General features: G+C 53.6%; 54 protein-coding genes (2 of these 54 cut by a window edge). 27 read left to right on the plus strand and 27 right to left on the minus strand.

Going from position 1 to position 57,671, the window contains the following annotated elements:
* Positions 1-1,002: the 5' portion of a YncE family protein gene (locus tag KP80_RS09315; RefSeq protein WP_052283361.1), read on the minus strand. The gene continues 63 nt to the left of window position 1, outside the view; the window shows 1,002 of its 1,065 coding nt (coding positions 1-1,002); it begins with the start codon at positions 1,000-1,002; its stop codon lies beyond the left edge, outside the window.
* Positions 1,003-1,257: 255 nt separating this feature from the next.
* Between KP80_RS09315 and pqqU the strand changes: the two genes are divergently transcribed.
* Positions 1,258-3,369, plus strand: a complete 2,112-nt coding sequence (gene pqqU / locus KP80_RS09320; protein ID WP_052283362.1) for a TonB-dependent receptor PqqU — start codon at positions 1,258-1,260, stop codon at positions 3,367-3,369.
* Between the two features lie 50 nt (positions 3,370-3,419).
* On the opposite strand, the gene KP80_RS09325 is transcribed toward pqqU, so the two are convergent.
* Complete coding sequence (locus KP80_RS09325; protein WP_052283363.1) at positions 3,420-4,079, minus strand: GntR family transcriptional regulator; 660 nt, start codon at positions 4,077-4,079, stop codon at positions 3,420-3,422.
* A gap of 186 nt (positions 4,080-4,265) precedes the next feature.
* On the minus strand, positions 4,266-4,838 hold the full coding sequence (locus tag KP80_RS09330; RefSeq protein ID WP_052283364.1) for a helix-turn-helix domain-containing protein: 573 nt from the start codon (positions 4,836-4,838) through the stop codon (positions 4,266-4,268).
* Positions 4,839-4,876: 38 nt separating this feature from the next.
* Here KP80_RS09330 and KP80_RS09335 point away from each other — a divergent pair, with 38 nt between their 5' ends.
* A complete protein-coding gene (locus tag KP80_RS09335) occupies positions 4,877-5,395 on the plus strand; it encodes a GNAT family N-acetyltransferase (protein ID WP_052283365.1) in 519 nt (172 codons plus the stop codon).
* Entirely contained in the window at positions 5,392-5,841 is a 450-nt protein-coding gene (locus KP80_RS09340) for a DMT family transporter (protein ID WP_052283366.1), read from the plus strand. Before KP80_RS09335 ends, KP80_RS09340 begins: the two co-directional genes overlap by 4 nt.
* A gap of 14 nt (positions 5,842-5,855) precedes the next feature.
* On the opposite strand, the gene KP80_RS09345 is transcribed toward KP80_RS09340, so the two are convergent.
* The 4 genes from KP80_RS09345 to KP80_RS09360 form a co-directional block, all read right to left on the minus strand.
* Positions 5,856-6,323, minus strand: coding sequence for an RES family NAD+ phosphorylase (locus KP80_RS09345; protein WP_052283367.1), 468 nt, complete (start codon positions 6,321-6,323; stop codon positions 5,856-5,858).
* Positions 6,320-6,763, minus strand: a complete 444-nt coding sequence (locus tag KP80_RS09350; protein ID WP_052283368.1) for an antitoxin Xre/MbcA/ParS toxin-binding domain-containing protein — start codon at positions 6,761-6,763, stop codon at positions 6,320-6,322. Before KP80_RS09350 ends, KP80_RS09345 begins: the two co-directional genes overlap by 4 nt.
* A 106-nt stretch (positions 6,764-6,869) precedes the next feature.
* Positions 6,870-7,103, minus strand: coding sequence for a DUF2526 family protein (locus KP80_RS09355; RefSeq protein WP_052283369.1), 234 nt, complete (start codon positions 7,101-7,103; stop codon positions 6,870-6,872).
* A gap of 9 nt (positions 7,104-7,112) precedes the next feature.
* Positions 7,113-8,711 carry an ABC transporter substrate-binding protein gene (locus KP80_RS09360; RefSeq protein ID WP_052283370.1) on the minus strand — a complete coding sequence of 533 codons (1,599 nt, stop codon included), beginning with the start codon at positions 8,709-8,711 and terminating at the stop codon, positions 7,113-7,115.
* A 262-nt stretch (positions 8,712-8,973) separates the two neighbouring features.
* Here KP80_RS09360 and KP80_RS09365 point away from each other — a divergent pair, with 262 nt between their 5' ends.
* The 4 genes from KP80_RS09365 to KP80_RS09380 all read left to right on the plus strand — a co-directional run bounded on the left by KP80_RS09365 (position 8,974) and on the right by KP80_RS09380 (position 16,975).
* Positions 8,974-10,305, plus strand: a complete 1,332-nt coding sequence (locus KP80_RS09365) for an SrfA family protein (protein WP_052283371.1) — start codon at positions 8,974-8,976, stop codon at positions 10,303-10,305.
* A 3-nt stretch (positions 10,306-10,308) separates the two neighbouring features.
* Positions 10,309-13,290, plus strand: a complete 2,982-nt coding sequence (locus KP80_RS09370; RefSeq protein ID WP_052283372.1) for a virulence factor SrfB — start codon at positions 10,309-10,311, stop codon at positions 13,288-13,290.
* Complete coding sequence (locus tag KP80_RS09375; RefSeq protein WP_052283373.1) at positions 13,287-15,410, plus strand: virulence factor SrfC family protein; 2,124 nt, start codon at positions 13,287-13,289, stop codon at positions 15,408-15,410. The genes KP80_RS09370 and KP80_RS09375 overlap by 4 nt, the downstream gene beginning before the upstream one ends.
* A 131-nt stretch (positions 15,411-15,541) precedes the next feature.
* Positions 15,542-16,975: an aldehyde dehydrogenase gene (locus tag KP80_RS09380; RefSeq protein WP_052283374.1), complete on the plus strand. Its 1,434-nt coding sequence runs from the start codon at positions 15,542-15,544 to the stop codon at positions 16,973-16,975.
* 51 nt (positions 16,976-17,026) lie between these two features.
* On the opposite strand, the gene KP80_RS09385 is transcribed toward KP80_RS09380, so the two are convergent.
* From KP80_RS09385 to KP80_RS09415, 7 genes are all read right to left on the minus strand, one after another.
* Positions 17,027-18,259, minus strand: a complete 1,233-nt coding sequence (locus KP80_RS09385) for a putative acyl-CoA thioester hydrolase (RefSeq protein WP_082221728.1) — start codon at positions 18,257-18,259, stop codon at positions 17,027-17,029.
* A 78-nt stretch (positions 18,260-18,337) separates the two neighbouring features.
* Positions 18,338-18,727, minus strand: coding sequence for a 4-carboxymuconolactone decarboxylase (gene pcaC, locus KP80_RS09390; protein WP_052283375.1), 390 nt, complete (start codon positions 18,725-18,727; stop codon positions 18,338-18,340).
* Positions 18,717-19,481, minus strand: a complete 765-nt coding sequence (pcaD, locus tag KP80_RS09395) for a 3-oxoadipate enol-lactonase (protein WP_052283376.1) — start codon at positions 19,479-19,481, stop codon at positions 18,717-18,719. The genes pcaC and pcaD overlap by 11 nt, the downstream gene beginning before the upstream one ends.
* Positions 19,459-20,823 (minus strand): 3-carboxy-cis,cis-muconate cycloisomerase, encoded by a 1,365-nt coding sequence (locus KP80_RS09400; RefSeq protein ID WP_052283377.1) that lies wholly within the window; start codon positions 20,821-20,823, stop codon positions 19,459-19,461. Before KP80_RS09400 ends, pcaD begins: the two co-directional genes overlap by 23 nt.
* Before the next feature lie 9 nt (positions 20,824-20,832).
* Positions 20,833-22,035, minus strand: a complete 1,203-nt coding sequence (gene pcaF, locus KP80_RS09405) for a 3-oxoadipyl-CoA thiolase (protein ID WP_052283378.1) — start codon at positions 22,033-22,035, stop codon at positions 20,833-20,835.
* 9 nt (positions 22,036-22,044) lie between these two features.
* Entirely contained in the window at positions 22,045-22,701 is a 657-nt protein-coding gene (locus KP80_RS09410; protein ID WP_052283379.1) for a 3-oxoacid CoA-transferase subunit B, read from the minus strand.
* A gap of 10 nt (positions 22,702-22,711) precedes the next feature.
* On the minus strand, positions 22,712-23,401 hold the full coding sequence (locus KP80_RS09415) for a 3-oxoacid CoA-transferase subunit A (protein ID WP_052283380.1): 690 nt from the start codon (positions 23,399-23,401) through the stop codon (positions 22,712-22,714).
* Between the two features lie 168 nt (positions 23,402-23,569).
* Here KP80_RS09415 and KP80_RS09420 point away from each other — a divergent pair, with 168 nt between their 5' ends.
* A complete protein-coding gene (locus KP80_RS09420) occupies positions 23,570-24,376 on the plus strand; it encodes an IclR family transcriptional regulator domain-containing protein (protein ID WP_052283381.1) in 807 nt (268 codons plus the stop codon).
* On the opposite strand, the gene smrA is transcribed toward KP80_RS09420, so the two are convergent.
* Positions 24,373-24,936 carry a DNA endonuclease SmrA gene (gene smrA, locus KP80_RS09425; protein ID WP_052283382.1) on the minus strand — a complete coding sequence of 188 codons (564 nt, stop codon included), beginning with the start codon at positions 24,934-24,936 and terminating at the stop codon, positions 24,373-24,375. The two genes, KP80_RS09420 and smrA, sit on opposite strands and share 4 nt — an antisense overlap.
* A 596-nt stretch (positions 24,937-25,532) precedes the next feature.
* Here smrA and ogt point away from each other — a divergent pair.
* From ogt to uspE, 4 genes are all read left to right on the plus strand, one after another.
* Positions 25,533-26,048 carry a methylated-DNA--[protein]-cysteine S-methyltransferase gene (gene ogt, locus KP80_RS09430; RefSeq protein WP_052283383.1) on the plus strand — a complete coding sequence of 172 codons (516 nt, stop codon included), beginning with the start codon at positions 25,533-25,535 and terminating at the stop codon, positions 26,046-26,048.
* 196 nt (positions 26,049-26,244) lie between these two features.
* Positions 26,245-26,997: a fumarate/nitrate reduction transcriptional regulator Fnr gene (gene fnr / locus KP80_RS09435; protein WP_122983151.1), complete on the plus strand. Its 753-nt coding sequence runs from the start codon at positions 26,245-26,247 to the stop codon at positions 26,995-26,997.
* Positions 26,998-27,266: 269 nt separating this feature from the next.
* Complete coding sequence (locus tag KP80_RS09440; protein WP_052283384.1) at positions 27,267-28,790, plus strand: EAL domain-containing protein; 1,524 nt, start codon at positions 27,267-27,269, stop codon at positions 28,788-28,790.
* 192 nt (positions 28,791-28,982) lie between these two features.
* Positions 28,983-29,933, plus strand: coding sequence for a universal stress protein UspE (gene uspE / locus KP80_RS09445; RefSeq protein WP_052283385.1), 951 nt, complete (start codon positions 28,983-28,985; stop codon positions 29,931-29,933).
* Between the two features lie 104 nt (positions 29,934-30,037).
* On the opposite strand, the gene KP80_RS09450 is transcribed toward uspE, so the two are convergent.
* The 3 genes from KP80_RS09450 to pntA form a co-directional block, all read right to left on the minus strand.
* Complete coding sequence (locus KP80_RS09450) at positions 30,038-30,226, minus strand: YdiH family protein (protein WP_052283427.1); 189 nt, start codon at positions 30,224-30,226, stop codon at positions 30,038-30,040.
* A 136-nt stretch (positions 30,227-30,362) separates the two neighbouring features.
* Complete coding sequence (gene pntB / locus KP80_RS09455) at positions 30,363-31,751, minus strand: Re/Si-specific NAD(P)(+) transhydrogenase subunit beta (protein ID WP_052283386.1); 1,389 nt, start codon at positions 31,749-31,751, stop codon at positions 30,363-30,365.
* 10 nt (positions 31,752-31,761) lie between these two features.
* Entirely contained in the window at positions 31,762-33,291 is a 1,530-nt protein-coding gene (pntA, locus tag KP80_RS09460; protein ID WP_052283387.1) for a Re/Si-specific NAD(P)(+) transhydrogenase subunit alpha, read from the minus strand.
* A 523-nt stretch (positions 33,292-33,814) separates the two neighbouring features.
* Between pntA and ydgH the strand changes: the two genes are divergently transcribed.
* The 3 genes from ydgH (at position 33,815) to folM (ending at position 37,078) form a co-directional block, all read left to right on the plus strand.
* Positions 33,815-34,765 carry a DUF1471 family protein YdgH gene (gene ydgH / locus KP80_RS09465; RefSeq protein ID WP_052283388.1) on the plus strand — a complete coding sequence of 317 codons (951 nt, stop codon included), beginning with the start codon at positions 33,815-33,817 and terminating at the stop codon, positions 34,763-34,765.
* A gap of 168 nt (positions 34,766-34,933) precedes the next feature.
* Positions 34,934-36,316, plus strand: a complete 1,383-nt coding sequence (locus KP80_RS09470; protein ID WP_052283389.1) for an amino acid permease — start codon at positions 34,934-34,936, stop codon at positions 36,314-36,316.
* Between the two features lie 39 nt (positions 36,317-36,355).
* Positions 36,356-37,078, plus strand: coding sequence for a dihydromonapterin reductase (gene folM / locus KP80_RS09475; RefSeq protein WP_052283390.1), 723 nt, complete (start codon positions 36,356-36,358; stop codon positions 37,076-37,078).
* Here the strand turns inward: folM and KP80_RS09480 are convergent.
* A complete protein-coding gene (locus KP80_RS09480; RefSeq protein WP_052283391.1) occupies positions 37,075-37,410 on the minus strand; it encodes a GlpM family protein in 336 nt (111 codons plus the stop codon). The two genes, folM and KP80_RS09480, sit on opposite strands and share 4 nt — an antisense overlap.
* A 185-nt stretch (positions 37,411-37,595) precedes the next feature.
* Between KP80_RS09480 and nikA the strand changes: the two genes are divergently transcribed.
* The 7 genes from nikA (at position 37,596) to rstA (ending at position 43,670) form a co-directional block, all read left to right on the plus strand.
* Positions 37,596-39,173, plus strand: a complete 1,578-nt coding sequence (gene nikA, locus KP80_RS09485) for a nickel ABC transporter substrate-binding protein (protein ID WP_197276150.1) — start codon at positions 37,596-37,598, stop codon at positions 39,171-39,173.
* On the plus strand, positions 39,173-40,117 hold the full coding sequence (nikB, locus tag KP80_RS09490; RefSeq protein WP_052283393.1) for a nickel ABC transporter permease subunit NikB: 945 nt from the start codon (positions 39,173-39,175) through the stop codon (positions 40,115-40,117). Before nikA ends, nikB begins: the two co-directional genes overlap by 1 nt.
* Positions 40,114-40,947, plus strand: a complete 834-nt coding sequence (nikC, locus tag KP80_RS09495; RefSeq protein WP_052283394.1) for a nickel ABC transporter permease subunit NikC — start codon at positions 40,114-40,116, stop codon at positions 40,945-40,947. Before nikB ends, nikC begins: the two co-directional genes overlap by 4 nt.
* Positions 40,947-41,711: a nickel import ATP-binding protein NikD gene (gene nikD / locus KP80_RS09500; RefSeq protein ID WP_052283395.1), complete on the plus strand. Its 765-nt coding sequence runs from the start codon at positions 40,947-40,949 to the stop codon at positions 41,709-41,711. The genes nikC and nikD overlap by 1 nt, the downstream gene beginning before the upstream one ends.
* A complete protein-coding gene (nikE, locus tag KP80_RS09505) occupies positions 41,708-42,478 on the plus strand; it encodes a nickel import ATP-binding protein NikE (RefSeq protein ID WP_052283396.1) in 771 nt (256 codons plus the stop codon). The genes nikD and nikE overlap by 4 nt, the downstream gene beginning before the upstream one ends.
* A gap of 4 nt (positions 42,479-42,482) precedes the next feature.
* Positions 42,483-42,884 (plus strand): nickel-responsive transcriptional regulator NikR, encoded by a 402-nt coding sequence (gene nikR / locus KP80_RS09510; RefSeq protein WP_052283397.1) that lies wholly within the window; start codon positions 42,483-42,485, stop codon positions 42,882-42,884.
* Between the two features lie 66 nt (positions 42,885-42,950).
* Positions 42,951-43,670 carry a two-component system response regulator RstA gene (gene rstA / locus KP80_RS09515; protein ID WP_052283398.1) on the plus strand — a complete coding sequence of 240 codons (720 nt, stop codon included), beginning with the start codon at positions 42,951-42,953 and terminating at the stop codon, positions 43,668-43,670.
* Between the two features lie 138 nt (positions 43,671-43,808).
* Here the strand turns inward: rstA and KP80_RS09520 are convergent, their stop codons facing one another.
* Positions 43,809-44,342: an isochorismatase family protein gene (locus KP80_RS09520; RefSeq protein ID WP_052283399.1), complete on the minus strand. Its 534-nt coding sequence runs from the start codon at positions 44,340-44,342 to the stop codon at positions 43,809-43,811.
* A 261-nt stretch (positions 44,343-44,603) separates the two neighbouring features.
* Between KP80_RS09520 and KP80_RS09525 the strand changes: the two genes are divergently transcribed.
* Positions 44,604-45,953: a cation:dicarboxylate symporter family transporter gene (locus tag KP80_RS09525; protein ID WP_052283428.1), complete on the plus strand. Its 1,350-nt coding sequence runs from the start codon at positions 44,604-44,606 to the stop codon at positions 45,951-45,953.
* Between the two features lie 42 nt (positions 45,954-45,995).
* Here the strand turns inward: KP80_RS09525 and KP80_RS09530 are convergent, their stop codons facing one another.
* From KP80_RS09530 to KP80_RS09540, 3 genes are all read right to left on the minus strand, one after another.
* Positions 45,996-46,631, minus strand: a complete 636-nt coding sequence (locus KP80_RS09530) for a hypothetical protein (protein ID WP_052283400.1) — start codon at positions 46,629-46,631, stop codon at positions 45,996-45,998.
* 195 nt (positions 46,632-46,826) lie between these two features.
* Complete coding sequence (locus KP80_RS09535) at positions 46,827-48,755, minus strand: putative bifunctional diguanylate cyclase/phosphodiesterase (protein WP_052283401.1); 1,929 nt, start codon at positions 48,753-48,755, stop codon at positions 46,827-46,829.
* A gap of 17 nt (positions 48,756-48,772) precedes the next feature.
* Complete coding sequence (locus KP80_RS09540; protein WP_052283402.1) at positions 48,773-49,267, minus strand: molybdopterin-dependent oxidoreductase; 495 nt, start codon at positions 49,265-49,267, stop codon at positions 48,773-48,775.
* An 822-nt stretch (positions 49,268-50,089) separates the two neighbouring features.
* Here KP80_RS09540 and KP80_RS09545 point away from each other — a divergent pair.
* Positions 50,090-50,482, plus strand: coding sequence for an ACT domain-containing protein (locus KP80_RS09545; protein WP_052283403.1), 393 nt, complete (start codon positions 50,090-50,092; stop codon positions 50,480-50,482).
* Positions 50,483-50,569: 87 nt separating this feature from the next.
* Here KP80_RS09545 and KP80_RS09550 read toward each other — a convergent pair whose 3' ends face one another.
* Positions 50,570-51,475: an SDR family oxidoreductase gene (locus KP80_RS09550; RefSeq protein WP_052283404.1), complete on the minus strand. Its 906-nt coding sequence runs from the start codon at positions 51,473-51,475 to the stop codon at positions 50,570-50,572.
* Between the two features lie 118 nt (positions 51,476-51,593).
* On the opposite strand from KP80_RS09550, the gene KP80_RS09555 reads away from it, so the two are divergent.
* Entirely contained in the window at positions 51,594-52,490 is an 897-nt protein-coding gene (locus KP80_RS09555) for an AraC family transcriptional regulator (protein WP_052283405.1), read from the plus strand.
* Between the two features lie 117 nt (positions 52,491-52,607).
* Here KP80_RS09555 and gap read toward each other — a convergent pair whose 3' ends face one another.
* The gene (gap, locus tag KP80_RS09560) at positions 52,608-53,618 is read right to left on the minus strand and encodes a type I glyceraldehyde-3-phosphate dehydrogenase (RefSeq protein WP_052283406.1); all 1,011 of its coding nucleotides are present in this window, start codon (positions 53,616-53,618) and stop codon (positions 52,608-52,610) included.
* Positions 53,619-53,696: 78 nt separating this feature from the next.
* Complete coding sequence (locus tag KP80_RS09565) at positions 53,697-54,677, minus strand: GlxA family transcriptional regulator (protein ID WP_052283407.1); 981 nt, start codon at positions 54,675-54,677, stop codon at positions 53,697-53,699.
* A gap of 289 nt (positions 54,678-54,966) precedes the next feature.
* Here KP80_RS09565 and rstB point away from each other — a divergent pair, with 289 nt between their 5' ends.
* Complete coding sequence (gene rstB, locus KP80_RS09570; protein ID WP_052283408.1) at positions 54,967-56,268, plus strand: two-component system sensor histidine kinase RstB; 1,302 nt, start codon at positions 54,967-54,969, stop codon at positions 56,266-56,268.
* Between the two features lie 85 nt (positions 56,269-56,353).
* A complete protein-coding gene (gene tus, locus KP80_RS09575; RefSeq protein ID WP_052283409.1) occupies positions 56,354-57,286 on the plus strand; it encodes a DNA replication terminus site-binding protein in 933 nt (310 codons plus the stop codon).
* On the opposite strand, the gene fumC is transcribed toward tus, so the two are convergent.
* A protein-coding gene (gene fumC / locus KP80_RS09580) for a class II fumarate hydratase (RefSeq protein ID WP_052283410.1) crosses the window boundary here: on the minus strand, positions 57,283-57,671 show its final stretch. The gene runs 1,015 nt beyond the window's last position; only the last 389 of its 1,404 coding nucleotides appear in the window; the start codon falls outside the window, past its right edge; it ends in the stop codon at positions 57,283-57,285. The two genes, tus and fumC, sit on opposite strands and share 4 nt — an antisense overlap.

Below are 57,671 nucleotides of genomic sequence, written 5' to 3' on the forward strand. Positions count from 1 at the left end.
CTTCACGCTGACATACAGCGTTTTGCCATCCGCGGAAAGCGCCAGGCTGTTCGGGAAGGTTGGCGTCTGAATAGTTTTCGTCACTTTATAGGTTTTGGCATCGATGACCGTCACGGTGCCCGCTTTACGCTGAGTCACATAGACTTCGTCACGTGCTGGGTTAAACAGCACTGCCAGCCCTTCTTTGGTGTCTATCTTCGCCAGTACTTTACCGTCTTTCAGGTTAACGGCCAGTACTTCCGGCTGTTTGGAGTCGGTAATGAACGCGCGCTGGCCATCTTTGTCCAGACTGATGTTCATATAGAAATGTTCTTTACCGTCGTCCTGCAGCTTCTGGCGGGTAAGAATTTTGTTGGTTGCCGTGTCGATGGTGATCAGTTCGCCATCGGCGTTAGTCACGTACAGGCGTTGTTTTTCAGCGTCAACCGCAAGGCCGGTTCCGAAGCTGCCGGTGCCTTCAATGGTGGTTTTCAGCGCAATTTTGTCGCCATCAACCACCCACACCACGCTGCCTTCTTTACCGATACCGGTGATGTATACCGTGTTAGTCTTCTCATCAACCGCCAGCTGGCGCGGTTGCAGCGGCTTCACGGTCTCACTGCGCTGACGGGTTTCCAGCACCAGGCGTCCTTTGACATCGCTGGTCTTCGCATCGATGGCGGTCACTGAACCGTTGGTGGTGTTACCAAACCACAGGGTCTGGGTTTTCCCATTGATGGTTGCGCCGAACGGCTTGAGATCGTTATGAATAGCCTGGGTCACTTCCAGCGTCACTGGGTCAAGGCGATAGACCACGCCACCTTTATCGGTTTTACGACTCTGTGAGGTGGCCAGCCACAGCGCATTTTCCTGCTGGCTGTAGGCCATTTCATATGCCCCTTTACCGACCGCTTTACGCAGCATTTCGTCTGCGGCATGCGCGCTAAAGCTCCCCGCCAGCAGAAAGGCACTCAACAACAGAGAACGGCGCAGGCGCGGTGCGGACAATTGACGTAATGACATGACGACTCCCTTTGATGAACTATTTTTTTACGCTTCACATCGCTTCAGGCTTCGCGGCGTCGTTGCACCGCGTTTTATAGATGCGAATAGTAATCATTAATTAATGCAAAGTGGAGCATTTCTTTGTTCTGACAACCAAATAGTTGCCATTCCATTACCTGCATTTAACGACTTATGCTGCTAAAGTTTTCAATATATTTACAAAAGTATTACCCTATTCAAGTTGTTCCATTTGGTACATTTTGCGAGTTTTTCATGAAAATCATTACTGTTCGCGCAGCAGCGCTGCCTGCGCTGCTGTTGCCGCTTGTTTTTTCGCCATTATCATGGGCCAATGACGAACAAACATTAATTGTCACCGCCGCGCCGCAGACCGTTTCCGAACTGGATACCCCTGCCGCCGTCAGCGTGGTCAATGGCGATGAGATGCATCACGCCGCTCCGCGCGTCAATCTTTCCGAATCGCTAGGCGCGGTACCCGGGTTACAAATCCAGAACCGACAGAACTACGCCCAGGATCTGCAGTTGTCGATCCGCGGATTTGGTGCTCGATCCACCTTCGGCGTGCGCGGTATTCGGATGTATGTTGACGGGATCCCAGCCACCATGCCCGACGGCCAGGGGCAAACCTCCAACATTGATATCGGCAGCGTTGAAAGCATTGATGTACTGCGCGGTCCCTTCTCCGCGCTGTACGGTAACTCTTCCGGCGGCGTGGTAAATGTCAAAACCGAGACTGGAAAACAGCCGACGACCATTGAAGCCAGCAGCTATTACGGCAGCTTTGGTACATGGCACTACGGGATGAAAGCCAGCGGCGCGGTGGGTGATGGTACGCACGCGGGCGATGTTGACTATACGGTCTCAACCAATCGTTTCATCACACGCGGTTATCGTGACCACAGTGCGGCGCGTAAAAATCTTGCCAATGCCAAGCTGGGCGTACGCATCAACGATGCCAGCAAACTGACCCTGATGTTCAACAGCGTGGATATTAAAGCCAACGATCCGGGCGGACTTGACTATGGCGAAATGCACCAGAACCCGCATCAATCCCCACGCGGCGATCAGTACAATACCCGTAAGGACGTAAAGCAGACTCAGGCAGGGCTGCGCTACGAGCGTCAGCTCAGCGAGCAGGATTCACTGAGCGTGATGATGTATGCCGGTGAGCGTCAGACAACGCAGTATCAGTCCATCCCGCGCGCACCACAGCTAAATCCGACCCATGCAGGTGGCGTTATCGATCTGGACAGGCACTACCAGGGTATTGACACCCGCTGGACGCACAGCGGCGAACTGCTGGTACCTGTCACCTTCACCACCGGGCTGGATTATGAAACCATGAGCGAAAAACGCCATGGTTACGAAAACTTCGTCATGAATGGCACAACGCCGGAGTACGGAGAAAAAGGCAATCTGCGCCGCAACGAACGTAATTTGATGTGGAACCTTGACCCGTATCTGCAAAGCCAATGGCAGCTAACCGATAAGCTCAGCCTGGATGCCGGCGTGCGCTACAGCTCGGTGTGGTTTGACTCCAACGATTATTACGTGACGGCCAAAAACGGTGATGACAGCGGTGATGCCAGCTACCACAAGTGGCTGCCAGCCGGTTCGCTTAAGTACGCGGTGACCGATGCCTGGAACGTCTATCTCTCCGCCGGGCGCGGATTTGAGACGCCGACAATCAACGAGCTGTCTTACCGTTCCGGTGATCAGAGTGGGCTAAACTTTGCCCTGCAGCCTTCAACGAACGAAACCGTCGAGATCGGCAGTAAAACGCGCATTGGTAATGGTCTCATCACCGCCGCACTATTCCAGACCGATACTGACAATGAGATTGTCGTCGACAGCAGCAGCGGCGGACGCACCAGCTATAAAAACGCCGGCAAGACCCGTCGCCAGGGTATGGAACTCTCGCTCGATCAGCAGTTCGCGGAAAACTGGCGTGCGAAGGCCGCCTGGACCTGGCTTGATGCCACCTATCGTACCGACGTCTGCGGCGATGGTAGCTGCAATGGCAACCGTATCCCAGGCATCGCCCGCAATATGGGCTTTGCTTCACTGGGCTATGAACCAGAAAGCGGCTGGTACGCCGGTGCTGATGTCCGTTACATGAGCAACATAATGGCCAACGACGAAAACACCGCTCGCGCGCCATCATGGACAATTGTCGGCCTGAACACCGGTTATAAATTCGATATTGGCAACTGGAGCATGGACGTATTTGGCCGCGTCGATAACCTGTTTGACCGTTCGTACGCCGGGTCCGTTATCGTCAATGAATCTAACGGGCGCTACTACGAACCAGCACCGGGTCGTAACTACGGCGTGGGTCTTAACGTCGCCTGGCGTTTTGAATAAATCTGCTAACGTTTCCGGGGAAACCCGGAAACGTATTTTTGATAACCGGATTAATGACGATATTGCTGCTGCAGGAAAGTCGCCGAATCATCGATAATCTGGCATATCGCCGTATGACTGGCGGAGGGTTCTTTTTTTTCCAATGCTAATAATAACGGTTGATATATATTTATATGCTGAAACGTTTCCATCGAGTTTGAATATAAATAATGGAAGCTGGGCCCTGCACGAACCCATAATTGTTCAATCATAGTCATTAATGTTGGCATTTCCGCAGCGGCATAAATTCGGAAGCGAAATTGATAATTAGCTTGCAGCATTTTTGTGATATCACCTGCGACTTTGGCCTCATGGAATAATGACGATAAGTCATTTAATTCACCTATGTTTTGAGTGGTTATTTTACTCGTGGCCGTTGCGGTCGCCATCCCTTCCAGATTCTTACGGATCTGACTGATTTCACGATAACCTGAATGGTTTAGTACCGGTACCATAAATGCCTGAGCCGGGGCAGCCTGAAGCGCCCCTGAAGAAACCAATCGCAGTAATGCTTCTCGAACGGGAGTAATACTTATTCCCTGGTTCGCGGCTATTTCACGCGTGACCAATCGCTCACCTGGCTTTAAAGCCCCAATGATAAGCGCGTTCTTGATATTATTTTCTACCTGCTGCGTCAAACTGATGCGTTGCGCCTTTGCAAAATCCAGCATGTTATATTAACTCCACATAATATAGGCCCTAAGCCCTATATTAATTAATAGCTGGCATTCTCTTTTTTGCTCAGGAAATACGATATATATTTTAAAATTGTTCCTTTAGTGAAATTTACCGGTAAATATTGTCAGCGAAACGTTTGAGTGCGGCCGACATACTGGCCACCGCACGAACAACATGAGTTAAAGCGCAGCGTTGAGACGTACCACCAGATAAACACAGGGCTCACCGCTGTCGTTAACAAAGCGACAATCGTTCGGTGGGCCGAGTTCAAGGCAGTCACCCGCCTGCATGCGATGCGCCGTTGCCCCTTCCATAAACAGCAGCTCGCCTTCCTGCACCCAAATAAGCTGACGCGCCAGAGCATACGCGGAAGCCGGCATGGGAATGTCACTGCCGGTCGGCAGCTCGATTTGCACCAAATCGATGGGCAGTTCCCCACGCGGTGACACATGGCGGCGCAGATAATGACTTTGCGGATCGTGCCACACGGGCTGATCGGCAAAACGCAGCAGTTTACCTTCTTGAATTTCTGCACGGGCAATCAGCGTTGACATACTGATGCTAAACGCCCCGGACAGTTTCGCCAGCAGGGCCGCCGTTGGGCTACTCTCGCCGCGTTCAATTTTGTGGATCATCGCCCGCGACACATTGGCGCGCTCGGCCAGATCGCTCAGCGACCAGCTGCGTGATTCACGTTCAATGCGAATTCTTGCACCGATCCGCTGATTTAAGTTGTCTTCAATAGTATTCATGGCGTAATAATATAGTGAACAACATACAGGGTGCAACTATGTCTATTCGTTTTGCGACAAAAGAAGACTGCGCCGCGATTGCGGCCATTTATAACCATGCGGTGCTCCATACTGCGGCTATCTGGAACGATAAAACCGTTGATACCGACAACCGCATCGCCTGGTTTGAGGCGCGTCAGTTCGGTAACTTCCCGGTGCTGGTGAGTGAAGAAAACGGGATTGTCACCGGCTACGCCTCCTATGGCGACTGGCGTAATTTTGACGGTTTCCGCCATACGGTCGAGCACTCGGTGTACGTTCACCCGGATCATCAGGGCAAAGGGTTGGGCAATATTTTGCTCGGCGCGCTCATTGAAGAAGCCAAACGTCGCGGTAAGCATGTAATGGTGGCCGGTATCGAATCGCAAAACCATGCTTCATTACATCTACATGAAAAACATGGGTTTATCACTACCGGGCAAATGCCGCAGGTGGGGACGAAGTTCGGCCGCTGGCTGGACTTAACCTTTATGCAGCTGCAGCTGGATAACCGTCTGGCGCCGGACAATCAGGCATGAATCAATCCCTCACGCTAACGTTCCTGATAGCGGCCGGTATTGGCCTGGTTATCCAGAACACGCTGATGGTGCGCATCACCCAATCCGCCTCGACCATTCTGGTGGCAATGCTACTGAATTCGCTGGTAGGTATCGTTTTGTTTGTCACGATTTTGCTCATTAAGCATGGTCTGTCTGGCGTCAACGAGCTGGTGTCTACCATTAAGTGGTGGACGCTTATCCCCGGCCTGCTGGGGTCTTTTTTTGTCTTTGCCAGTATCAGCGGTTATCAGTATGTCGGCGCGGCAACCACCATTGCGGTACTGGTGGCCAGCCAGCTGATTGGTGGGCTGGTGATGGATATCGTGAAAAGTCACGGTATTCCCTGGCGGGCGCTGGTGGGGCCGGTGTGCGGCGCGGTGATGTTAATTATTGGCGCATGGCTGGTGGCAAGGCGGCAGTTTTGAAGCCAAAGCTCCCCTCACCGTGCTTTAAATAACCGGTTATCAAACTCGAAGGGCAGCACCGTCGCTTTCGCCGCAATAGCTTTAAAGGCGCTATGCTGGGGATTGACCAGAAAATTGTATTCAATCGGCAGGATGGCGCTCGGCACACCAAGCGCGACAGAGGCCCTTTCGCGGATCCAGTTATCGCCTATCGCCTGCACCGCTTTGGGTGCGGTTGGCGCATCCCAGCCGCCGGGAAGCGCGTGGGGATCAATCTGTACAATCAGGCTATCCGGCACGTCGATGGTGAGCAACTCAAAGCCGCCAAGGCCAGGAAACTCATCCAGATGAACCAGAATCTCAAGGATCGCCAATGACGCCGCGCCGGTGGTATACACCATCGGCGTGCCTTCGCTATTCCAACGCCCATCGTAGTCGCGCGCGCCGTTGCCGGTCCAGGCTTCGGCAGCAAAGCGTGACTTAGTGAGCCGGTAAAGCCTCAAGAATAGACCCCATGTTCAAGCCGGTTAATCAGGCGCATCACTTCTACTGCCCCGGTTTCCGAAGCCAGCAGTTCCGCCGGTTTTTTCCAGTTGAGCCCACGAACCGGTTTATACAGCCAGTTTTGCGCCGCCACCTTATCCCCTTCAAACAGCTCCACGGCGCGGTCCATCACGCGGATAAAGCGTACCAGACGCTCGCTTTGCTCGGCGTTAAAGCCGCTTTTCAGGCTGCGGTTAAAGGTGGTGCTGGGAATTCCGGTGATCTGGCGCAGCTCAACTTTCGAAATGTTCGACCATAAAATGATGCGGTCCGCCACTTCGCCGTCCAGGCCATCATAGATTTGTTCGATAAGCTGTACGCCGTCGTCGCTTTTCAGGCCAGCAAACTGCCACAGGCGTTCTGGGGTATGAGTGGAGGGTGCGGGGGTGTACATTTTCATCGCTAATTCTCCATTTGGTATTTTTATTTATACCATATGGTTTATGTTAGCAAAGAAGTGCAGCCCCCTCAACTATCGGGCTGAGGGAGCTGAGACGCGGGAAAAATCAGAGGATAACGCCACCCTGGCTGAGCAGTTCACGACGCGCCTCTTCCAGCTCCTGCTGGTTTTTACCGTGGTGAGCAATCGCCACTCGCAGACGCTGCTGCTGGGTAAAACGATCTTCGCGGCTCAGTGCCGTATCGTCGCTCAATACCACCAGCAGTTCGTTCATATGCGTAATCACGCTCTCATCAAGCGCGGCATCAACGCGTTCGATGACTTCATCCAGATGTGACATAGTCGCTCCTTAATTGATTTTCACTTTCGAGAAATCACTGCCCATCAGGCTCACGCTATACCCGGTAATATTGCTGCGGGTGGCGTAGAAGGTTTTGCCATTTGCCAGCACAATCCATGGTGCCTGTTGGTAGTAGATTTCCTGCGCCTGGCCGTAGAGCGCGGCGCGTTTCGCCGGGTCGCTGACCACCAGCGCTTTCTTCACCAGACCATCATACTCTTTATTACACCAGCGCGCGGCGTTAGAGCCGGATTTTATGCTGTCGCAGCCGAGCAACGTGTTGGCGAAGTTGTCCGGATCGCCGTTATCCGACATCCAGCCGTACAGTGCGCTATCGTGCTCGCCTTTGCGGATACCAGAAAGGTATTCGCCCCACTCGTAGCTGACGATTTTGGCCTTCACGCCCACTTTGGCCCAGTCATTCTGAATCATCTCGGCAATACGACGCGAGTTCGGGTTGTAGGGACGCTGCACCGGCATTGACCACAGCGTCACATCTACGCCCTTCTCTAGCCCGGCCTGCTTCAGCAGCGCTTTGGCTTTTTCCGGGTTGTAGTCGTAATCCTGAAGATCTTTTTTGTAGCCCATCATGTTCGGTGGAATCGGCGATTTCGCCACCGTACCAGAGCCCATAAACACCGCATTGACGATGGCCTGTTTATCGGTGGCGTAGTTCAACGCCTGGCGCACCAGCACGTTATCAAAGGGTTTTTTCGCCGTGTTAAACGCCAGATAGCCGACGTTCAGCGCCTCGACCGCATGCAACGTGAGATCGTGGTTGCCTTTAATCACATCAAACTGGACCGGCGATGGCGCCGGGATAATCTGGCATTCATTGGTTTGCAGTTTCGCCAGGCGCGTTTCGACGTTCGGCGTAATGGAGAAGATCAGGTGCTTGGTCGGCACTGCACCATCCCAGTAGTTCGGGTTCGCCAGATAGCGAATCTGCGAGTCGACTTTGTACTGCTGCAGCACATACGGGCCGGTACCGATTGGCCAGTTATCAACGTTTTCCGGGGTGCCTTGTTTCAGCATCGCATCGGCGTACTCTGCGGAGAGAATAGAGGCAAAATCCATTCCCCAGTCGGCAAGGAACGCCGCGTTCGGTTCATTCAGCACGAACTGTACGTGGTAATCATCGACCTTTTTCACCTCTTTAATCAGCTTATCAAGGCCAACGTCGCTGAAGTATTCATAGTTGCCCTGCGAGACGTTGTGATACGGATGGTCTTTATCCTTTTGACGCAGGACGGAGAAAATCACGTCGTCGGCGTTAAAGTCGCGGGTTGGTTTGAAAAATTTGTTGCTGTTGAACTTCACGCCCTGACGCAGCGTAAAGGTATAGGTCAAGCCGTCAGGCGAAATCTTCCAGTCGGTCGCCAGCGAAGGAACTGGGGTGTTCTTGACCGGGTCGAAGTTAATCAAACGGTTGTACAACACCTGTGAACTGGCGACAAAACTCGGGCCAGAGCTGGCAATCTGCGGGTTAAAGGATTCTGGTGACGCTTCGGAGCAGTAAATCAGCGTGTCGTTGTTTGCCGCCCAGGCGGCGCTTGCCGGTAACAGCGCGGTGAGCGCCAGCGCGAGGAGCGTTTTCCCTGTAGTCATGGTTATATGCCTTTCAATTTTATTATAAGCGAGGACGCACTAATAACAGCACAGCGCCAGATAACTGGCAAATAACCAATTTGTCTCAGGTTATGCTGAATAACCTTTTTTTGTTGGTTTCTTCATCGGCCAATCATCAGATTCAACTTAAGTAAAATCATTCAATGCCACGAGAATTACCCTATTTACCCCTCTCTTTCGCCGTTTGTTGCATTTGCCTTTGCGTAAAGTAATGGCGTGAAGAAGTCTATGGGACAGGAACGTGGCAAAAACTCTTTTACGCAGCGGAAGTCTTGATGATTTCCAGGCCGTCGGCGGCGGCGGGCAAACCGTATTTCATTCCGCACTACAGGTGCGGGAAACGCTTCGTTTACGCAAGCAATACGCCCTGGCAGATTGTCTGGCGATACCGCAGCTTAACGATGAAGGCGACCGGGTCGATTGGTATTCCCCCGTTGCCGGTGACGTCATTTGTTGGAAAGCGGCGAATGAAACGCAGCGCACCCGCGCGCTGCACTATTTAGAAGGGCTTCAGGACAGCGCACGTACGCTCAGCAAAAAATGCCTGCAATCGGATAAAACCGCCCAACAGCTGTTTGGCGCGCTACTGGAGAAATCACTGCAGTTTCCCGGTGAGAACCATCTTTTCCTCGTCGACGGCAAGCCGGTGATGAGCTTCTGGGGTTTTGTTAACCTTAATGAAGGTGCGCGCGAAGACGCTCTCGACTGCCTGCGCTACGTTGAGCCTGAACAGCCTGAAGAACCGGTTATTACCGACATTCCGGAAGTGGAAGCGCCGGACGTTCCTGCAGTCACCTTTAGCGAAGCCGATGCACCGCTGCTCAGCGCTAATGAGCCGCTGATTAATGCCTATACCCTGCCGGACGAAACGCAGGAGGAAGTACCAGCACCAGTCGAAGCCATTGTGGTTGAAACCGTTGAGCCAAAGGCCCGGCGTTCGCGCTGGGTGTGGGCCGCTCCGCTGGCGGCGGCGGTAGCCGCGGTCGCTGTCGCCGTCCCACTGATGATCCCCGCGAGCCAGGCAGAATCCGAGCCAGTCACCGAGACTGTCTCAACCCCTGAACCCGTCACACTAAAAGCCCCTGACATGCCGGTATTGCTCACCGCCCTGCCGCTGCATCAGGCCAGCGTTAAGGCTGAGCCCGTTGTCCAGCAGGAAGAAAAACCGCCGGTCATTGCCGCGATCCCGAAAGATGCATTAGTGATGGATGCCGATCAGATGCGCGTCGGCACCACCCGCTTCCTCAACGGTAGCTGGCGCGTGCAGATGGACATCAGCGATGCCCACAGCGGCAAAGCACCGAATCTGCGCTATCAGATTCAGAACAATAAAGGCACGGCCCGCGTAGTTCGCGACGGCAATATTGTCTGCAAAGCGGCGGTCTTCTCCGGGCTGCATCAAAACGGCGAGCTGATGATTAAGAGCCGCGGCAACGCCCAGTGCAGCGATGGCGCACGCTATCCGCTGCCTGAAATCAGCTGTAAGCCAGGCAATAGCAACGTTGCCGTCTGTACCGCGCGGTTTGATGCCAAAACGGTCGTGCCGTTGACCTTTAAGAAGACCGGAGCCTAAGACATGCTGGTGACACTTTGCGATTACAAACAGAGCGTAACGCTCATTGCCAACAGCGGCGTCCAGTTCCTTGACTTCGGTCTGAGCCCTCAGGAGTCGCTGCAAAATGGCCGATTCGTGCGCAAAACGGCTAATGGCCCGCTGCTGCGTCTGGACTACGACGTCGTCAACCAACGCCATACGCTGCCGGGCGAACCGGGGCGTCCGCCGGAAGTGGTGAAACCCGAATCCACTCTCGCGCTGCACCACTCCCTGAAGCTGTTAGACGGCGTGTGGCTGCCGCTGCCGTTCTTACGTTTTAACCCGCCACGCACCTTCGTCGAAGGCCCGGATAACTGGGCGCGCGTGCAAATTCGCAGGCTTGCTGAACCTGACTCTGCAGGCAATACCCACCGCGTAACGCTGGCATTTGATAGCCAGATTAGCGACGATGCGGCCAACGCGCTGTCGCCGGTCGCCAACGATTTACTCAACGGCACCCGCTTTGCGCTCGCCTGGCGCGACGATGAGCTGGCCGATTTTCTCGATCAAACGTGGATCGACGGCTGGCTGCGTGAAGTATTCCAGCAGACGGTGGCGACACACGAAAGCCGCAGCGAACGCGATGTCACTCAGGCGTTGCGCAGCTTTGAATATCAGGGGCACTGGTTGAATATTCTGGCGCTGCTGGGCGAACAGCTCACGGTACCGGAAATCAAAATCGTCACCGCCACCTTAAGCACCCCGGCGATTCCGGTCGATTTGATTCTGGATGTTGGCAACACCCACACCTGCGGCGTGATCATTGAAGATCACGGCGACGCCAACGATGGCCTGCGCCAAACCGCCGAACTGCAGGTCCGTTCGTTAAGCGAGCCGCAATACCTCAACGAACCGCTGTTTACCAGCCGCGTTGAATTTTCGGAATCACGCTTTGGCAAACAGCATTTCTCGGTCGAGAGCGGTCGTGAAGATGCCTTTATCTGGCCGTCCCTGGTGCGCGTGGGTGATGAAGCCCGCAAGCTGGCGATGCAACGCTTAGGGACTGAAGGCTACAGCGGCATCTCCAGCCCGCGCCGCTATTTATGGGACGAAACGCCGACCGTTCAGGACTGGCGCTTTAGCCAGATGAATGGTAAAACCCAGCGCGAGCCGCTGGCTACGGCTTTCCCGCTGATGAACCTGATGAATGATGAAGGCCAGCCGCTGTTCACTCTGCCGCCGGATGAACGCATGCCGGTCTTCTCGCCGCAGTACAGCCGTAGCACCCTGATGACCCATATGCTGTGCGAAATCCTGTCGCAGGCGCTGGGACAGATCAACAGCGTGGCGACGCGTCTGCGCCTGGGCTTCCCGGCCTCGCCGCGCCAACTGCGTACGCTTATCCTGACCCTGCCCTCAGCAATGCCAAAACAGGAGCGCGAGATCTTCCGCCGCCGTATGTTCGAAGCCATCGCATTGGTGTGGAAAGCCATGGGCTGGCACCCACAGGACGACGATTTTGCCCACGTCCGCGTACAGGAAAAAAGCGTGGTGCCGATCCCCAAAATCCATATGGAGTGGGACGAAGCCAGCTGCGGCCAACTGGTGTGGCTGTATAACGAAGCCATCTCTCATTTCTCCGGACAAACCGAAGCGCTGTTTGCCGCGATGGCGCGTCCGGACCGCCAGCCAGAGCCCGGAGTCGCCCCAGGACGTGCGCTGCGCATAGCCTCGCTGGATCTGGGCGGCGGCACGACAGATATGGCGATTTCCCAATATCAACTGGATGACGGGATCGGCGGCAACGTCAAAATCACCCCACAACTGTTGTTCCGCGAAGGGTTTAAAATCGCCGGTGACGACGTGCTGCTGGATATTATTCAGCGCTGTGTGCTGCCTGCGCTGCAAACCCAACTGCAAAAATCCGGCGTCGCGGATGCACAGGCCCTAATGGCAACGCTGTTTGGCGATTCAGGGCGGCTGGACACTCAGGCCGTGCTCCGCCAGCAAACGACGCTGCAGTTATTTATGCCGATCGGTCATGCGATTCTCGCCGCCTGGGAGCAAAGCGATGTCCAGGATCCATTGGCCGGTCTGCACGCTACTTTTGGCGAGCTGCTGCCGCAAACGCCCACGCGTAACGTAATGAACTATGTCGGCCAGGCCATTGAACATGCCCTACCCACCGGCAACGCGCCGTTTGATCTGCTCGCGGTACCGCTGGAGGTGAATTTTAACCGTCTCCAGCAAGCGATGTTGGCCGGCGAGTTTACCCTCGCCGGGCCTCTGCACGCGCTGTGTGAAGCGATATCACACTATGCCTGCGACGTGCTGCTGGTCACCGGGCGACCGGGCTGTTTACCGGGCGTTCAGGCACTGATCCGCTACCTGCAGCCGGTGCCGGTCAACCGCATGGTATGGCTGGATAAGTATCACGTGCATGAATGGTATCCGTTCAGTCAACAAGGGCGCATCGGCAACCCGAAATCGACCGCCGCGGTGGGCGCGATGCTGTGCAGCCTGGCGTTGGACTTGCGCCTGCCGCACTTCAACTTTAAGGCTGCGGATATTGGTGCGTACTCTACCGTGCGCTATCTGGGCGTGTTGGATAAAACCGTCAACACACTGCGCGATGAGAACATCTGGTATCACGATCTCGATCTGGATAAGCCGGGTGCGAAGCTCGACGCTCGCCTGCACTTCCCGCTGCGCGGCAACGTGACGCTCGGTTTCCGTCAGCTCGCCAATACCCGCTGGCCCGCAACGCCGCTGTATACGCTGAGTATCAATTCGCCGGAACTGGCCAAAGCCATTGCCGGTGACGGCGTGCTCCAGGTGCGTTTGAAACTGCAAGGCGGCAGCAAGCACGAAGCCCCACAAGCGTTCGTCCTGAGCGACGCCTGGCTGCAGGATGGCACGCCGGTTTCACCGGACGCCCTGACGCTAAAACTGAATACCCTGGCCGACCGCCGTCACAGCGGCAGCCACTACTGGATTGATAGCGGGAGTGTATTCCTGAAATGACCTCTGTACAGAACGTAATGGAATGGCTCAACGTCACCCGCCAAACCAATCCCGCGCTGGATGAAGACGCCGACGCGCTGTTGACGCGTCTGCTGGGGCTCAACGCCCAGCAGCAAACGCATCAACAGGCAAGCCTCCGTCGTGCAAGCATCGCGCTATTTGGTCACTCGCAGGCATCAAAAGCCCATTTACTGCGCACGCTGTGCGGCAGCGGTGATGGGCGTGTCGCGGTACAAACGGGAAGCAAAACCCTCGACTATTTCAGCCATATCAACCCTGGCCACAGCCTGACGCAAATGGCGGTACGTTTTAGTCGCGATCCGGCAACGCCTGACGATGCTTTCCCGCTGCGCCTGATGCTGATGAGTGAAGCCGAACTGGTACAACTGTTTATCACTCACGCCATGCAGCGTGGCGACGTACGCGCCCCGGACAGTAGCGTTATCGCTCAGCGCCTGCGTGGCTGGCAAAGCCTGCGTCAGCCTCAACCGGTCCCAGGTATTACGCCTGCGGAAATCGCCGCCATCGCGCGCTTCTGGCGTGACACCCTGCCCACCTCCTATCAGCAAATTGACGATGGGCTGTGGTATCAGTTCGCCCGCCTGCTGCCGTCACTCGATCTCACCGCCCGCGCCCGCGCCTGGTCGCTGCTGTGGGGCGAGCAGCAAGATCTCACGCAACAATGGCTGAAATTAGCACATACCCTGCACCAGCTCGGCAATCGCCGGGAAGTCATGGCACCGCTGAGTTTGTTGGTGGACGCATTCACCCTGCCGATGGATTCATTTTTAACGCCGGGCGGCGAAAGTGAAGACGCGGTGCTGGTCCATCCGCTCGCCGCAGAAGGCTACCAAAACGCGGTGAGCATACCGGCTACCACGCTGGCGCTACTGACCGTCGAACTGGTGCTGAGCTGCGAAAACGGCGTATTGGATAACGTCGATATCATTGACATTCCAGTGCCTGAAGCGACAGCCGAGTCGCCGCTGTGGGCGTGTAAATGCCGCTGGCTGCTCGACCACTATCGCCAGCACCGCCAGCCGGACATTCTGCTTGTGTGCAACGCCACCGCCCAGCGCGCGATGATCCCGGCAACCGCCAAAGCGCTGCTGCGCTGGGTCAATGAAACCCAACCTGCGCAGGAGAACAAACTGCCGGGCCTGGTGTGGGCAATTACCCCGGAAGATGACCGTTTTGTGCATCAGCGTCATTTTGACGAAGCCATCCAGCAGTTGGTGGGTAAACCGGGGCAACATTGGGGCACGCTGCAGGCGTTGGATCACAGCAGCCTGCAGCGCCTTGTCGAGTGGTTGTCGCAGGCCACATTACCCGAACTGCGCCAGCGCCGCTTTGCCGCCATCGCCAGCGGCTACCAGCAGCAGCTCAGTGCGCTGTGTCAGCCGCTCTTGTCTTCTACGCAAAACCATGCGGCACAGGCGCAGTCGGCTATCCGCGAACTGCAAACACACGCGTCACGTCACGGCGAACTGCTGGAGAGCCTGCTGCCGGATCTGTTCGCCTTCGACGCGCTTTGCCAGGTCCAGCAGCAGCGCGAAGAGAAAGTAAGCGGCCTGTTTAACGACACCGTTGACCTCTTCGCGGCTCCGGAAACGCCGCAACAGAGTGCGCTCGCACATCAGGATCACGGCTCGCAGGCCTACGCCCTGTGGTGTAAACACCTCCGTCAATGGAGCCGCCAGCCACATGCATTGCTGACGCCAGCAACCCAGCAGCAGCTGACGCTGGCACTTATCGCCGCCAGCCAGCAGGTGTCGCTCGCCCAGCGGCTGCGCCGGGTCAGCGCCGAGCAGCAGGCCGGTGCCGCCCAACTGCGCGCGACGATAGGCGATTTTATTAACTGGCTCGGTTATGCTGAACTGCCGGTTGACCAGCGTCCGGCAAGCCGCATCGCCAAAGACAGCGCGATATTCGCGCAAAATACGGCCACCAGCAGCACACGTTTGACCCAGCTTGGCGAACAGCCGGTGCATGCCGCCACGCGCTATGTTTATGACTGGCTGGTGGCGTTATACGCCCGCAGCACTGAAGCAGGTGAAGAGATCAATCTGCTGCAATTAGATAAAGCGGCGCAGCGTCAGCTGCAGTCGTTACTCCAGTAACCCTCGGCGGCACAAGGATGTGAACCGCTCTTCGAATTGCAAAAAAAGCGTGCGAAATCTGCATCATGGATGTTCAGCCCCGGCGCACCTCTTTACACTCGATCCGTTACCCGAATCGATAAGAGGTTTCCATGACAATCCCCTGCACCCTGTTTATTAACGGCGAAGCCTGTTCGGCATCAAACGCCGCCACTTTCAGCCGCACTAACCCCGTCAGCGGCGACGTTGCCACTCTTGCGCCCGCAGCCACCCTCACCGATGCCATTCGCACCGCCGATGCGGCCGCCGCCGCATTTCCTTTATGGCGCGATACGCCACCCGGCGAGCGTCGGCGACTGCTGTTAGCCGCAGCCGAACAGCTTGAACAGCGAAGCGATCGGTTTGTGGCCGCCATGAATGCCGAAACCGGTGCTACGCCACACTGGGCCGGGTTTAACGTCCATCTCGGCGCCGATATTCTGCGTGAAGCCGCTACGCTCACCACCCAAATTGACGGTCAGGTGATCCCGTCCAATATTCCAGGAAACCTGGCGATGGCCACGCGCCAGGGAGCCGGCGTGGTGTTGGGTATGGCGCCGTGGAACGCGCCGATCATACTGGCGGTACGCGCCATTGCTACGCCTCTGGCCTGCGGCAACACGGTGATCCTCAAAGGTTCAGAGCTGTCGCCAGCGACCCAGGGGCTGATTATCGAGGCGCTGGCAGCGGCTGGGTTCCCCGCGGGCGTGGTGAATTATCTCTCCTGTGCGCCGCAGGATGCCCCTGCACTCGTGGAAACGCTGATTGCCCACCCGGGCGTACGGCGCATCAATTTCACCGGTTCCACGCCGGTTGGACGCATCATTGCCCAAACCTGCGCCAAACATCTTAAACCGGTGGTGCTGGAACTCGGCGGTAAAGCCCCGCTGCTGGTGCTCACTGACGCAGACCTTGAGCAAGCCGCGGCGGGTGCAACCTTTGGTGCCTTCGCCAATGCCGGGCAGATTTGTATGTCCACCGAACGCATCATCGTCGACGATGCTGTTGCTGAGTCATTTATCGCAGCATTAGTCAAACGGGTAAATGCCTTGCCTGCGGGGCTGTTGGGATCGGTGGTTGATAACAAAACCGTTGAGCGCTGCAACGCGTTGATTGATGATGCGCTGGCAAAAGGCGCCACGCTGCTTACCGGTGGCAAAGCCAACTCGACGATGATGGCCGCGACATTGCTGGATGGAGTGACACCGGATATGCGCATCTGGCATGAAGAATCATTTGGCCCGGTGAAATCCGTCATCCGCGCCCGTGACGAACAAGACGCGCTGCGCATCGCCAACGACAGCGCCTACGGCTTGTCTTCCGCCGTCTACAGCCGCGACACCGCCCGCGCCTGGAACGTGGCGCAGAATCTGCAAACCGGGATCTGCCACATTAACGGCCCAACGGTACATGACGAAGCGCAAATGCCGTTTGGTGGTACCAAAGATTCAGGCTACGGTCGCTTTGGCGGACGTGCGGGGATTCATGAATTTACCGAACTGCGTTGGGTCACTCTGCAGACGACCCCACGAACGTTACCGTTTTAACCTGCGTTTCGGGCCGGATGGCAGCGCTGCCGCCCGGCCAGACGAGGTTTTTTACCGCTCCCACAGGCGGTTGAACTGCACATCGTTTAGCTGCCGTGAAGGGTCAGCATTGCCCTTAAACGGCCTTGCGGTGGTGGCAGCGGCCCCCCATGGCGACAGGCTGTCATACCCGTTGTCGATAGTGCTGTTGATAATCAACACCTGCCCGTTGGCGGTTTGCCCCGGCAGATAACCGGTTTTCCCGGCCCCCTGATCCCAGGCTCGTCCCAGTTTGGCTTTGAAAGTGCCTTTATAACCGTCGTCGGTGGTAAAACGGCTGTTCTTCACCAGAAAACCATACGGGTTATCCGGCAACGTATTGGGCGCCAGCACGTAGGCCTCCGGCGATTGGCGGCTGGAAACGGTATGGAAATGAACCCCCTCAAACACCGTATTCGCCCGGCCAAAGACGTAATCAACATCGCCTTCGATATAGCTGTCCTTGACGTAAACGCGATGAATTCGATCGGTTAACGCCTCATTTTTCCGATTACTGATATTGAGATACAACGTATCCTGACGCCCCAGCAGACGTAGATTTTGCAGCTGGATGCGATCGCCATCGGTACGCAGCGCCACCCCTTGATGAGTGCCGCCATCGACAGTGTCGAGCAGACTGTTGGCGATCGTTAAATTCACGAGCTGGAGATCGTTACTCTGCGACCAGAATACAGCGGCACAGTTGGTGCCGATAAGTGCGGTGGTTTTTCCGGCACACAGCGCGTACTGATAATAGGCCGGGGAGTTTGGTGGGTAGTGGTCGGCATTCACCGTTTGACGATACTGCGCGGGGCTAAACTGTGAGTCCAGCGCCAGCTCGATGCGTACCGCATCCGGCTGTTTTCCAGAACCAAAAACGGTGATAGGCGGAGCATCATCGGGAATATACACCGTGCCGGTATAGACCCCCGGCTCAAGACGAATGTAAATTCGCTCTGTGCCCTGATGCTGGGCAATAGCGGCATCCACGGCCTGCTGAACACGCGTGAACGGTGCTCCGCTTGCGGCCACGCGCCATGGCGTATCAATATTGCTAAGGTTGATGTCCCCTGGCTGCCACGCGCCTTGCGGATGGCTCCTAAGGCCGCCCTGAGCAAAATAGTTTGCCGCGGTATAAGGTGCGGCTTCCTGGGCCGTCAACAGCGGTCTGGTCGCCGTCCCTGTTGATAAAGGTGCCGCGCAGCCCTGTAACACCAGCGGCATACAGAGCAGCGTCGTCATTCCCAGATACGGTATTTTTATCATCGGTTCTCCATCACTTGCATGAAATAGAAACTGAGAACCGATAATAATGGAACTGCATTTTATTTTATAACCAGGCGATCACGCTTTCTCTGCGTCTAGCTCATCAAATACCTGCTGCGCCAGATGCATGGTAGCGTTCGCCGCAGGCAGACCGCAGTACAGTGCTGAATGCATAATCAGCTCTTTAAGCTCATCGCGGGTCACGCCGTTGTTAAACGACGCGCGCAGGTGCATTTTCAGCTCAGCCTCGCGGTTTAATGCGATCAGCATCGCAATGGTTATCATGCTGCGGGTGTGATGATCGAGACCCGGACGCGTCCAGGTCTCGCCCCAGGCGTAGCGCGTAATAAAATCCTGAAACTCTTCATTGAGCGGCGAGAGTTTTTGCAAGGTGCGGTCAACGTGGGCATCGCCCAGCACTTTGCGGCGTACCGCCATTCCCTGCTGGTAGCGCGAATTATCGCTCATCGTTTCTCTCCACAAATGCCGTCAGTGCGGCGGTGAACTCTTCGCTGGCTTCTACATTTGACAAGTGTGATGCCGGCAGCACCACCTGGAACGAACCGTCAATTTGTTGATGCAGATAATCCGCGTCGGCGACCGTTGTCACCGGATCGTATTCACCGGCGATAATCAGCGTCGGCAGGCGAATAGCCGCTACTTCTGCGCGTAAATCGGCGGCTGCCAGCGCATCACAGCATTCGGCGTAGCCTTCCGCATTTGAGTTCGCCAGTTGATGACACAGCTGCTCTACCTCTGCAGGCTGATGCTGACGGAAGTCATGGCTAAACCAGCGATCCGCCGCCCCCGCGGCAACCACGCCCATGCCTTCATTGCGTACGGTGCGCGCACGAGAAAGCCAGCCCGCCTGCTCGCCAATTTTGGCCGCCGTGTTGGCGACAGCCATTGCATGAAACCGCTCCGGGGCAAAGCGTGCCAGCCACAGCCCCGTCAACCCGCCCATTGAAATACCACAGAAAAATGCTTTCGGGATATTGAGATGATCGAGTAGCGTAATCACATCTTCACCCAATTGTGACAACGTCACCTTTCCGTGTTTTGCAGTTTGCCCATGACCGTGGATATCATAGCGCAACACGCGAAAATTCTTCGATAACTCAGCAACCTGGGCGTCCCACAGCGACAACGTGGTACCCAGTGAATTCGACAGCACCAGCACCGGTGCTAATTCAGGCCCATCAAGACGATAATGGATATTCATTTCCCTGCTCCTGATAGCGCGCCAGAACCTGACGCACAAAGTGTTCCGTACTGCCGATGGCGTTCGCCGGGTCCAGTAGCGGTGTAAGTTGCTCCGGAAAAAGATGCTGGCTCACCAGCGGATCGTTTTCCAGCAGCGGTTGTAACGGACAATCTAACGCTATTGCCCGGTGGCAAATTTTCTCGACTACATGGTGCGCATCGGCTTTGCCGATAAACGCCGCCAGCGCTTGAGTCACTGATTCGGCCATAATCAAACCATGGGTTATATCCAAATCGTCGCGCATTTTCTGCGCGTTAACCTGCATACCGCGCAGTAAAATTTCACTGTTTTCCATCACGCCGCCGACGAGCATGAGCAGCTCAGGCAGCGTCTCCCACTCCGCCTGCCAACCGCCGAGCGCACGCTCATGTTGCTGAATTTGTGCCGCATACAGCGTCGCCATCAGGCCCGGCGTCCGCTGGACTGCCGCCAGAATCACGGCGCAGCCAACGGGGTTGCGCTTATGCGGCATCGCCGACGACCCGCCGCGCCCCTCGGCAATCGGTTCACTGACTTCTGCCACTTCGGTTTGCATCAACAGCGAAAAATCATTGGCCAGTTTGCCCAGTGTGCCGCCAAGCCCGGCATACCAGCTTGCCACTTCGATAATGCGATCGCGCTGGCTGTGCCATGGTGTGTCTGGTAGAGAGAGATGTAGGGTCTCTGCCAGTCGCTGCGCGACTTCCGGCCCCTGTAATTTCAGTGACGCCAGGGTGCCCGCGGCGCCGCCAAACTGCAGGGCCAGTACGCGCGGGCGCATTTCAGCCAGCCGTTGCTGCCAGCGCAGTAAGGCATCGAGCGTTCCCGCAAGCTTCAGGCCAAAGGTGATGGGTAACGCATGCTGCATCCAGGTACGGCCGGGCATCAGCGTCTGCCGATGGTGTTCTACCTGTTCCGCCAGCACCTGCATCACGCGCTGCAGACGCTTGTCCGTCTCGTCCAGCGCCTGGCGCAGCTGCAACACCCTACCCGTATCAATCGCATCCTGGCTGGTAGCACCCCAGTGAACATAGCGAGAGGCCTCGGCATCCCCGGCCTTGACCCGTTGCGTGAGCTGTTTGACCAGCGGGATTGCCAGATTACCGGCATTGGCAGCATCATGAGCCAGCGCAGGAAAGTCCAGATTTTCTGCCCGGCAGGCCGCAACGATCGGATGCATCGCCGACGCCGGGATAACCCCGCACTGCGCTTGCGCCATGGCCAGCGCAGCTTCAAAATCCAGCATGCCCTGTACGGTTTGCTCATCGCTAAAAAAATCCGTCAGCGCGCGAGTACGCAATAGCGGGGTCAACAAACTCATTCCAGCTCCTTAAACGCGTTCAATGATCAGTGCAATCCCCTGGCCCACGCCGATACACATGGTGCACAGCGCGTAGCGCCCACCGGTACGACGCAGTTGATAGGCTGCCGTCATTGCCAGTCGCCCGCCGGATGCCCCTAACGGGTGACCTAACGCAATCGCCCCGCCGTTCGGGTTGACGTGCGCAGCATCATCCGGAAGCCCTAAATCACGCAGTACCGCCAGCGCCTGGGCGGCGAAGGCCTCGTTCAATTCAATAACATCCATTTGCGCCAGCGTTAGCCCGGTTTGCGCCAAGACTTTACGTACTGCGGGTGCCGGGCCAAAGCCCATGATGCGCGGCGCCACGCCGGCGGTCGCCACGCCAACCACGCGCGCTAACGGCCGCAAATCATTCTGTACCATGGCCGCTTCACTGGCTAACAGCAGCGCACAGGCACCATCGTTAACCCCAGAAGCATTACCCGCCGTGACGGTGGCATCCGGGCGCACAACACCTTTGAGTTTGGCCAGCGCCTCAATCGAGGTGCTACGCGGATGTTCATCCTGGGCAAAACAAAGCGGCTCGCCCTTACGCTGCGGGATCCATACCGGAATCAGTTCATCCGTAAATATGCCGCGACTCTGCGCATCGGCGGTACGTAGCTGGCTACGCAGCGCAAAGGCGTCCTGATCCGCGCGAGAAATAGCAAAATCGGTCGCCACGTTCTCCGCCGTTTCCGGCATGGAATCAACCCCGTAAAGGGCTTTCATCTGCGCATTAATGAAGCGCCAGCCGATGGTGGTATCTTCCATTTTCATGCTGCGGCTAAAGGCACTTTCAGCTTTGCCCATCACAAATGGCGCACGCGACATGCTTTCGACTCCGCCTGCGATCATCAGTTGTGTTTCGCCACTTTTGATAGCCCGCGCCGCAATCCCGATAGCGTCAAGGCTGGAGCCACACAGTCGGTTTACCGTACTGCCCGGCACCGTATCCGGCAACCCCGCAAGTAATAGGGCCATTCGCGCCACGTTGCGGTTGTCTTCACCCGCCTGGTTGGCACAACCGTAGATAACGTCGTCAATACGCGCTGGATCTAAACCCCGATTGCGCTCCAACAGCGCTTTTAGCGGCAAGGCCCCCAAATCATCGGCGCGAACGCTGGAAAGCGTACCACCAAAACGACCAAACGGTGTGCGCACTGCGTCGCAGATAAATGCTTGATTCATCATCATTCCTTAGGCGGTTTCTGCGACTGAGTCGTAGGTCAGGGTAACGGGGGTAATGCGTTGCAATTCATCAAAGGAGAGCCCGTTGAAAATCTCACGGACTACCGGGCCGCTATCGGTGATATCAATCACCGCCAGGTCGGTGTATATACGGCTCACGCAGCCCACCCCCGTCAACGGGTATGTGCAGTGCTCAACCAGCTTGCATTCACCGTCGCGGGTCAGGTGATCCATCATGACGAATACCTGACGCGCACCGACGGCAAGGTCCATCGCACCGCCGACGGCGGGAATTGAATCCGGCGCGCCGGTGCTCCAGTTGGCAAGGTCGCCTTTTTGCGATACCTGATACGCGCCGAGCACGCAGATATCCAGATGACCACCGCGCATCATGGCAAAGGAATCACCATGGTGGAAATAGCAGCCCCCTTGCAGCAGCGTCACGTACTCCTTACCCGCATTAATCAGCTCCGGGTCTTCTTCCCCTTCTGCGGGTTTTGGCCCCATGCCCAGCAGGCCATTTTCGCTATGCAGAAAGACTTCTTTATCCGCAGGAAGGTAGTTGGCAATGCGCGTCGGCAGGCCAATACCTAAGTTCACGTAAGCGCCTTCCGGAATATCCTGAGCGACGCGTTTAGCCATATCATCACGAGAGAGTTTTTGCATTTGGGTCTCCTTACGCACGCAGCGCCTGGTTGGCCAGATTTTCGAGCGAGAACACGCGCTGGACGAAAATCCCGGGGGTAATGATATTTTCCGGGTCCAGTTCTCCCAGCGTCACCAGATTGGCCACTTCAACAATTGTGGTTTTGGCCGCCGTGGCCATAATTGGCCCAAAGTTACGCGCCGCTTTGCGATAAACCAGGTTGCCCCAGCGGTCGCCCTGATGGGCTTTAATCAGCGCAAAATCGGCTTTTATGGGGTATTCCAGCACATAATGGCGGCCGTCAATTTCCCGAGTCTCTTTGCCTTCCGCCAGCGGCGTGCCGTAGCCGGTGGGAGTAAAAATAGCGCCAAGACCGGCACCGGCAGCTTGAATGCGCGCGGCCAGGTTACCCTGTGGCACCAGTTCCAGCTCCACTTTGCCGCGGCGGTAGAGGTCATCAAAAATCTGTGAGTCAACCTGACGCGGGAATGAGCAGATCATTTTGCGTACGCGCCCGGCTTTAAGCAGCGCCGCCAGACCAATCTCACCGTTACCGGCGTTGTTATTGATGATGGTCAGGTCACGTGCGCCCTGCTCAATCAGAGCGTCGATGAGCTGCGTCGGTTGTCCGGCTGGCCCAAAGCCGCCAATCATTATCGTCGCGCCATCGTTGATACCCGCGACGGCATCCGCCAGCGTCGACACACTTTTATCAATCATCAGGTTTGCTCCTTGATGTGCGGTTATCGCACTTATATTCGTTGTTCGCACAAAATGTGACCCGCTTAACGATGCGGGTCAAGGGCGATAATCGAAATATGGTGCGATTATCGAACATCGTGTATGTTTAACCTCAGAATGTGATCGACGGCATAAACGGAGAGAAAAATGGAGAGACATCCAGACGATAAGTTGACGGGAGATACCGACCCGTTCAAAGGTGACCCTAACTTTATGGCCTCGCTCGCTCGCGGGCTGGAGGTTATTCAGGCATTCACTCCGCAGCGTAGAGTGCTGTCTATTTCACAGATCAGCCAGAAAACCGGGATCCCGCGTGCAGCGGTGCGTCGTTGTCTGTATACCCTTGGCAAATTGGGATTTGTCTATGCGGAAGACGGGAAGAATTTTCAGCTGCGCCCGCGAATTTTATCACTTGGCCACGCGTGGCTGGCCTCAACACCGCTGGCACGTTCGGCGCAGCCGGTGCTGAAACATTTGAGTGAAATGCTCAATGAGTCATGTTCTATCGCCACCCTCGACGGCGACGATATTTTGTATATTGCCCGCGCTTCCAGCTCGCGCATTATGACCATTGATTTGGATATTGGCAGCCGTTTGCCGGCCTGGTCGACATCAATGGGACGGGTACTGCTGAGCCACCAGCCGGAAGAAAAGCTTAACGATATGCTGGCCCGTATCACCATGATCCGCTATACCCCACAGACAATTTCGTCCGTCAGCAAGCTGCGAAGTGAGCTCAAAGCGGTACGTCAGCAGGGTTATGCATTAAACGATCAGGAGCTGGAGATGGGCCTTCGTTCGTTGGCGGTACCGCTTTATAACCCGCATGGACAGGTCGAAGCAGCGCTTAATGTTGGCGTCCATGCCGGGCAGGTTTCGGCCGCTGAGATGCTCGAGCGCGTGCTGCCCGAACTGCAAAAAGCGGCTTCCGAACTGAGTTTATTGATGCGCTAACGGCTGCGCTTGGCGTGCCGCTCCCAGTTATCTTGCTTTGCGGCCTCTGATTTGCGCAGCGCAACGTAGCAAGCCCCGCTGCCGCCGTGATGCGGCAGCGCCGCGCTAAAAGCCTGCACGTCCTCAAACTCGGTGAGCCAGCGGGATAAATAGCTGCGAATGATATTGCCGTGGGAACCCTCTTCCTTTGCTTTGCCATGAATAATCAGCACATTGCGCAAACCATCCTTCTGCGCCTGATGGATAAACGCAAAAAGTTGTTGGCGGCAATTTTCCACCGTTTGGTGCATTAAGTTGAGACTCGCCTGTTGACTGTACTTACCTAGTCGTAGCTTCTCTAGTACACCTGTTTGTAGCCCTTCGCGCTTAAATTCAAGCGGCGTATCGAGCGGAACGATGTCCAAAAAGCCGGTGGTGAGAAAATTATCCAGCTGCAGCGTATCTATCTGCTGCCGGGCTCGGGAGTTACGAACCGGTTGCCAGTGGACGTCATGGCATTTTTTTAGCGGCTGAACATCATCCATGGCGTCCAGAAACAGTGATTTTTCTTCAGGATTCATGTGAACTCCCTCTTGCGACAACTGATGGATACTATAGCCGCGAGCCAGATCTGTCTCAATCCGTTTATCTTTTATGTTTAAAAATTAAACAAACCAAATATCTTCATGCGTAATTCATTCTTTTTATGAATATATTAATTGCTGCTTAAATATGATAAACCGCTAATTAAAACTTTACGCTACTTGTGAATACGTGAAATAAATCACCCAGAATTATCTGGAAAATATGCAAAGAACCGTTATAAATAGTAATACCCGCTGCGCGGAGCAAAATGTGGGAAACGGTACGGACACAACTGTGTGGTTGCTGAGGGGTCTGGCGATGTCGACAGACCCCGTTTTTTTTATTTCACGACGTAAATAAATCATTTCTTTCTTATGATCTTCAAATAGTTACATTTCTCCTTTGCGCTATTTAATATATTCTCTCCATTCTTTTAATTATTAACGTTCGATATTTTATATTGTTGCTCTTTTTATACATCCATATAATAACCATAACAAAATCATGGTTACACCTGCGAGGTATAGGGATAAGCCTATTCGCATGGTATGGTGTCAAACAAGAATATTTCGCATAACCGGATTATGTACAAATGTTGATTTTACTTGAAGATAAAATAGCCACACCGCTCGGACCGCTGTGGATCCTCTGTGATGAGAATTTTCATTTGCGCGCCGTCGAATGGGAAGAACATAGCGATCGCATGGAACAGCTGCTGAACATCCATTATCGCACCGAAGGTTATACGCGCGTCGCATCAACCAACCCAGGTGGCTTGAGCCATTTGATGACCCGCTATTTTGAAGGTGATTTGGCCATCATAGAATCGGTTCCTACCGCTACCGGTGGGACCCCCTTCCAGCGTGAGGTGTGGCAAGCGCTACGTACCATTCCCTGCGGACAGGTGATGCATTATGGTCAGCTCGCTGAGCAGCTGGGCCGTCCCGGCGCTGCACGTGCCGTGGGCGCTGCAAATGGTTCGAATCCGGTCAGTGTAGTTGTCCCCTGTCACCGCGTGATTGGTCGCAACGGTACCATGACCGGCTATGCAGGTGGTGTGCAGCGAAAAGAGTGGCTGTTACGCCATGAAGGCTACCTGCTGCTTTGATTTTCTGTGCCCTTTAGCAGCGTATCGGAAACCACTGCTCCTCGGCTTATGTGAAATTTATTGATACATATCAATTGGATATACGGCAATAAATGATATCCCTTTTTAATCTTGGGTGAATAGCGCCGCCGAGACTTACTTGCTCACCAAAAAGATGTTAAAATTGACTAATATCAATTACGGCTTGAGCAAACCTATGATCCCGGAAAAGAGAATTATACGACGCATTCAGTCTGGCGGTTGCGCTATCCATTGTCAGGATTGCAGCATCAGCCAGCTTTGCATCCCGTTCACTCTTAATGAGCATGAGCTTGATCAGCTGGATAATATTATCGAGCGTAAAAAGCCCATTCAGAAAGGGCAGACCTTGTTCAAAGCCGGTGATGAACTGAAATCTCTGTATGCGATTCGTTCTGGCACCATTAAGAGTTACACCATCACCGAACAGGGTGATGAGCAAATTACGGGTTTCCATCTGGCAGGCGATTTAGTTGGCTTCGATGCTATCGGTACCGGCCACCATCCGAGCTTTGCTCAGGCGCTGGAGACATCGATGGTTTGTGAAATCCCGTTTGAAACGCTGGACGATTTATCCGGTAAGATGCCAAATCTGCGCCAGCAGATGATGCGTCTGATGAGCGGTGAGATTAAAGGCGATCAGGACATGATCCTGCTGCTGTCGAAGAAAAACGCCGAAGAGCGCCTGGCTGCGTTCATCTATAACCTGTCACGTCGTTTCGCTCAACGTGGTTTCTCACCGCGTGAATTCCGTCTGACCATGACCCGAGGCGATATTGGCAACTACCTCGGTCTGACGGTTGAAACCATCAGCCGCCTGTTAGGCCGCTTCCAGAAAAGCGGTATGCTGGCAGTGAAAGGCAAATACATTACCATTGAAAACAGCGATGCGCTGGCGGTACTGGCGGGACATTCTCGTAACGTCGCATAACCGTCTTCCCCCTATGCCGTTTTCTATAAAACCCCGCTTCGACGGGGTTTTCTTTTTTACGTAGCCCTACACTATCGGCAGCGATATGTGTTCGATTAGGCCATCCTGAAGGGTCTATTAAGACCGGCGTTATCCTAAAATTAATGGTTTGTCTGAGGAGGCCATTAAAACAATATTTATCGCAGCCTATTGATCTTGCATATACTCTTTCTTAGAGATAAAAAGTGTCATGGCTACTAATGAAAAGAACCACTTAAAAGAGGACACTCATGCGCACGGCCATACTGCCAGTGAGTTTTTCAGTTCTCCTGCTCATTGCCGGCGTTGCTATTTTAAATGCCCAACTTTGGTATTCGGCACAGTCGAATAGCTTAACGGGTGCGATGCATACCATCGATAAAATTGACGCCATCCTCGATGAGGCGCGTCTGGCGACCAAAACAGCGCTCAACATCGCGAACGAAAATTGCTCGGCGGAAAATCAATACCGACTGGGGACTGAGGCTGCGCTAAATCCGCATCTCAGGACCATCGCGATCCTCAAAGCTAACCGGGTTTGGTGTTCGTCATTACCCGGCAATCGCGTGCTATTGGTTAATCTTTCCGTTTTACCCAATATGAAATTACTGCTTTTATCGGCAAAACAAACCACCAACAGCCTACCGGTGCTTCTTTACCAAACGCATTCGTCCGACGGTAAAATATTTGTCAGTATCAGCGATGCGCATATTCGCGACGCCTTAAGTAGTTATATCCCCGATACCCGATACTCCCTGGTTATCGATGGCAACAGACTCGCGACGCTTGGCGATATCAGCACCGGGCCGCTTAATGAAAAAACAACACGCAGTCTGAGTTCACACCGTTACCCTTTCAGCATTGAGTATCAGCTTCCCCCCTTTTTCAGCCCGTTACGTGTCATACAACAAGGTTCGGGGCTGTTATTATTTATACTATTTCTCTCCAGCACCGTAGCCTATACGTTGTATAAATATGCGAATAAATACACCACACCCGAAGAAAATCTACGGCGTGCCATTGAGAATGGTCAGATAATCCCGTTCTATCAACCAATCGTGAATGGGCGAACGGGTAAAATACACGGTGTTGAAGTGCTGGCGCGCTGGAAACATGACCGCGTTGGGTATATTTCCCCCTCAACGTTTATTCCGCTTGCCGAAAAAACGGGTTTAATTATCCCGCTAACGAAAAGGCTAATGGATCAAGTTATCCCTCAGATGAATAAGATTGCCAGTAAATTGCCAAAGGGCTTTCACATTGGTATCAATTTCAGTGCATCACAACTCAGCAATCCCACATTTATGGCAGATTGCCTGCAGTATCAGGATAGATTTCAGCACGACCATTTAAAACTGGTGCTGGAATTAACCGAACGCGAACCGCTACACATTGACGACCATTTAATCGCCAATGTGAATAATTTGCAGCGCCATGGATTTTTTATCGCGCTGGATGATTTTGGTACCGGATATTCAGGAATTTCTTACCTACACGATTTAAATATCGATTTTATCAAAATTGATCAAAGCTTCGTCAGCCGCGTAGATAGCCATGAGGACTCCACCATGTTGCTGGACTGCGTGCTTGATATGGTGAATAAGCTTTCGTTGCAAATCGTGGCCGAGGGCGTAGAAACCGCGGAGCAACTGGAATATCTCAATCGTAAAAACATCGCGTTAATGCAAGGCTATTATTTTTATAAACCGCTCACCTACGTTGAGTTGGTTATCGCCCTGCTGGCTCAGGATCATAAAGAAATCAACGTCGACTAAAGGTCCTGTCGCAGCCTATTTGCCGGACGTCCACACCGGAGAACGTCGTCCAAAACGCCTCAAGCTAGCGCCCAAATGACTGGGTATTTATCCTGATTTATTGATCTGGCAAAGGTTCTCCCCTGTTTCATTCCCGCTATATGAGTTATCTTTTACTGACAAACTGTGGTTACAGCTGTAAGGAGACCCTGTATGGCCAAGTATCAGAACATGCTCGTTGCTATCGATCCCAATCAGGACGATCAACCCGCGCTGCGACGCGCTGTTTATCTGCATCAACGGATTGGCGGTCGCATTAAAGCGTTTTTACCGATCTATGATTTTTCCTATGAGATGACGACCCTTCTGTCTCCCGATGAGCGTACCGCAATGCGCCAGGGCGTGATTAGCCAGCGTACCGCATGGATCCGCGAGCAGGCGAAATACTATCTGGATGCGGGTGTACCGCTAGAGATTAAAGTGGTTTGGCATAATCGTCCGTTCGAAGCGATTATCCAGGAAGTGATCAGCGGCGGCCATGACCTCATGCTGAAGATGGCCCACCAGCACGATAAACTCGAATCCGTTATTTTCACCCCAACCGACTGGCACCTTCTGCGTAAATGCCCATGCCCGGTATGGATGGTGAAAGACCAGCCTTGGCCAGAAGGCGGGAAAGCGCTGGTGGCCGTCAATCTCGCCAGCGAAGAGGCGTATCACAATGCGTTGAACGAGAAGCTGGTTAAGGAAACCCTGGAACTTGCCGAACAGGTTAACCATACCGAGGTTCATCTGATCGGTGCTTATCCGGTCACGCCAATCAACATTGCGATTGAGCTGCCTGATTTTGACCCAAGCGTTTACAACGATGCGATTCGCGGCCAGCATCTGCTCGCGATGAAGTCGTTGCGTCAAAAATTCAGCATTGATGAGAAGTTTACCCACGTTGAGAAAGGGCTGCCTGAGGAAGTGATTCCTGATTTGGCCGCGCACCTTGATGCCGGTATCGTGGTGCTGGGTACCGTGGGGCGTACCGGCATTTCTGCCGCCTTCCTGGGGAATACCGCAGAACAGGTTATCGATCACCTACGCTGTGACCTGCTTGCGATTAAGCCGAACGATTATCAGACTCCCGTCGAAATGGATGACGAAGAAGACGATTGATTTTTCACTCAGGCACAAAAAAACCGGCGCAAGCCGGTTTTTTTATCTCTGCTGCATGACTCACCGCTCAGCATTAGGCGGTTCTGTCTGCCCTGGAAGGAATATCAGTGGAGCCCTAGTCGCCAGGCAAAATCGATTTCTTCTTTCAGTTCGATGGAGGATAGCGCCATCAGATCGGCAAATTCCAGTTCGAGCTGTTTAACGCGTTTCAGGTACTGCGCGGGAGTTAAAGACGTGGTATCACGGCGGAGAAATTCGATTGCCAACTGTGCTGGCGTTAACAAGGTATCCATAATTTCCTCATAGATGTGGACGACTTTGCACAGTATAACACCATTGAGTGCGCGTTTTTTGACCAAAAACAATCACCAGACAAATAAAAAAGCCGCCAGGCTACGTCACCGGCGGCTTCAGACGTTTACAAAAAAATCAGAGCGCTTTCAGAATCGCATCCACGCTGGCTTTGGCATCGCCAAACAGCATCTGGGTGTTCTCTTTAAAGAACAGCGGATTCTGCACTCCAGCGTAGCCGGTGTTCATCGAGCGTTTGAAGACGATAACGTTCTGTGCTTTCCATACCTCGAGCACCGGCATGCCGGCAATTGGGCTCTTCGGATCGTCAAGCGCAGCGGGGTTTACCGTATCGTTCGCGCCGATAACCAGCACGGTGTCGGTATCAGAGAAATCATCATTGATTTCATCCATCTCCAGCACGATATCGTAAGGCACCTTGGCTTCCGCCAGCAGTACGTTCATGTGGCCCGGCAGACGCCCGGCAACCGGGTGAATACCGAAGCGGACTTTCACGCCACGTGCACGCAGTTTTTCGGTGATCTCTGCCACCGGATACTGTGCCTGAGCAACCGCCATCCCATAACCTGGGGTGATGATAACCGAGTGGGATTCCTTCAGCATTTCCGCCGTTTCTTCAGCACTAATTTCACGGTGCTCACCCACTTCTTCGTCGCTACCGGTTGAGGAACCATCGGTACCAAAACCACCGGCAATCACGCTGAAGAACGAACGGTTCATCGCCTTACACATAATGTACGACAGAATCGCACCGGACGAACCGACCAACGCACCGGTCACAATCAGCAAGTCGTTGCTGAGCATAAAGCCCGCCGCCGCCGCCGCCCAACCGGAGTAAGAGTTCAGCATGGAAACCACGACCGGCATATCAGCCCCGCCGATGGAGGCCACCAGATGCCAACCAAATGCCAACGCGATAACGGTCATGATAAGCAGGCACAGAACCTGAGTTCCGACGCTATCGGTGCGTACAAATGCAATCAGCAGCAGGAAAGACACCACCAGCGCCGCCAGGTTCAGCTTGTGACGATTAGGCAGCATCAGCGGTTTAGAGGACATTTTGCCGCACAGCTTGCCGAACGCCACGATAGAACCGGTAAAGGTTACCGCACCAATGAAGATGCCAAGGAACACTTCGGTCAGATGAATATTGACCAGAATTTGCTCCATGCCAGTTTCGTGCTGCAGGTAGCTGTTAAAACCAACCAGCACCGCGGCCAGACCCACAAAGCTGTGCAGGACGGCAACCAGCTCCGGCATTTCGGTCATTTCAACTTTCTTCGCCAGACGAATACCAATCGCGCCGCCGATGATCATCGCCAGGATAATCCAGCCAACGTTATGGCTGTCCGGCCCGAGGATGGTCGCAATCAGCGCAATCGCCATACCGGCAATACCGAAGTAGTTGCCCTGCTGTGACGTTTCGTGTTTTGACAGCCCCGCCAGGCTAAAAATAAATAGGATCGCGGCAACAATGTATGCAGCTGTAACTAATCCACCAGACATTTGTTACCCCTTATCCTTTGCGGAACATTTTCAGCATGCGCTGAGTGACGGTGAAACCACCAAAAATATTAATACTGGCGATCAGTACCGCGATAAAACTCAGGAAGCTGACCCAACCGCCGTGGCCGATCTGCAGTAACGCACCGACCACAATAATGCCGGAGATAGCATTGGTGACCGACATCAGCGGCGTATGCAGCGCATGCGACACGTTCCACACCACGTAGTAACCCACCACGCAGGAGAGCGCAAAGACGGTAAAGTGACCGAGGAACTCTTTCGGCGCAACGTTGGCCAGCCAGCCAAACAGAATAATCGCCAGCGCCATCAGCGCATATTTGCGCCACGGTGAAGCCGGTTTTTCCGCTTCTTTTGGTGTCTCAACGGCTTTCGGGGCCGCCTGCGGCTGTGCTGAAACCTGAATAGGCGGTGCCGGCCAGGTCACTTCACCTTCGCGAATTACCGTAACGCCACGAATCACGACGTCGTCAAAATCGATGGTGACGTTCCCGTCTTTTTCCTTACACAGCAGTTTGAGCAAGTTGACCAGGTTGGTGCCGTACAGCTGAGAAGACTGGGTTGGCAGGCGTCCAGCAAGGTCGGTATAGCCAATCACCTTCACGCCATTCGCGGTGGTGAACACTTCACCCGGCACGGTGTATTCACAGTTGCCGCCGTTTTGCGCCGCCAGATCAACCACGACGCTACCTGGCGTCATGGAATCCACCATTTCGCGCGTGATCAGCTTCGGTGCAGGTTTGCCCGGAATTAGCGCGGTGGTCACGATAATATCGACTTCTTTCGCCTGAGCGGCAAATAGCGCCATTTCCGCAGCGATAAAGGCTTCGGACATGACTTTCGCATAGCCATCGCCGCTGCCAGCTTCTTCTTTGAAGTCGAGTTCAAGGAATTCGGCGCCCATACTCTGCACCTGCTCTTTTACTTCAGGGCGGGTGTCAAATGCGCGCACAATGGCGCCAAGGCTGTTTGCAGCACCAATGGCGGCAAGGCCGGCAACACCAGCACCAATCACCATCACTTTTGCAGGAGGGACCTTACCGGCGGCGGTGATTTGCCCGGTAAAGAAGCGACCAAACTCGTGGGCAGCTTCCACAATGGCACGGTAACCGGCAATGTTAGCCATTGAGCTGAGCGCATCCAGCGACTGAGCGCGGGAGATACGCGGGACGGAGTCCATTGCCATCACGTTAATGTGACGTTCGGCAAGCTTAGCCATCAGTTCGGCGTTCTGTGCCGGCCAGATAAAGCTAATCAGCGTCGTGCCCGGATTGAGATTCGGGATCTCATCTTCCGTTGGCGCGTTGACCTTAAGAATAACATCCGACTGCCAGACCGCTTCAGCGGAGACGATTTCAGCGCCCGCTTGCACAAATGCTTCATCATCAAAGCTGGCCAGTTTTCCTGCGCCACTTTCAATTGCCACGCTGAAACCGAGCTTAAGCAGCTGCTCCACCGTTTTCGGCGTTGCTGCTACTCGCGTTTCCTGGGCCCACCTCTCTTTTGGTACACCAATACGCATAACTATTCCCTTCCATCGGTTCTTATATGATGGTTTGCCGTTTTGCCAGTTTGTTGCGGGTAACCCATTGCGAGCTAACAGGCGAACAACCTGAATAAATAAAACAGTAACAAACTGACTATAACCTACTGAAAATACCGATTGTGATCTAGCGCCAAAAATTACTATTTTGCATTAAATGCCAAATAATGAGTTCACAGGGCTACAAACAGCGATATTTACCCCGATTTGATAAGCAGGCCTCATAATTCGCTTAATCAGCACGGGAAAACATGATTATTCTCGGGCGAGATAGGGCAATTAACATTCCATTAACTTAAAAAAGTCATATGGTTGACCGCTTTTACTGGTCAAGCGCCCGTTTTTTCAACATATCAGGAAAAGTTATCCAAAACCGTCACCGGGTTCGCATCTGAAGTTAAAAATGACGCAGACAGTGGAGTCATTTCAATGCCATAATCAGATGTTTTCCTGTTAACAACATTTCCCGAATTTGGTTTGCGCAAGGCGAAGGATTATTTTTATGAAGCTTAAGAACACCCTCCTCGTGTCCGCCATGTTGTCTGCCGCGGCGATGTCCGCTCACGCAGCCACGGAGCTGACCCCGGAGCAAGCGTCCGCACTAAAACCTTATGACCGCGTTGTGATTACCGGTCGCTATACCGCCATTGGCGATGCGGTACAGGCAATGTCCCGTAAAGCGGACAAAGAAGGCGCAGCCTCTTTTTACGTTGTCGACACCTCTGACTACGGCAACAGCGGGAACTGGCGCGTAACAGCCGATTTCTATAAAGAAGACGCGCCTAAAGCCGACGTGCCGAAAAACCGCGTAATTAACGGCGTGATGGAACTGCCAAAAGACCAGGCCGTCGCGCTGGTTCCTTACGATACCGTCACCGTTCAGGGCTTCTACCGCAGCCAGCCTGAAGTCAACGACGCCATCACCAAAGCGGCGAAAGCCAAAGGTGCAGCCTCCTTCTTTATCGTGCGTCAGGTTGATGCTAACGATGGCGGCAACCAGCGCATTACCGCTTACATCTACAAAGCCGATGCTGAAAAACGCGTACTGCAGAGCCCGGACGCAATTCCAGCGGATTCTGATGCTGGTCGTAAAGCGCTGGCAGCAGGCGGCGAAGCGGCGAAACAGGTTGAAATCCCAGGGGTGGCCACTACCGCAGCCGTGGGTTCCGGTACGGGTGTAGGCCGATTCTTTGAAACTCAGTCCTCGAAAGGCGGGCGTTACAGTGTCACGCTGCCGGACGGAACTAAAGTAGAAGAGCTGAACAAAGTAGCCGCCGCACAGATGGTGCCTTTCGACAGCATCAAGTTCACCGGTAACTACGGCAACATGACCGAAGTGTCCTACCAGGTGGCAAAACGCGCCGCGAAGAAAGACGCGAAGTACTATCACATTACGCGTCAGTGGCAAGAGCGTGGCGGTAACGTCACCATCAGCGCCGACCTGTATAAATAATCCTCACCGAAAGGCGGCGCAAGCCGCCTTTTTTATCCCTTTCAGCCATACCCCTGTTGCATGTGCGCATCTCTCTCCGTAAAATCGCCGCCTCAGCGCAATCCTCCATGTTTATGCGATTTCGCCAAATAAATATTCTTGTTCTTCTCCTTCCACGACAGGATTCACATGGAAAAGAAATTAGGGCTTAGCGCCCTGACCGCTCTGGTTCTGAGCTCTATGCTCGGTGCGGGCGTTTTTAGTTTGCCGCAAAACATGGCAGAAGTTGCCAGCCCTGCCGCCTTGCTGATTGGCTGGGCCATTACCGGCGTCGGCATTCTGTTCCTGGCTGTCGCCATGCTGGTGCTGACCCGCATTCGTCCGGATTTGGACGGCGGCATCTTTACCTATGCGCGTGAAGGATTTGGTGAACTTGTCGGCTTTTGCTCTGCCTGGGGCTACTGGCTCTGCGCGGTGATTGCCAACGTCTCTTATCTGGTCATCGTCTTTTCCGCCCTGAGTTTCTTTACCGATACGCCGGAACTGCGCCTGTTTGGCGACGGTAACACCTGGCAGTCCATTGTCGGGGCATCCGTACTGTTGTGGGTGGTGCATTTTCTGGTGCTGCGCGGCGTACAGACAGCCGCCAGTATCAACCTCGCCGCGACGCTCGCCAAGCTGGTGCCTCTGGGGCTGTTTATCGTCCTCGCCGCCATTGCCTTTAATAGCGACGTTTTCACGCTGGACTTCCACGGTATCGATTTAGGCGTACCGGTATGGGAGCAGGTGAAGAACACGATGCTCATCACTCTGTGGGTGTTTATCGGTGTGGAAGGCGCTGTGGTCGTTTCCGCGCGTGCACGTAATAAAAAGGATGTCGGCCGCGCAACACTGCTGGCGGTGATTTCTGCGCTGTGCGTCTATCTGCTGGTTACGCTGCTGTCGATGGGCGTGGTGGCGCGTCCTGAGCTGGCGGAAATGCGTAACCCGTCAATGGCCGGTTTGATGGTGCGCATGATGGGCTCCTGGGGTGAGATCGTGATTGCCGCCGGGTTGATTATTTCCGTCTGCGGCGCCTATTTGAGCTGGACGATTATGGCGGCAGAAGTCCCGCTGCTGGCGGCGACGCATAAAGCCTTCCCGCGCGTCTTTGCACGTCAGAACGCCAATAACGCCCCTTCCGCATCTCTGTGGCTCACTAACCTCAGCGTGCAGGCAAGTCTGGTGCTGATCTGGCTGACCGGTTCCGACTACAACACCTTGCTGACCATCGCCTCTGAAATGATTCTGGTGCCGTATTTTCTCGTCGGCGCATTCTTATTAAAGGTCGCTCGTCGCCCATTACATAAGGTGATTGGTGTCGGAGCCTGTATTTATGGCTTATGGTTATTATATGCTTCCGGACCGATGCATCTGCTGCTGTCGGTGGTGCTCTATGCGCCGGGACTGTTGGTGTTTATTTATGCGCGACGCACGCATGTCGATAATGTTCTGCTTAAGCGTCGCGAACTGGCCTTGATTGGCCTGCTGCTGGTTGCCGCCGTTCCGGCAACGTGGATGTTGGTGAGGTAACGTGCGCGGCCTCATCGTCAATTTGATAAGGAAAAAACGATGGGAAATATGCTATCACGTCCAATCCTGATAACCGGTGGAGGCCGTCGCATCGGCCTCGCCCTTGCCCACCATTTTCTCACCCAGCAGCAACCGGTGATCCTCAGTTACCGCACCCATTATCCGGCGATTGACGTGATGCGAAAAGCGGGCGCGGTCTGTATTGAAGCCGATTTCTCCACCGATGAAGGCATTTATACTTTTGCCGACAAGGTCAGAGAACAGTGCACCAGCCTGCGTGCCGTACTGCATAACGCCAGCGGCTGGCTGGCCGAAAGCCCAACCGCTTCGTTAAGCCACGTGCTGAATTCCATGCTGCAAATTCACGTCCACGCCCCCTACCTGCTCAATCACGCGCTGGAAGATCTGCTGCGCGGGCATGGACATGCCGAGGGCGATATTATTCACTTTACTGATTATGTGGTTGAACGCGGCAGCGACAAACATATCGCCTATGCTGCCAGTAAAGCGGCGCTGGATAATATGACCCGCTCGTTTGCCCGTAAGCTTGCGCCAGAAGTGAAGGTGAATGCTATTGCACCAGCGCTGGTGCTGTTTAACGAAGACGATGATGAGGCGTATCGTCAGAAAGCGTTGAATAAGTCGCTCATGAAGATAGCCGCCGGGGAGAAAGAGATTATCGATCTCGTGGATTACATCCTCGGCAGCTGCTACGTCACCGGCCGTACCTTTGCGGTCGACGGCGGTCGTCCACTGGTTTAGTGCAAGCGGCCCCACAGAAAAATCAGCAGCCAGGCGCTCACGCCCCAGCAGGCCACCGCGCCTGCTAGCGCCAGCGGCAGGCGCATCATCCCGGTGAAGTACCAAAGCGACAGCAGGTAGAGAAAATACGGGATAATCGACCACATACCAAACACAATGGTGGCGCGCAGCGCCTCCGTTCCCCGCTCGCTGGCGACAATATAATGCGCGATCAGCGCAAACGTTGGAAACAGCGGAATCAGCCCGGCAATGGCGTAATTTTTGGTTTTCGCCAGTACGCCAATCAGTACCACCACCAGCGCCCCGAGCAGCGCCTTAATTAACAACCCCATTTCATTTTTCACCGCTAGACAACATGTTGTCTCAGCATAGCGGATACGCTTTTGATTATGAATAGAAAACGTCGTCGCCATTACCCACAGTAATAGGGCTTAACTTGATCTCGCTCACCCCATTCGTATGATGAATCCTTACAATCGTCATACTCTTTTAGTTGTATACCTCCATCATTAAGGCCATTGTTTTGTCCAGTCTACGCCGCTCGCTTTTGGCGCTGCTCACCTGCGTCCCTCTCTTTGCCCACGCCTCCGCTCTCAACCAAATTAACATGGCCTGGCCGGTCAACGTCGGCCCGCTCAACCCGCATCTGTATACGCCGAACCAGATGTTTGCCCAAAGTATGGTGTATGAACCGCTGGTAAAATATCAGGCAGATGGTTCAGTGGCACCGTGGCTGGCAACCCGTTGGACACATTCGGAAGACGGCAAAACCTGGATCTTCACCCTGCGCCAGGATGTCACGTTCTCCAACGGCGAAGCCTTTAATGCACGCGCCGCTGCCGAAAATTTCCGGGTGGTGCTCGATAACCGCCAGCGCCACGCCTGGCTGGAATTGGTGAATCAAATTGTCGATGTCAACGCGCTCGACGATTATCGGCTGCAAATCCGCCTGAAAAGCGCCTATTACCCATTCCTGCAAGAACTCGCCCTGCCGCGCCCTTTCCGTTTTATCGCCCCATCGCAGTTTAAAGATAACGAAACACTACACGGGATTAAAACGCCGATCGGCACAGGGCCGTGGGTCCTCACCGAGTCAAAACTTAATCAATACGACGTGCTAGTGCGTAACGATCGTTACTGGGGGGAAAAACCGGCATTGCAGAAGATTACCGTCAAGGTAATCCCGGACCCAACCACCCGCGCCGTCGCATTTGAAACGGGCGATATCGACCTGCTGTACGGCAACGAAGGCTTGCTGCCGCTCGACACCTTCGCCCGCTTTAGCCACATCCCAACCTACCGCACGCAACTCTCTCAGCCGATTGAAACGGTCATGCTGGCGCTGAATTCGGCAAAATCCCCAACCCGAGAACTGTCAGTGCGTGAAGCGTTAAACCACGCGGTGGATAAGAAAGCACTAATCGACAACGTGCTGTACGGCACCCAGCAGGTCGCCGACACCCTGTTTGCGCCATCCGTTCCCTACGCCGACATCGGCCTGAAACCACGCCAGTACGACCCGCAGCTAGCAAAATCCCTGCTGGAAAAAGCAGGCTGGGGCCTGCCAAACGGAAAAGTCATCCGTGAGAAGGACGGACAACCGCTGCGCATCGAACTGGCCTTTATCGGCACCGACGCGCTCAGCAAATCGATGGCCGAAATTATGCAAGCGGATATGCGTAAAGTGGGCGTCGACGTGGTGCTGGTTGGTGAGGAAGAAAGCAGCATTTATGCCCGCCAGCGCGATGGGCGTTTTGGCATGATCTTCAACCGCACCTGGGGCGCGCCGTACGATCCGCACGCGTTTATGAGTTCGATGCGCGTACCGTCACACGCTGATTTCCAGGCGCAGCAAGGGCTTGCCGACAAACCGATTATCGATAAAGAGATTGGCCAAGTGATGGAAACTCGCGATGTGACCCAACGCCAGGCGCTGTACCGCGATATTCTCACGCGCCTACACAATGACGCGGTCTATCTGCCCATCAGCTATATCTCGATGATGGTTGTCGCCAAACCGTCGCTGGGAAAAATCCCCTTCGCGCCGATTGCCTCGGATATCCCGTTCGAACAGATGACCCCGGAGAAACGCTGATGCTGCGCTATGTATTACGGCGCGTGGCGCTGCTGATCCCAATGGTGTTAGCTGCGTCAGTGATTATCTTCCTGCTGCTGCGTTTGGGCACCGGTGACCCGGCACTCGACTATTTACGGCTCTCCAACCTGCCGCCAACGCCGGATATGGTTGCTTCAACGCGCGTCATGCTGGGGCTGAATCAGCCATTGGTCGTGCAGTACGGCAGCTGGTTGTGGAAAGCGCTGCATCTCGATTTTGGTATTTCATTCGCCAGCCAACGTCCGGTGTTGGATGACATGCTGAACTTCCTGCCCGCCACCCTGGAGCTGGCAGGTGCCGCGCTGGTGCTGATACTGCTAACCTCCGTCCCACTGGGCATTTGGGCGGCACGTCATCGCGATCGCCTGCCGGATTTTGTGGTGCGGATTATCGCTTTTCTCGGCGTATCCATGCCCAATTTCTGGCTGGCGTTTCTGTTGGTGATGCTGTTCTCGGTTTATTTGCAATGGTTACCGGCGCTGGGCTACGGCGGCTGGCAGCACTTGATTCTTCCCGCCGTGTCGATTGCCTTTATGTCGCTGGCGATTAATGCTCGCCTGCTGCGGGCCAGCATGCTCGACGTGGCCGGGCAGCGCCACGTCACCTGGGCGAAACTGCGTGGCCTGAGCGACAGGCAAACCGAGCGCCGCCATATTTTACGCAATGCCTCGCTGCCGGTCGTGACCGCGGTCGGCATGCACATTGGCGAGCTGATTGGTGGGACGATGATTATCGAGAATATCTTTGCCTGGCCGGGCGTAGGCCGCTACGCGGTGTCGGCGATTTTTAATCGTGACTACCCGGTTATCCAGTGCTTTACGCTGATGATGGTGATTGTTTTCGTGGTCTGTAATTTAGTGGTCGATCTGCTGAATGCCGCGCTGGATCCCCGTATTCGCCGTCATGAAGGAGCGCATTCATGAAGTTTTTCCTCTCCTCCCGTGGGTCGGTTCGCCTGGCGATGATCATTATCGCCGCACTGGCACTGGTCGCGCTCACCAGCCAGTGGTGGCTGCCCTACGATCCGCAGGCCATTGATCTACCGTCGCGTTTACAGGGTGCCGGTGTTCAGCATTGGCTGGGCACCGATCATCTGGGACGCGATATTTTTTCCCGTCTGCTGGCTGCTACTCGCGTCTCGCTAGGCTCGGTGATGGCTTGTCTGCTGCTGGTGCTGGTACTTGGCATCATAATCGGCGGCAGCGCCGGGCTTATCGGAGGTCGCGTTGATCAGCTCACCATGCGCGTCGCCGACATGTTTATGACCTTCCCGACTTCGATTCTGTCGTTCTTTATGGTCGGTGTATTGGGCACGGGGTTGACCAACGTGATTATTGCCATCGCCCTGTCGCACTGGGCATGGTATGCACGTATGGTGCGCAGCCTGACCATTGCCCTGCGTCAGCGCGAATTTGTGCTTGCTTCACGGCTTTCTGGCGCTGGACATCTGCGGGTGTTTAGCGACCATCTGGCAGGCGCAGTTATACCCTCTCTGCTGGTGCTGGCCACGCTGGATATCGGCCATATGATGCTGCACGTCGCCGGAATGTCCTTCCTCGGCCTTGGCGTTACGGCGCCAACCGCCGAATGGGGGGTGATGATTAACGACGCGCGCCAGTATATCTGGACCCAGCCGTTGCAAATGTTCTGGCCGGGTCTGATGCTGTTTATCTGCGTTATGGCATTTAATCTGCTGGGTGATGCGCTACGCGATCACCTCGATCCTCATCTGGTGACGGAGGCCGCGCACTGATGCCGCAACACATTGAAATACATAATTTTGCCCTCCAGGCTGAGCGCCCGCTGGTACGTGACGTTTCGTTGACCATTCAGCGTGGCCGCGTGCTGGCGCTGGTCGGCGGTAGCGGCAGTGGAAAATCACTCACCTGCGCGGCGGCGCTCGGCATTTTACCCGCTGGCGTACGCCAAACTGCAGGAACGCTTCTCGCCGATGGCCGTCCGGTCTCACCCGCTGATTTGCGTGGCGGCACCATTGCGACCATTATGCAAAATCCGCGCAGCGCATTTAACCCACTGCATACCATGGCGAATCACGCGCGGGAGACTTGCCGCGCGTTGGGTAAACCCGCCGACGACGCTACGCTTTGCGAGGCACTCGCCGCCGTAGGGTTGGCGGATGCCGAACGTGTCATGAGGCTCTATCCATTTGAAATGAGTGGCGGCATGCTGCAGCGCATGATGATCGCCATGGCCATTCTGTGTGATGCGCCGTTTATCGTCGCCGATGAACCGACCACCGACCTCGACGTGGTCGCCCAAGCGCGCATTCTCGATCTGCTGGCCAGGATGATGAAAACCCGTCAACCGGGTCTGCTGCTGGTCACTCACGATATGGGTGTCGTGGCCCGTCTGGCTGACGATGTCGCGGTCATGGATAACGGCGTCATCGTTGAACAAGGTGATGTCGAAACCGTATTTCATGCCCCCCAGCATCACGTCACCCGTCATCTGGTGGCGGCGCATCTCGCCCTCTACGGCCTGGAGTTATCATCATGACGTTACTGGCTGTCGCGACAGCGTCACATCATTATCAAGGAACCACGGCGCTCAATGATGTTTCATTGGCATTGAAAGACGGCGAAACCGTTGCGCTGCTAGGACGTAGCGGCTGCGGAAAAAGTACCTTAGCGCGTCTGCTGGTAGGGCTGGAGCATCCTGCACAGGGAACGGTTTGCTGGCGCGGTGCTCCCCTCAAAACGCTCAACCGCGCGAGAAAAAAGGCGTTTCGTCGGGAAATTCAGATGGTGTTTCAGGACTCCATCAGCGCGGTCAATCCACGCAAAACCGTACGTGATATTTTACGAGAGCCCATGCGTCATCTGCTGTCGCTAAATAAAAGTGAGCAGCTGGCGCGAGCAAGCGCAATGCTGAATGCCGTCGATCTCGACGACAGTGTGCTCGACAAAAGGCCACCCCAGTTGAGTGGCGGTCAGCTCCAGCGAGTGTGTCTCGCGCGCGCGCTGGCGGTGGAGCCAAAGCTGCTGATCCTCGATGAAGCCGTTTCCAATCTGGATTTGGTGTTACAGGCGGGTGTCATCGCCCTGCTTAAAAAACTGCAGCGGCAGTTGGGCACCGCATGCCTGTTTATTACCCACGACTTACGCCTGGTTGAACGGTTTTGCCAGCGGGTGATGGTAATGGATGAGGGACAAATCATTGAGACCCAGATTATCAGCGACACACTGACCCTAACCTCTCCTGCCGGGCGCGAACTACAGCAGGCCGTTCTTCCCGCCTTCCCCCTTCACCGAAATAAGGTCTAAAGCGATGCAACGCGTTACGATAACTCTTGATGATGATTTACTGGTCACGCTCGATAACCTGAGCCAGCGCCGTGGCTACCACAATCGTTCGGAAGCCATCCGCGATATTCTGCGCGATACGCTGGCGCAGGAATCGACCCAGCAGCACGGAACCCAGGGTTTCGCGGTACTCTCCTACGTTTATGAGCATGAGAAACGTGATTTAGCTAGCCGACTGGTCTCCTCTCAGCATCACCAACACGATCTTTCGGTATCAACTCTACACGTGCATATCAATCACGAGGACTGCCTGGAAATTGCCGTGCTCAAAGGCGACATGGGCGACGTACAGCATTTTGCGGATGATGTGATATCTCAACGCGGCGTACGACACGGTCATTTGCAATGTTTGCCTGACCACGAATGATTTGTGCCTGTGATAATTGCGTGTTTTTCGGTATCGTAGCGTTTTCGCCAGCCATGATGTAGAGCAATGAATAAGATCGTTTATGTTGAAGATGATCCCGATGTTGGGGCGCTGATCGCCGCCTACCTCGGCAAGCATGATATGGATGTCGTCGTTGAACCGCGCGGTGATAATGCCGAAGCAACGATTGCCCGTGAAAACCCCGATCTGGTGCTGCTGGATATTATGCTGCCGGGAAAAGATGGCATGACGCTTTGCCGCGACCTGCGCGGACAGTGGCAAGGGCCGATCGTATTGCTCACTTCGCTCGATAGCGACATGAACCATATCTTGTCGCTGGAAATGGGTGCCAACGACTACATTCTCAAAACCACGCCGCCGGCCGTGCTGCTAGCACGTCTGCGTTTGCATCTGCGACAGAACACCACCACCAGCAACAGCATTGCGGCCGCGCAACCAACGCTTACCCCACACAAGGCGCTGCGTTTCGGTACTCTTTCCATTGATCCGGTCAATCGTCAGGTGCTGCTGAGCGGCGATAATATCGCGCTGTCGACCGCTGATTTTGAACTGCTGTGGGAGCTGGCCACGCATGCGGGGCAGATTATGGACCGCGACGCACTTCTGAAAAACCTGCGCGGGGTGAGCTATGACGGGATGGACCGCAGCGTTGACGTTGCCATCTCGCGCTTACGTAAGAAATTGCTCGATAGCGCCACCGAGCCGTATCGTATTAAGACGGTTCGCAATAAAGGCTATCTGTTCGCGCCTCACGCCTGGGAATAATGGAGAGTCTAACAGCAGATTATGCTGGGTGTAAAAATAGAACCCTCGGGAAGTCTGACACCACACGACTTTAAAACAACGTGATTATGCTGCCACCTGACTAACCTTTAGCCAGGTGGCAATATTTTGTATAAAAAATCAAACTGCTATCTCTGCCGACTGTACACCGCGTGCAAATCCAGCTTCCAGCAGCCCCAGCGTTACGTCATAAATCGCTTTTGCATTGAGGCCATCATCCGTCAGCGGAAAACTCAGCACTGCATCGCGAACCACGGTCATCGACAGCCCCAGATCGGAACCCGCGCGAATTGTGGAGTTCACGCAGAATCCCGCCACCGCACCGATAACCGCAACTTCACGGATATTTTCACCTTGCAGCCACGCATAGAGATCGGTTGAACTAAACGCCGAAGAAGTATGCTTCACAAAGACCACTTCTCCCGATTGCTCGCCAAAGCCCTCAACCGGTAAAAAATGCGGTGATGAAGTATGCATCGGCGAACCCGGTTCGAGGGTTTGATGGCGGACGTGGAGCACCGGTTTGCCCGCTTCGCGAAACGTGGCAATGACCGAACGCATGTTGTTGATGCTGTCCGTCGGATAATGCTCCATACCGCTGTCAATTCTATCGGTAACAAAGCCTTGCATATCAATAACCAATAATGCCTGCATAGCACCCTCGCCAGTGTGTCCAAAAAACCAATTTACGCGGATTGCGACAGTGATAACAAGCTGCTGATTTTAATATGTGAATTTGATAAACCGTCGACCAGACGTAAAACAGCACAAAATCGTACTTTATGTATGACAATATGGTGTTTTTATCTTTATAATCCGCCCCGGACTCTAATCCACACTGCATTAGAGGTTAATTTACTCGCAAACCACTCTTTCCGGCATTTCAGGTGCTGAATGGGGCAAGAGGCTTTCATCATGTTGACTACGCTTGCGTATGTTGTGCTTTTTTTGATCTGTTCATGGGGCATTTTTAAAATAGATCAAAAAAGTCATTCACTTTCCCGCTCCGTCTTTATCGCTATTTTCATTGGTGCCCTCATCGGCCTATCGCTGCATTTCATCGCCGCCGACAGCAGTAAAATCGTTATCGACTGGTACAGTATTATCGGTAACGGTTACGTCAATTTATTGAAACTGGTCGCGGTACCGCTGATCTTTATTTCTATTCTTTCTGCGATTAATAAACTCGAGAACAATGCCGGAATTGGCAAAATGTCGCTGACGATTGTCGCGTGCATGTTGATATTGGTGATGGTTGCCGGTTTTGTTGGCCTGTTTACCGCCCATGTTATTGGGCTTGATGCGAGCGCCTTCGGCCACATGCAGTCGACATTGACCGCAGATGACGTCACGAAAACGGCCGCGGTATCCCTACCACAGCTTCTCACTTCGCTAATTCCGACTAATCTGTTCCTGGATTTGACCGGCGCGCGCAGCGTCTCGGTCATTGGTATCGTTATTTTTACGCTGCTGGCCGGTGTAGCACTTCTGAAAGTCAAAAAAGATGCACCGGAAGAAGGAGCAAAATTAAGCGCCGGTATTAATGCGATTCAGATTTGGGTCATGAAGATGGTGCGCATTGTCATCGCGCTGACCCCTTATGGGGTGCTGGCGTTAATAGCGAAAGTCTTCTCAACCTACCAGCTAGAACAATTTACCAGCCTACTGGGCTTTATTGCCGCCTGTTATCTGGCGGTCGCCATGATGTTTATTGTTCATGCGATTTTATTGATCCTCAGCGGTAATAACCCACTGCATTATTATAAAACCGTTTGGCCAGTGTTAACCTTCGCCTTCGTTTCCCGCAGTAGCGCTGCAGCAATACCTTTAGCGATCACCGCGCAGGAAAAATTTGGGGTACCCAGCACTATCGCTAATATTGCGGCATCGTTCGGTTCCAGCATGGGGCAAAACGGCTGTGCTGGGATTTACCCGGCTATTATGGTGGCGATGATCGCGCCGACGATGGGTATCGATCCTCTGTCATTCACCTTCCTCGCTACGCTGCTACCGGCCATTGCGCTAGGTTCTATCGGCGTTGCTGGCGTCGGTGGCGGCGGTACATTTGCGGCACTGATTGTGCTCTCTACTCTGAACTTCCCGGTGGCGCTGGTGGGTATTTTTATCGCTATCGAACCGATTGTCGACATGGCGCGTACGGCGCTGAACGTGAATGGTTCGATGATGTCCGGGGTGATTGCCAGCCGACTACTGAAGCAGGAAAAAGAATCAGCTGAGAGTCAGCCTGATATCACGCTGAATTAAAGATGACCGCCTCAGTGCCCTGAACGCTGAGGCGTTTTTTAATTAGTGACTGTGTTGATAGCGTGCCGGGAACGGCATTTCAGCCTGCTTATCCGCTTTCATGAAATAAAAAGTCACGAGGAATAATCCAACCATAAACGGTAATTCGTAAAGCTCTTCCAGGAGGTCGGTATAATGCAGATCGCGGACAAACAGGGGGGCCAAAAGGCGATGATGCTCGATGGTATCAGCCACTAAAAACGTACAGACCGTCACCGCCATCAGCCACAGCGGCACGGTGTTCTCTCGCATCCTACGCACAATTTCTTTGCGTAACGTCTTAGACAGCAAACTTAACAAAAGCCCGCCGACGAGTATGACCGAAATAACTTTGAAGACGATGTGCGGTGCATCCGGAAAATAGACCCGGCCCCAGCTGGTGCTCCGCCCAAGCAGAACAACCCACCATAACGCGGCCCACATCCAGAACTGTTTTTCACCTTCAGAGCGCGTGAGTGGCTTGATATACCACACGGTAAACACCGCGCCAAACAGCAGCCATAGCGCCTGCATATTTTCAATCTGCGTGACCACCACGCCATCAAGCAGTGGAATATGCCAATCAGCGACTAATGGAAATAGTGCCGATACCACAATCAGACCAATAACAGGGAGCGTAACATGCGTATCGAGTTTCATAACATAATAGCCACATTGAGAATCTGCCTATCATGATAAATTTTCAAGGTGATTAGCCATTAGCATTGCATGCGATCTTCTTAAGGTTATCTTAATGTTCGCATTAAATGTGAAACGGATGTTTCAGCTGGGCAGGTTGGCTGCATTGAGTTTGAAGCGGTCTGCTGACCGCTCCACATTCAGTGAAAAGGCGGTTTAGCCGTTTCTGATTGCCTCATCAATGGAAGGCTGAGGTTTACTAAATAGATACCCTTGAGCAAAATCGCAGCCCAAAGCCTGTAAGCTTTCAAGCTGCTCCTGTGTTTCAACACCTTCAGCAACAACCTTCATGCTGAGTGATTTTGCCATCCCCGTAATCAACCGGATGATATTAAGCGCATCTTCCTGACGGGATATCGAATACACAAAGGACTTGTCGATTTTAATTTTATCGAACGCCAGACGGCTCAGTCGCGAAAGCGAAGAATATCCGGTACCAAAATCATCAATCGCGATTGTCACCCCCAGCGCCCGAAGCTTATTCAGGGTATTCATCGGCGAATTACTTTCGCTAAAGACGGAGGATTCCGTTACTTCCAGTTCAAGACGATCGGCAGGAAGCCCCGTCTCTTTCAGAATCGACATAACGGTTGCGGCAAAGGTTTTACTCCCCAGTTGAACCGGAGAAACATTGACCGAAATTTTAGCCGGAACGACCCAGCAGGCCGCTTCTCTACAGGCCATTTCAAGCACAGACCTCCCCATCTCGTTAATCATCCCTGTTTTTTCAGCAACAGGAATAAAACTATCCGGAGACAGGATGCCCTTTAAAGGATGTATCCAACGAATAAGGGCTTCATAACTGTAAATTTCGCGCGTGAACGAATCAACAATGGGCTGGTAATAAACCACGAACTCTTTATTCACTAATGCCAACGCCATATCATGCTCGAAAGTTCGGCTTTCTTGCAGCTTATCCAGCATGCGCTGACGGAAGACTTTTATCTTGCCAGATCCTTCATTTTTGGCTTCATAAAGGGCCAAATCGGCGAATTTGTACAGATAATCAGACCGGCGTTCCGTTTCAGAATTAACAATACCGACGCAGCTGGTGATATTGATGACGGTGTTATAAATCGTATAGGGTTGGTTAATCGCAGCACATATTTTTTGCGCGCGCGAAACCGCGCTACTCTCGGTTAACCCACTTGAAAGAAAGGCAAACTCATCGCCACCTAAACGATAAAGCGTATCTGACGCCAGGTTCAACGACATCAGGCGCTGAGATATCTGCCGTAATAGCGAATCGCCGACATCATGCCCGTAGGTATCATTCACTTCTTTAAATCGGTCTAAATCAAACAGCATCACCGTGACAGACGTGTTATTTTTTCCAGCCACATCGATGATGTCATTTAAATTCTCCCAGAAGAAATGACGGTTATTCATTTCGGTCAGCGAATCATGGTAGGCATCATATTCCAGTTTTACGTTCTGGATTTGCAGTTTCTCTTTCGACTTTTGCAGTTCTTCGGCGAGGCTCTTGACCTGTAGGTGCGCTTTCAAAATATTTCGATTCTGATAGAAGATGAGCACACCCAGTATCGCACTCAGTATAATCAGCAGTACGGACGTTGCCGAATAAATGAAATACAGTGTTTGGATTTTGACGTTAGCGTCATTAATCGAGGTGATATCTTTGTCTAATACACTGGAAGAAAGACGTCCAAGCGGCGCATCAAGATCATGCATTTTTTTCAGGTACGTCTGAATCTCGGGACGCTTCATTTGCTCAAGGTGCGCATCGAGAAACTTCAATGTTTGCTCAAGTTGTACCGACAAATCATGATGGGCTTTATTACTGGCTATAAAATGCCCTAAATCCCCTTCTTTCGTTAAATCACTCTGGCTGAGCATTATATCAAGGCGCAGGCGCACATCATCAACGGCCATCGTATCATCAATGGTGTAAAGACCAAGCCAGGATTCTAACCGGTAGTATTCTGAAACCAGTTGAGCGGCAGACCATGAATCAGCATAGTGAGTCAGCTTCTGCAACTCTTGCTGCCTTTCGTGCACAAGGAATGAGACATACCCGGTAATGAGAAAAAGTAAAAATATAATGCCAGCCAGTATTCTGTTCATGATGCTCCTGTGAACGCCTACTCAACGCTCATTCTGCTGACCTGCCATGCTGATCTTGAATAAAAAATCTGATTGTTCAACTCGGGCAAGCTGTCATAAGGATAAACGATGAACAGTGGACCCTTATCACGGATGCGCATGTACTCGCCGTTGATTTTTAAAGCAAGGATCACGTTGTATTTATTGAAATCGCTCAGGGGGATAGCGGTAGTGTAGTCGTTGAGAGCCGTGACTTTTAGGGTCGTTCCTTTCGCGCCAACATAATCCATAAGCTTGCGCATCGAAATACCCGTAAAATTGGTGCGGCCATTATACCATGGTGAGGTTGTCTGGAAGCTGACTACACCCAGTTTCTCAAGGCTCGCGATATCGAAAACCGCTTTTCCCTCTGCGTTTGTATTTTCGATATTACCGGTGATCGTTAAAAGTACCTTACCCGTAGGCTTGGGAAGTTCAGCGGCCAGGACCTGCGTAGAGACCAAAAAGCTTAACAGCATGACAATTAATCGCATTCTAACCTCTGCTATCTAACGGATTGAATAAAATTATAATTTAGTTACTTTGCTATTTACATAACCAACCAAACTATTATTTACACACTATTTTAATGAAAAATATTACCCATTAAAATCAACTAGTTACATGAATCGTCAATTCTAATAATACCCCTATAAAATCGTTACTCTTATTTCATGACGGCTAAATTGCATTGTCCTTGTACAAAAATAAGCCATCTATTTCGTCCGCGCCAATAAACACACATAAATAGGGAGGCTTTGTTTGTACGTTCATACCGAATTTCACGCCTACAATTGCCTACTTCAGCGGCAAATCAAGCAGGGTAAGCCTTTACCTAAGACGAAGTGAAGAGGTGCTCGTACATACCAACCCGGTTTTTTAGTGGTCCACATTTATCAAAGCTTCAGCACGATAGCTTTTATTTTTCATTCCGAAGAAAACCTTCGCTGTTATTCTAACGGGCGCCAGAAATGAGGCATAAAACCGGCTAAAAAGCGCAGTAAAGCCGTGCTCTCTACGGTTCAAAAAGCGTCTTATTTTCTAATAGGCATTTTTTAAGGCGCTGGGTATTCGCGGGAGCAGCGCAGAGGCAAAAAGAAGCGCAGGTAAAATTGACTGTTACCTACAGACTATGACGACGGGTTGTATGCGGACTTCGTGCCTTCTCAGCCATTGGTGTGGGTGAGAGGTGAGAGGTGAGCTTATGCCAACCTGGTAATAAGTTTTTCTTATAGTGCATTGAAATGAATAATTTCTATTCATTATGACGATGGTTTTAAATGGATATCTCATGCAACTTCAAATAAGAGTAAACCATGTCCGGCGAGAACAATCTGCAAACGTTACTTCAACACGCCAGCCCAAAACTCAACCCTGGGCACTACGTATTCTGTACCCTATCCACACCGACATCTGAACTCCTGGCGCTGGCAATCGTCACCGTGCGTGAAGCGGAAGGGACCACGCTGGTATTACCGCAAGCCGTTGCCGACCAGTACAGCGTGAGTTATGAATACGTCGCCAGCTGGATCACGCTAGAAATTCACTCCTCACTGAGCGCCGTCGGGCTTACCGCCGCATTCTCACGCGCGCTTTCCGATAAAGGTATTAGTTGTAATGTGGTGGCCGGATATTATCACGATCATATTTTCATCGCCCAGGCGGATACAGCCACCGCTATGACCGTCCTCTCAACCCTGGGCGAATAACATTTCTGACTCAGCTAAACAGACGTTACGGTTTGCATATATGACCGTAACGACTCACTTTGCCGCTGTTTACGCAGTATAACGTCATCATTGCGCAAGATTCAGGCTACCAGCGTTCATTTTTAAAAGATCCTCAATTAAACCTGGGCCTGCGGGTTCCCATCCCAGGCGCTCGCGGGTGAGAGCGCTTGAGGCCGACATATCATGTTCGATAAGCAGACTCATCCAGCCAAAATGATCTGCCGCGTCTTTAGCGGCAATACGCTTCACGGGTACATTCAAGACATATCCGATGACTTCTGCAATCGTGCGTAGCGCAATCCCTTCTTCTGCTACCGCGTGATAACGGCTGTTGGGGGTATTTCTCTCCAATGCACTTAAGTAGACCGCAGCCACATCACTGATATGTACCGCTGACCAACGGTTTTGCCCCTCTTCCACATACCCGGACACGCCCTTTTCACGAGCAAGTTCAATAAGCGGCGTGATTAAACCCTGTTTATGAGTGTTATGAACCTGCGGTAAGCGTACGACCGATACGTTAACCCCACGTTGAGCCACGGCAAGCCCAGCAAGCTCCGTCATTCGTCGAGGGTTCGGGTTGGCAGAATTAAAGAAATCTTCGGTTGCAATGACACGGTTCCCCGTTGCCCCCATTGCGACGCCAGAGGTAATAATCAGGGGTTTATGAGTCCCTTCTAACGCCGTACCGATGGCCTGAATGACGCGTTGATCGTTTTCGCAGTTGGCAACAAAGGTCGAAAAATCATGGTTAAAGGCCGTATGAATCACCCCATCCACGCGGCTTGCCGCTCGCTGCAGACTTTCAGGATCATCTAAATTACCCCAAAACGCCTCAACGCCTGCCGCCGCGAGCTGTTCAGCCCCTTTGCTGTTTCGGGTCAATCCCAGCACCTGATGCCCAGCTACAGTCAGCTCGCGAGCAATGTTTGAACCAATAAACCCGGTCGCACCGGTGAGAAAAATACGCATACGTTTTTACCCCATGTCAGTGAAGGCAAGTAGCCCGATGACAATGACTATAGGAGCCTGTGTTAATACGATCTATGATTGAAAGTCGCTATTAATCGTCCGATCGTCTCGAGGTAGTATGGACCCGCTCTCAGAACTCCTATCGTTACTCAACCCCCAGAGCTACGCGTCGGGCGGGCTCGCCTTGAAACAGAATATGGCGATTGCCTGGCCATATCATGAAGGTATTAAGTGTTATAGCGTGGTATCGGGCCAGTGCTGGCTGTCCGTCGAAGGCGTTGCGGAGACACTGTTGTTGACCGCTGGCGATTGCTATCTCCTGCCCCCTGGCCCGTCCTTTACGCTCGCCACCAGCCTGTCCGTCGAGCCGGTCGATTTCGCTATTGTTCGTGATGCACAAAAACTTGGGAATACAGCCGACGGCGGTGGACCCGACGGATGTTTCGTCGTGGGTGGCCATTTCGTATTAAGCGGCCATCATGCCAGTATGCTGCTGGGAGCACTACCGCCGATTGTGCATATCAAAAAAGAAGCGGATAAAACGGCAATGCGTCGGTCGCTTGAAAACATGACGGAAGAAGTGCTTAACCCGCAGCCCGGTAGCGCACTGATTATTCAGCAGATGGCCTATACCATGTTGATTCAAGCGCTGCGTTTGCATCTGAGCAATGCTAGCAGCGGTCATGTCGGCTGGCTTTTTGCGCTGGCGGATAAGCAACTGAGCCGGGCAATCAGTAGCATGCACACCGCTCCCGGCCAGCGCTGGACGCTGCAAATGCTCGCCGAAAACATCGGTATGTCACGATCAACTTTTGCCCGGCATTTCAAAGATAAAGTGGGCTACGCACCGATGGAGTATCTGACCCGCTGGCGTATGCTACTCGCCTGCGACCGCCTGAAAAACACCAACGATTCAGTGGTGCTGATTGCCAACGCGCTGGGATACGAATCTGAAAGCGCTTTTGGCAAAGCCTTCAAACGCGTAATGGGCTATTCGCCCAGGCAGCATCGTTAGAGGTTATCGCCCAACGAGGCCCTTTCTCCGTGGAGCAGTTCCGAGATCATTAAGGAACGGCAGGATAAAAAAATCCACGCTGAGCGTGGATTTTAAAGAAGGCGTTAAGACAGCAAATTAGCGTTCGCGTCTGGCCATTAATAACGCCAGATCGACGAGGCGATTGGAGAACCCCCACTCGTTGTCGTACCACGCCAGAATTTTGACCATGTTGCCACCAATCACCAGCGTGGACAGACCGTCGATGATGGAAGAACGCGGATCACCCTGGTAATCGCTTGAGACCAGCGGTTCATCGCTATAGCCCAGAATACCCTTCAGTGGACCACTAGCGGCAGCTTCGCGGAATGCGTGATTAACCTCTTCGCCCGTCACGTCTCGCGCCAGCGTGACGGTCAGGTCGACAATCGAAACCACCGGTACCGGGACACGCAGCGAATAACCGGTTAAGCGGCCATCCAGCTCAGGGATAACTTTACCCAGCGCTTTCGCCGCACCGCTGGAATAAGGCACAATCGACAGCGCAGCAGCGCGAGCACCACGGAGATCTTTTTCCGGCTGGTCATGCAACGCCTGGCTGTTGGTATAAGCGTGAGTGGTGTTCATCAGACCATGCTTAATACCAAAATGCTGGTGCAGAACCTGCGCGGCAGGCGCCAGACCGTTGGTGGTACAGCTACCGTTGCTGACCACGAAGTGTTTGTTCGGGTCGTAGAGATTATCATTCACGCCCATGACAATGGTTAAATCATCATTTTTGCCTAGCGCGGAGATAATTACCCGTTTTGCGCCACCGCTGTGAATATGCACTGCCGCCTTTTCACGGTCGGTGAAGAAGCCCGTCGCTTCAATCACAATATCCACTTCCGCCTGACGCCATGGAATATTGGCCGGGTCACGTTCACTGAACACGGTAATGGGTTTACCGTCTACCACCAGTTGCCCCTCACCGGCGCTAACTTCGGCGTCAAGTTTGCCAAGCAGCGAATCGTACTTCAAAAGATGCGCCAGCGTTTTGCTGTCCGTCAGATCGTTGATAGCAACAATCGCAATATCCGGATTTCCCAGCGCTGCACGAAGTACGTTACGTCCGATACGGCCAAAACCGTTAATACCGACCTTTACCATGATCAACTCCTTATCTGTTGTCTCTGCGGGTAATGTAGGCCGGTCGTCATTTGGCGTAAATGACAAAAAAGGATCACTTTACGCCATTTTGCGACAGTGGAAACGCTGGCGATATTCACCGGGGGTCAGGTGAAGCTGTTTCTCGAACAACCGTCGCAGGTTAATGCTGCTGCCAAACCCCGTTTGTTCGGCAATGCGTTCCAGCGTCTCATTGGTTTGTTCCAGTCGCTGCCGGGCTGCGGCCAGGCGTGCTTCCGCGACGTAACGCGCTGGCGAAGCCCCGGTTTCTCGGGTAAAAACGCGGGTAAAATTACGCGGGCTCATAGCGACTTTTTCCGCCAGTTTCTCCACGCTGAGATCGGCGGTGAGGTTGTTGAGCAACCAGGACAACAGCTCGTTAATCGGCCTCACCGTGCTGGTTTGCTGAAGGTTATAGCGGCTAAACTGCAGCTGGCCACCGGGACGACGTAGGTACATCACGAAATCCTGGGCAATGTCACGCGCCAGACTGAAGCCGTAATCCTCTTCCACGAGCGCCAGCGTCAGGTCAAAGCCAGAGCTGACCCCGCCTGAGGTCCATATATTTTCATCCTGAATGTAAAGCGGCCCGCCTTCAACGCGCACCTGAGGAAATTCTGCCTGCATGGTTTCCAGCAGCTTCCAGTGGGTCGTCGCCCTTCTTCCGTCGAGCAGCCCGCTTTGCGCCAGCAGCATCGCGCCGCCGCAAATGGAAGCAATGCGACGCGCATGGGGCGCGGCAAGACGCAGCCAGTCAACCACCGCAATCCCTTCCTGCGGGTTCTGGCCTCGGCCGGTGATAATAATGGTATCAAGCGGTTCACGAGGGTCTATCTCATGCAGGCGATGGTCTGCCAGCAGATTCAACCCCGATTGGCCGTGGATCACCTGATGCGGCTGGGTGGTGGCCAGCTGCACCTGGTAGCAGAGGTGGGTAGCCCCTTCTGGATGCAGGCTGTTGGCCTGCATCAGAATGTCGGCAATACCGGCGGATTCAAACAGCATGCCACCATCGGGGACAATTATCAGTATCTTTTTCATGTCCTGAAAAGTAATCTTTCTACACAATAAGTCAATAGCGAGTGCGTCGTAGGGAAAATGTTTGCCCTACCGTTATCGTCACCATGCTGGTGGATCCTTATTTATCCGTTTGCGCCGTATTTTATTGTTCTGCAATAACCCATAAGAATGGATAAAGCGTTTATACGGTATACTCTGCCAGGATAAATTTGCCGGGTCTCCTGTCCGTGCATCGATCCATACAGAAATATGCTGGTGCCCTGAGTGGTGAAAAGGTGCTAGTTAACTTATTGAACGTTCGGTGGTTTTGATGAAAAAGCTGTTTGTGCAGTTTTACCTGCTGCTGTTTGTCTGCTTCCTGGTCATGACCATGCTGGTCGGGCTGGTGTATAAGTTCACCGCCGAACGAGCCGGGCGTCAGTCTCTTGACGATCTAATGAAAAGTTCGTTATCGCTGATGCGCAGCGAGTTGCGTGAAATTCCGCCGCGTAACTGGAGCAAAACGCTCGACGAGCTGGATCTGAATCTATCGTTCGATTTACGTATCGAGCCGCTCAGTAAGTTCCAACTGGGCGAAAACTCAATGCAGCATCTGCGGGCGGGCGATATCGTCGCGCTGGACGATCAGTACACCTTTATCCAGCGCATTCCCCGCAGCCACTATGTTCTGGCGGTGGGGCCGATTCCCTACCTCTACTTTATGCATGAGATGCGGCTCTTGGATATTGCGCTGATGGCGTTTATCGCCATCTCGCTGGCCTTCCCGGTATTTATCTGGATGCGACCCCACTGGCAGGATATGTTGCGACTAGAGAGCGCGGCGCAACGCTTTGGTGACGGTCATTTGGGCGAGCGTATTCACTTCGACAGCATGTCGAGCTTCGAACGTCTGGGCGTAGCCTTTAACCAGATGGCCGACAATATCAACGCGTTGATTGCCAGCAAAAAGCAACTGATTGACGGCATTGCTCACGAGCTTCGGACCCCGCTGGTGCGCCTGCGCTATCGTCTGGAGATGAGCGAAAATCTGACCGACGCGGAATCGCTGGCGCTTAATCGCGATATTGGCCAATTGGAAGCGCTGATTGAAGAGCTATTGACGTACGCGCGTCTCGACCGCCCGCAAACCGAGCTGTCGCTGACCACGCCAGATCTGCCCGGTTGGATTACCGCCCACGTTGAAGATGTCCAGTCGGTGAATCCACAGCGCCAGGTGGTCATTGGCGAGATGACGCACGGCGATTTTGGCGCGCTGGATATGCGCCTGATGGAGCGTGTTCTGGATAACCTCATCAACAACGCCATGCGCTACAGCCAGTCAAAAATTCAGGTGAGCCTGACGCTCAACGGCAGCCAGGCCTGCCTGCGCGTGGAAGATGATGGCCCCGGGATTGCCGAAAGCGAGCGCGAGCGGGTTTTCGAACCGTTTGTGCGCCTTGACCCAAGCCGCGACCGTGCCACCGGCGGCTGTGGATTAGGATTAGCGATAGTCCACTCAATAGCCGTGGCAATGGGCGGACACGCCAGCTGCGAAAGCAGTTCACTTGGTGGCGCCAGCTTCAGCCTACATTGGCCTATTTATCACCATATCTCCCTGCCCGCGGCTAGCTGACCGCGGTTTGCACGTTGCCTATTCCCGGCGTATAGTCAAACCAGAAACAGTATGTTGTAACTAATGACATTCTTAAAGGATAACGATGGCCAGCTATGACCTTGTTGAACGGTTAACCGACACCTTTCGCCAGATTGAACGCAATATTGCTGCGCTGCGCGATGAACTCAGCGACTGCCGCTTACTGACTGCTCGTGTGTTTGAGCTCCCGGAGGTCAACAAAAGCGCAGAACACGCGCCGATGTCGCAAGTTAAGGTCGTGCAACATATTGGCCAAGCGGCGTTTACCCGCGCGCTACAGCATTTTGGTCACCTGTTTATTCAGCAGCAATCGGAGAACCGCAGCAGCAAAGCGGCCCTGCGCTTGCCGGGGGCGATCTGTTTACAGGCAAGCAGCGAACAGCACGAGGCGTTAAGCGCACGCGTCGCGCTGATTAATACGCTTAAAGCCGAACTGGAGCAGATTATCACCGTGGATTCCGGCCTGCCGCCGGTGGCGCGTTTTGATTGGGTGCACCGTTACATTCCGGGGCTTATCACGCTTAATGCCTATCGCTCGCTGACCCTGCTTGCCGACCCCAGTACCATTCGTTTTGGCTGGGCGAACAAGCACATCATTAAAAATCTGACCCGCGATGAAGTGATGGCCCAACTGGAAAAAAGTATGAAATCACCGCGCGCAGTGCCGCCGTGGACGCGGGAACAATGGCAGCAGAAGCTGGAAAGAGAGTATCAGGACATTGCCGCCCTGCCGCAAAACGCACGGCTGAAGATAAAGCGTCCGGTGAAGGTTCAGCCGATTGCACGCGTCTGGTATGCGGGAGAACAAAAACAGGTGCAGTATGCCTGCCCTGGCCCGCTGATTGCGGTGTTGTCGGGCAGAAACGGTGTAAGCGTGCCCGACCTGGGTGAACTGTTAAATTACGATGCCGATAATGTTCAGCATCGCCATAAACCGCAGGCACAGCCGCTACAGTTGATTATCCCGCGGCTGCACCTATGGTTAGCGACCGATTAAGCGCCGCTTATCTGGCTGCCCACCATCTCCTGCGGGCGAACCCAGCGGTCAAACTCATCGGCAGTAAGATAGCCCAGCGCCAGCGCGGCGTTTTTCAGCGTCAGCCCTTCTTTGTGCGCTTTTTTAGCAATCTCTGCCGCCTTATCGTAGCCAATGTGAGTGTTGAGCGCGGTCACCAGCATCAACGACTCATTGAGCAATTGATCGATGCGTTCACGATTCGGTTCAATCCCCACCGCACAGTGTTCGTTAAAACTTTCCATGCCGTCAGCCAACAGACGAACGGACTGGAGCACGTTATGAATCACCATCGGGCGGAAAACGTTAAGTTCAAAGTTACCGGAAGCCCCGCCCATATTCACCGCCACGTCATTGCCCATCACCT

The sequence above is a fragment of the Kluyvera genomosp. 1 genome (genome assembly GCF_001266615.1).
Lineage (GTDB): Bacteria > Pseudomonadota > Gammaproteobacteria > Enterobacterales > Enterobacteriaceae > Kluyvera > Kluyvera cryocrescens_A.

Coding starts and splice junctions, on each gene's coding strand:
- pqqU (WP_052283362.1), top strand. CDS start 1,258: ATGAAAATCATTACTGTTCGCGCAGCAGCGCTGCCTGCGCTGCTGTTG.
- KP80_RS09325 (WP_052283363.1), bottom strand. CDS start 4,079: ATGCTGGATTTTGCAAAGGCGCAACGCATCAGTTTGACGCAGCAGGTA.
- KP80_RS09330 (WP_052283364.1), bottom strand. CDS start 4,838: ATGAATACTATTGAAGACAACTTAAATCAGCGGATCGGTGCAAGAATT.
- KP80_RS09335 (WP_052283365.1), top strand. CDS start 4,877: ATGTCTATTCGTTTTGCGACAAAAGAAGACTGCGCCGCGATTGCGGCC.
- KP80_RS09340 (WP_052283366.1), top strand. CDS start 5,392: ATGAATCAATCCCTCACGCTAACGTTCCTGATAGCGGCCGGTATTGGC.
- KP80_RS09350 (WP_052283368.1), bottom strand. CDS start 6,763: ATGAAAATGTACACCCCCGCACCCTCCACTCATACCCCAGAACGCCTG.
- KP80_RS09355 (WP_052283369.1), bottom strand. CDS start 7,103: ATGTCACATCTGGATGAAGTCATCGAACGCGTTGATGCCGCGCTTGAT.
- KP80_RS09360 (WP_052283370.1), bottom strand. CDS start 8,711: ATGACTACAGGGAAAACGCTCCTCGCGCTGGCGCTCACCGCGCTGTTA.
- KP80_RS09370 (WP_052283372.1), top strand. CDS start 10,309: ATGCTGGTGACACTTTGCGATTACAAACAGAGCGTAACGCTCATTGCC.
- KP80_RS09375 (WP_052283373.1), top strand. CDS start 13,287: ATGACCTCTGTACAGAACGTAATGGAATGGCTCAACGTCACCCGCCAA.
- KP80_RS09380 (WP_052283374.1), top strand. CDS start 15,542: ATGACAATCCCCTGCACCCTGTTTATTAACGGCGAAGCCTGTTCGGCA.
- KP80_RS09385 (WP_082221728.1), bottom strand. CDS start 18,259: ATGATAAAAATACCGTATCTGGGAATGACGACGCTGCTCTGTATGCCG.
- pcaC (WP_052283375.1), bottom strand. CDS start 18,727: ATGAGCGATAATTCGCGCTACCAGCAGGGAATGGCGGTACGCCGCAAA.
- pcaD (WP_052283376.1), bottom strand. CDS start 19,481: ATGAATATCCATTATCGTCTTGATGGGCCTGAATTAGCACCGGTGCTG.
- KP80_RS09400 (WP_052283377.1), bottom strand. CDS start 20,823: ATGAGTTTGTTGACCCCGCTATTGCGTACTCGCGCGCTGACGGATTTT.
- pcaF (WP_052283378.1), bottom strand. CDS start 22,035: ATGAATCAAGCATTTATCTGCGACGCAGTGCGCACACCGTTTGGTCGT.
- KP80_RS09410 (WP_052283379.1), bottom strand. CDS start 22,701: ATGCAAAAACTCTCTCGTGATGATATGGCTAAACGCGTCGCTCAGGAT.
- KP80_RS09415 (WP_052283380.1), bottom strand. CDS start 23,401: ATGATTGATAAAAGTGTGTCGACGCTGGCGGATGCCGTCGCGGGTATC.
- KP80_RS09420 (WP_052283381.1), top strand. CDS start 23,570: ATGGAGAGACATCCAGACGATAAGTTGACGGGAGATACCGACCCGTTC.
- smrA (WP_052283382.1), bottom strand. CDS start 24,936: ATGAATCCTGAAGAAAAATCACTGTTTCTGGACGCCATGGATGATGTT.
- ogt (WP_052283383.1), top strand. CDS start 25,533: ATGTTGATTTTACTTGAAGATAAAATAGCCACACCGCTCGGACCGCTG.
- fnr (WP_122983151.1), top strand. CDS start 26,245: ATGATCCCGGAAAAGAGAATTATACGACGCATTCAGTCTGGCGGTTGC.
- KP80_RS09440 (WP_052283384.1), top strand. CDS start 27,267: ATGCGCACGGCCATACTGCCAGTGAGTTTTTCAGTTCTCCTGCTCATT.
- uspE (WP_052283385.1), top strand. CDS start 28,983: ATGGCCAAGTATCAGAACATGCTCGTTGCTATCGATCCCAATCAGGAC.
- KP80_RS09450 (WP_052283427.1), bottom strand. CDS start 30,226: ATGGATACCTTGTTAACGCCAGCACAGTTGGCAATCGAATTTCTCCGC.
- pntB (WP_052283386.1), bottom strand. CDS start 31,751: ATGTCTGGTGGATTAGTTACAGCTGCATACATTGTTGCCGCGATCCTA.
- pntA (WP_052283387.1), bottom strand. CDS start 33,291: ATGCGTATTGGTGTACCAAAAGAGAGGTGGGCCCAGGAAACGCGAGTA.
- ydgH (WP_052283388.1), top strand. CDS start 33,815: ATGAAGCTTAAGAACACCCTCCTCGTGTCCGCCATGTTGTCTGCCGCG.
- KP80_RS09470 (WP_052283389.1), top strand. CDS start 34,934: ATGGAAAAGAAATTAGGGCTTAGCGCCCTGACCGCTCTGGTTCTGAGC.
- folM (WP_052283390.1), top strand. CDS start 36,356: ATGGGAAATATGCTATCACGTCCAATCCTGATAACCGGTGGAGGCCGT.
- KP80_RS09480 (WP_052283391.1), bottom strand. CDS start 37,410: ATGGGGTTGTTAATTAAGGCGCTGCTCGGGGCGCTGGTGGTGGTACTG.
- nikB (WP_052283393.1), top strand. CDS start 39,173: ATGCTGCGCTATGTATTACGGCGCGTGGCGCTGCTGATCCCAATGGTG.
- nikC (WP_052283394.1), top strand. CDS start 40,114: ATGAAGTTTTTCCTCTCCTCCCGTGGGTCGGTTCGCCTGGCGATGATC.
- nikD (WP_052283395.1), top strand. CDS start 40,947: ATGCCGCAACACATTGAAATACATAATTTTGCCCTCCAGGCTGAGCGC.
- nikE (WP_052283396.1), top strand. CDS start 41,708: ATGACGTTACTGGCTGTCGCGACAGCGTCACATCATTATCAAGGAACC.
- nikR (WP_052283397.1), top strand. CDS start 42,483: ATGCAACGCGTTACGATAACTCTTGATGATGATTTACTGGTCACGCTC.
- rstA (WP_052283398.1), top strand. CDS start 42,951: ATGAATAAGATCGTTTATGTTGAAGATGATCCCGATGTTGGGGCGCTG.
- KP80_RS09520 (WP_052283399.1), bottom strand. CDS start 44,342: ATGCAGGCATTATTGGTTATTGATATGCAAGGCTTTGTTACCGATAGA.
- KP80_RS09525 (WP_052283428.1), top strand. CDS start 44,604: ATGTTGACTACGCTTGCGTATGTTGTGCTTTTTTTGATCTGTTCATGG.
- KP80_RS09530 (WP_052283400.1), bottom strand. CDS start 46,631: ATGAAACTCGATACGCATGTTACGCTCCCTGTTATTGGTCTGATTGTG.
- KP80_RS09535 (WP_052283401.1), bottom strand. CDS start 48,755: ATGAACAGAATACTGGCTGGCATTATATTTTTACTTTTTCTCATTACC.
- KP80_RS09540 (WP_052283402.1), bottom strand. CDS start 49,267: ATGCGATTAATTGTCATGCTGTTAAGCTTTTTGGTCTCTACGCAGGTC.
- KP80_RS09545 (WP_052283403.1), top strand. CDS start 50,090: ATGTCCGGCGAGAACAATCTGCAAACGTTACTTCAACACGCCAGCCCA.
- KP80_RS09550 (WP_052283404.1), bottom strand. CDS start 51,475: ATGCGTATTTTTCTCACCGGTGCGACCGGGTTTATTGGTTCAAACATT.
- KP80_RS09555 (WP_052283405.1), top strand. CDS start 51,594: ATGGACCCGCTCTCAGAACTCCTATCGTTACTCAACCCCCAGAGCTAC.
- gap (WP_052283406.1), bottom strand. CDS start 53,618: ATGGTAAAGGTCGGTATTAACGGTTTTGGCCGTATCGGACGTAACGTA.
- KP80_RS09565 (WP_052283407.1), bottom strand. CDS start 54,677: ATGAAAAAGATACTGATAATTGTCCCCGATGGTGGCATGCTGTTTGAA.
- rstB (WP_052283408.1), top strand. CDS start 54,967: ATGAAAAAGCTGTTTGTGCAGTTTTACCTGCTGCTGTTTGTCTGCTTC.
- tus (WP_052283409.1), top strand. CDS start 56,354: ATGGCCAGCTATGACCTTGTTGAACGGTTAACCGACACCTTTCGCCAG.